Source organism: Hyphomicrobium sp. (assembly GCF_020852195.1).
Classification (GTDB): domain Bacteria; phylum Pseudomonadota; class Alphaproteobacteria; order Rhizobiales; family Hyphomicrobiaceae; genus Hyphomicrobium_C.
Genome location: NZ_JADZBI010000080.1, coordinates 1 through 42838, shown reverse-complemented (window position 1 = coordinate 42838; position 42838 = coordinate 1). Strand labels below are relative to the sequence as shown.

The 42838-nt window shown below is 65.6% G+C and carries 44 protein-coding genes; 17 read left to right on the top strand and 27 right to left on the bottom strand.

What is annotated here, in order from left to right; all coding sequences use genetic code 11:
- Positions 1–15 precede the first annotated feature (15 nt).
- The 12 genes from flgH to IT540_RS06270 all read left to right on the top strand — a co-directional run bounded on the left by flgH (position 16) and on the right by IT540_RS06270 (position 12292).
- Entirely contained in the window at positions 16–744 is a 729-nt protein-coding gene (gene flgH, locus IT540_RS06325; protein ID WP_291174600.1) for a flagellar basal body L-ring protein FlgH, read from the top strand.
- A gap of 11 nt (positions 745–755) precedes the next feature.
- Positions 756–1250: a flagellar basal body-associated FliL family protein gene (locus IT540_RS06320; RefSeq protein ID WP_291174596.1), complete on the top strand. Its 495-nt coding sequence runs from the start codon at positions 756–758 to the stop codon at positions 1248–1250.
- Positions 1247–1984, top strand: a complete 738-nt coding sequence (gene fliP, locus IT540_RS06315; protein WP_291174594.1) for a flagellar type III secretion system pore protein FliP — start codon at positions 1247–1249, stop codon at positions 1982–1984. The genes IT540_RS06320 and fliP overlap by 4 nt, the downstream gene beginning before the upstream one ends.
- A 270-nt stretch (positions 1985–2254) precedes the next feature.
- Positions 2255–3184 (top strand): flagellin, encoded by a 930-nt coding sequence (locus IT540_RS06310; RefSeq protein ID WP_291174592.1) that lies wholly within the window; start codon positions 2255–2257, stop codon positions 3182–3184.
- A 197-nt stretch (positions 3185–3381) separates the two neighbouring features.
- Complete coding sequence (locus tag IT540_RS06305) at positions 3382–4314, top strand: flagellin (protein ID WP_291174590.1); 933 nt, start codon at positions 3382–3384, stop codon at positions 4312–4314.
- A gap of 177 nt (positions 4315–4491) precedes the next feature.
- Entirely contained in the window at positions 4492–5442 is a 951-nt protein-coding gene (locus IT540_RS06300) for a flagellin (RefSeq protein WP_291174587.1), read from the top strand.
- 164 nt (positions 5443–5606) lie between these two features.
- Positions 5607–7292 carry a flagellar basal-body MS-ring/collar protein FliF gene (gene fliF / locus IT540_RS06295; RefSeq protein WP_291174585.1) on the top strand — a complete coding sequence of 562 codons (1686 nt, stop codon included), beginning with the start codon at positions 5607–5609 and terminating at the stop codon, positions 7290–7292.
- Positions 7289–7897: a hypothetical protein gene (locus IT540_RS06290; RefSeq protein WP_291174583.1), complete on the top strand. Its 609-nt coding sequence runs from the start codon at positions 7289–7291 to the stop codon at positions 7895–7897. Before fliF ends, IT540_RS06290 begins: the two co-directional genes overlap by 4 nt.
- Positions 7894–9099: a MotB family protein gene (locus IT540_RS06285; RefSeq protein WP_291174581.1), complete on the top strand. Its 1206-nt coding sequence runs from the start codon at positions 7894–7896 to the stop codon at positions 9097–9099. Before IT540_RS06290 ends, IT540_RS06285 begins: the two co-directional genes overlap by 4 nt.
- Positions 9100–9119: 20 nt before the next feature.
- Complete coding sequence (locus IT540_RS06280; protein ID WP_291174579.1) at positions 9120–10406, top strand: hypothetical protein; 1287 nt, start codon at positions 9120–9122, stop codon at positions 10404–10406.
- Positions 10403–11851: a flagellar hook-length control protein FliK gene (locus IT540_RS06275; protein WP_291174577.1), complete on the top strand. Its 1449-nt coding sequence runs from the start codon at positions 10403–10405 to the stop codon at positions 11849–11851. The genes IT540_RS06280 and IT540_RS06275 overlap by 4 nt, the downstream gene beginning before the upstream one ends.
- An 81-nt stretch (positions 11852–11932) precedes the next feature.
- Positions 11933–12292, top strand: a complete 360-nt coding sequence (locus IT540_RS06270; RefSeq protein WP_291174575.1) for a hypothetical protein — start codon at positions 11933–11935, stop codon at positions 12290–12292.
- On the opposite strand, the gene IT540_RS06265 is transcribed toward IT540_RS06270, so the two are convergent.
- Positions 12240–12464 carry a hypothetical protein gene (locus IT540_RS06265; protein ID WP_291174572.1) on the bottom strand — a complete coding sequence of 75 codons (225 nt, stop codon included), beginning with the start codon at positions 12462–12464 and terminating at the stop codon, positions 12240–12242. The genes IT540_RS06270 and IT540_RS06265 overlap by 53 nt on opposite strands.
- A 183-nt stretch (positions 12465–12647) precedes the next feature.
- Positions 12648–12923 (bottom strand): hypothetical protein, encoded by a 276-nt coding sequence (locus IT540_RS06260; protein WP_291174570.1) that lies wholly within the window; start codon positions 12921–12923, stop codon positions 12648–12650.
- A 149-nt stretch (positions 12924–13072) separates the two neighbouring features.
- On the opposite strand from IT540_RS06260, the gene IT540_RS06255 reads away from it, so the two are divergent.
- The gene (locus tag IT540_RS06255) at positions 13073–13855 is read left to right on the top strand and encodes a lysozyme (protein WP_291174567.1); all 783 of its coding nucleotides are present in this window, start codon (positions 13073–13075) and stop codon (positions 13853–13855) included.
- A gap of 42 nt (positions 13856–13897) precedes the next feature.
- Here IT540_RS06255 and IT540_RS06250 read toward each other — a convergent pair whose 3' ends face one another.
- The 12 genes from IT540_RS06250 to IT540_RS06195 form a co-directional block, all read right to left on the bottom strand.
- A complete protein-coding gene (locus IT540_RS06250) occupies positions 13898–14830 on the bottom strand; it encodes a protein-glutamate O-methyltransferase CheR (protein WP_291174565.1) in 933 nt (310 codons plus the stop codon).
- Positions 14831–14909: 79 nt separating this feature from the next.
- Positions 14910–15275 carry a response regulator gene (locus IT540_RS06245; RefSeq protein WP_291174562.1) on the bottom strand — a complete coding sequence of 122 codons (366 nt, stop codon included), beginning with the start codon at positions 15273–15275 and terminating at the stop codon, positions 14910–14912.
- An 87-nt stretch (positions 15276–15362) separates the two neighbouring features.
- Positions 15363–15842: a chemotaxis protein CheW gene (locus IT540_RS06240; RefSeq protein ID WP_291174560.1), complete on the bottom strand. Its 480-nt coding sequence runs from the start codon at positions 15840–15842 to the stop codon at positions 15363–15365.
- Positions 15839–18478 carry a chemotaxis protein CheW gene (locus IT540_RS06235; protein WP_291174558.1) on the bottom strand — a complete coding sequence of 880 codons (2640 nt, stop codon included), beginning with the start codon at positions 18476–18478 and terminating at the stop codon, positions 15839–15841. Before IT540_RS06235 ends, IT540_RS06240 begins: the two co-directional genes overlap by 4 nt.
- A gap of 39 nt (positions 18479–18517) precedes the next feature.
- Positions 18518–19000: a hypothetical protein gene (locus IT540_RS06230; RefSeq protein ID WP_291174556.1), complete on the bottom strand. Its 483-nt coding sequence runs from the start codon at positions 18998–19000 to the stop codon at positions 18518–18520.
- 252 nt (positions 19001–19252) lie between these two features.
- Positions 19253–20209 (bottom strand): flagellar motor switch protein FliM, encoded by a 957-nt coding sequence (locus tag IT540_RS06225; RefSeq protein ID WP_291174554.1) that lies wholly within the window; start codon positions 20207–20209, stop codon positions 19253–19255.
- Positions 20209–21252 (bottom strand): FliG C-terminal domain-containing protein, encoded by a 1044-nt coding sequence (locus IT540_RS06220; RefSeq protein WP_291174552.1) that lies wholly within the window; start codon positions 21250–21252, stop codon positions 20209–20211. Before IT540_RS06220 ends, IT540_RS06225 begins: the two co-directional genes overlap by 1 nt.
- 228 nt (positions 21253–21480) lie before the next feature.
- Positions 21481–22080 (bottom strand): L,D-transpeptidase, encoded by a 600-nt coding sequence (locus IT540_RS06215; RefSeq protein ID WP_291174550.1) that lies wholly within the window; start codon positions 22078–22080, stop codon positions 21481–21483.
- Positions 22081–22243: 163 nt separating this feature from the next.
- Positions 22244–22630, bottom strand: a complete 387-nt coding sequence (locus IT540_RS06210; protein ID WP_291174548.1) for a DUF4186 domain-containing protein — start codon at positions 22628–22630, stop codon at positions 22244–22246.
- 102 nt (positions 22631–22732) lie between these two features.
- Complete coding sequence (locus tag IT540_RS06205) at positions 22733–22921, bottom strand: hypothetical protein (RefSeq protein WP_291174546.1); 189 nt, start codon at positions 22919–22921, stop codon at positions 22733–22735.
- Positions 22922–23086: 165 nt separating this feature from the next.
- The gene (locus tag IT540_RS06200; protein WP_291174544.1) at positions 23087–24463 is read right to left on the bottom strand and encodes a HAMP domain-containing sensor histidine kinase; all 1377 of its coding nucleotides are present in this window, start codon (positions 24461–24463) and stop codon (positions 23087–23089) included.
- Complete coding sequence (locus IT540_RS06195; protein WP_291174542.1) at positions 24450–25127, bottom strand: response regulator transcription factor; 678 nt, start codon at positions 25125–25127, stop codon at positions 24450–24452. The genes IT540_RS06200 and IT540_RS06195 overlap by 14 nt, the downstream gene beginning before the upstream one ends.
- Before the next feature lie 453 nt (positions 25128–25580).
- On the opposite strand from IT540_RS06195, the gene IT540_RS06190 reads away from it, so the two are divergent.
- Positions 25581–26147 carry a hypothetical protein gene (locus IT540_RS06190; protein WP_291174541.1) on the top strand — a complete coding sequence of 189 codons (567 nt, stop codon included), beginning with the start codon at positions 25581–25583 and terminating at the stop codon, positions 26145–26147.
- 2 nt (positions 26148–26149) lie between these two features.
- Here the strand turns inward: IT540_RS06190 and IT540_RS06185 are convergent, their stop codons facing one another.
- The 6 genes from IT540_RS06185 to IT540_RS06160 form a co-directional block, all read right to left on the bottom strand.
- Positions 26150–26674, bottom strand: coding sequence for a hypothetical protein (locus IT540_RS06185; RefSeq protein ID WP_291174538.1), 525 nt, complete (start codon positions 26672–26674; stop codon positions 26150–26152).
- A gap of 58 nt (positions 26675–26732) precedes the next feature.
- Positions 26733–27023 (bottom strand): hypothetical protein, encoded by a 291-nt coding sequence (locus tag IT540_RS06180; RefSeq protein ID WP_291174536.1) that lies wholly within the window; start codon positions 27021–27023, stop codon positions 26733–26735.
- A 108-nt stretch (positions 27024–27131) separates the two neighbouring features.
- The gene (locus tag IT540_RS06175; protein ID WP_291174534.1) at positions 27132–28259 is read right to left on the bottom strand and encodes an AI-2E family transporter; all 1128 of its coding nucleotides are present in this window, start codon (positions 28257–28259) and stop codon (positions 27132–27134) included.
- 4 nt (positions 28260–28263) lie between these two features.
- The gene (locus IT540_RS06170; protein WP_291174532.1) at positions 28264–29892 is read right to left on the bottom strand and encodes a GTPase; all 1629 of its coding nucleotides are present in this window, start codon (positions 29890–29892) and stop codon (positions 28264–28266) included.
- Entirely contained in the window at positions 29889–31184 is a 1296-nt protein-coding gene (locus IT540_RS06165) for a DUF697 domain-containing protein (RefSeq protein WP_291174530.1), read from the bottom strand. Before IT540_RS06165 ends, IT540_RS06170 begins: the two co-directional genes overlap by 4 nt.
- Positions 31185–31301: 117 nt before the next feature.
- Positions 31302–31679 carry a c-type cytochrome gene (locus IT540_RS06160; RefSeq protein WP_291174528.1) on the bottom strand — a complete coding sequence of 126 codons (378 nt, stop codon included), beginning with the start codon at positions 31677–31679 and terminating at the stop codon, positions 31302–31304.
- A 273-nt stretch (positions 31680–31952) separates the two neighbouring features.
- Here IT540_RS06160 and IT540_RS06155 point away from each other — a divergent pair, with 273 nt between their 5' ends.
- Complete coding sequence (locus IT540_RS06155) at positions 31953–33782, top strand: CHASE3 domain-containing protein (RefSeq protein ID WP_291174526.1); 1830 nt, start codon at positions 31953–31955, stop codon at positions 33780–33782.
- On the opposite strand, the gene IT540_RS06150 is transcribed toward IT540_RS06155, so the two are convergent.
- From IT540_RS06150 to IT540_RS06140, 3 genes are all read right to left on the bottom strand, one after another.
- Positions 33783–33989 carry a hypothetical protein gene (locus IT540_RS06150; protein ID WP_291174524.1) on the bottom strand — a complete coding sequence of 69 codons (207 nt, stop codon included), beginning with the start codon at positions 33987–33989 and terminating at the stop codon, positions 33783–33785.
- Between the two features lie 129 nt (positions 33990–34118).
- Positions 34119–34622: a ferritin-like domain-containing protein gene (locus IT540_RS06145; protein ID WP_291174522.1), complete on the bottom strand. Its 504-nt coding sequence runs from the start codon at positions 34620–34622 to the stop codon at positions 34119–34121.
- 56 nt (positions 34623–34678) lie between these two features.
- A complete protein-coding gene (locus tag IT540_RS06140) occupies positions 34679–35665 on the bottom strand; it encodes an SDR family oxidoreductase (RefSeq protein ID WP_291174520.1) in 987 nt (328 codons plus the stop codon).
- A gap of 150 nt (positions 35666–35815) precedes the next feature.
- On the opposite strand from IT540_RS06140, the gene IT540_RS06135 reads away from it, so the two are divergent.
- Complete coding sequence (locus IT540_RS06135; RefSeq protein WP_291174518.1) at positions 35816–36169, top strand: hypothetical protein; 354 nt, start codon at positions 35816–35818, stop codon at positions 36167–36169.
- 78 nt (positions 36170–36247) lie between these two features.
- Here the strand turns inward: IT540_RS06135 and IT540_RS06130 are convergent, their stop codons facing one another.
- From IT540_RS06130 to IT540_RS06120, 3 genes are all read right to left on the bottom strand, one after another.
- Positions 36248–36475 (bottom strand): DUF2171 domain-containing protein, encoded by a 228-nt coding sequence (locus IT540_RS06130; RefSeq protein WP_291174598.1) that lies wholly within the window; start codon positions 36473–36475, stop codon positions 36248–36250.
- 364 nt (positions 36476–36839) lie between these two features.
- Positions 36840–39371: a protein translocase subunit SecD gene (gene secD / locus IT540_RS06125; protein WP_291174516.1), complete on the bottom strand. Its 2532-nt coding sequence runs from the start codon at positions 39369–39371 to the stop codon at positions 36840–36842.
- A 92-nt stretch (positions 39372–39463) separates the two neighbouring features.
- Positions 39464–39835 (bottom strand): hypothetical protein, encoded by a 372-nt coding sequence (locus IT540_RS06120; RefSeq protein ID WP_291174514.1) that lies wholly within the window; start codon positions 39833–39835, stop codon positions 39464–39466.
- Between the two features lie 344 nt (positions 39836–40179).
- On the opposite strand from IT540_RS06120, the gene IT540_RS06115 reads away from it, so the two are divergent.
- Complete coding sequence (locus tag IT540_RS06115; RefSeq protein WP_291174512.1) at positions 40180–40665, top strand: hypothetical protein; 486 nt, start codon at positions 40180–40182, stop codon at positions 40663–40665.
- A gap of 18 nt (positions 40666–40683) precedes the next feature.
- Here IT540_RS06115 and IT540_RS06110 read toward each other — a convergent pair.
- Positions 40684–42838: efflux RND transporter permease subunit (locus IT540_RS06110; RefSeq protein WP_291174510.1), on the bottom strand; the 2155-nt coding region annotated here is incomplete at its 5' end.

The window sequence follows — 42838 nt, the reverse complement described above, 5'->3', positions numbered from 1 at the left end:
TTCTCGAAGCCGGCGCTGAAGCGTGCGCCGGTTTTGGCCGTTGTGGCGGTGCTCGCGCTTTCGGCGGGCGGCTGCGCCAACGAGATCGGCGATTTCAACCGCCAGCCGGCGCTCAGCGCCGTGGGCTCCGGGCTGCTCGCCGACCGTGTGCCGCTGCCGGCCGAGCCCGCGCCTCAGCCCGCCTACCGGCCGGGCAACTCCATCTGGCAGGACGCCAGCGCGGATCTCTTCCGGGATCCCAGGGCGCGCAAGATCGGCGACGTCGTCACGGTCAAGATCTCGATCAAGGACAAGGCGACGCTCGACAACAACTCCAAGCGATCGCGGGACTCGAAGACCAGCCTCAAGCCGAAGGTCGGGTATGATTTCCAGACGACGGGCGGGCTCAATCATACCGGCGACCTGTCCGTCGACGTGGAGGCGGAAGGCGAGACCTCGACGGACAGCAAGGGCGGCATCACGCGCTCGGAGAAGATCGAGCTCCTGATCGCCGCCGTGGTCACCGGTGTGCTGCCGAACGGCAACCTCATCATCAGCGGCAGCCAGGAAGTGCGGGTGAACTTCGAGGTGCGCGAGCTCAGCGTTGCGGGCATCGTCCGGCCGCGCGACATCTCGACCGACAATTCCGTCGCCTACGATAAGATCGCGGAGGCGCGCATCTCCTACGGCGGACGCGGCCGCATCACCGAGGTGCAGCAACCCGCGGTCGGGCAGCAGTTGTTCGATCTGCTGACGCCCTTCTGAGGAGCGAGCCCGTGGCCAGCGCGGACGCGAGGGGGGACGAAAAAAGCGGCGGCGGGCTGATCGGCCTCGTCGTCGTGACGCTTCTCGCGCTCGGCTTCGGTGCAGGCTTCGGATTCGTGGTCAGCACGCAACCGCAGAGTGCGGTCGAGGCGGAGGCGGGCGGCAAGGAGAAGGCGGCAAAGGCGGAGAAACCGCCCGCTCCGAGCGTTTCGCCCACCGCTGTTCTGGTGGCCATGACGCCCATCGTCGCCAATCTCGCGGAACCTCACGATGCCTGGATCCGCATCGAGGCCTCCATGCTCGTCGATGGCGTGATGCAGGGTGTCGATCTCCTGGCCGCTCAAGTCGCGGAGGATTTCGTCGCGTATCTGAGGACCGCGACGCTCTCTCAGTTCGAGGGGCCGAGCGGCTTCCAGAACTTGCGCGAGGACCTCGTCGACCGGGCTACCATCCGCGACCGCGAGCACATCAAGGACGTCATCATTCACGGGGTCGTCGTCGAATGAAGCGTCTCGCCCTCGTCTTCATGATGCTCATCGTCTTGCCCGGCGCGGCTTTGGCTCAGGGCTTCAATCTCGAGGGCTTGCTGCCGGCCGGGGAGCAGACCGTGACCGGGCGCATGGTGCAGCTCGTGGTGCTGATCACCATGCTATCGGTGGCGCCCGGCCTGCTGATGATGGTGACCTGCTTCACCCGGTTCGTGATCGTTCTGTCGCTCCTGCGCACCGGGCTCGGGTTGCAGACGACACCCGCCAACATGATCCTTGTCAGCCTGGCGCTGTTCATGACCTTCTATGTCATGGCGCCGACCTTCGACCGGATATGGCAGAACGGCCTCAAGCCGTTCGCCGAGAACAAGATCAGCGAGGAGGAAGCCTACACGCAGATCACCCAGCCCTTGCGCGAGTTCATGGCCGCCAACGTGAGGCCCAAGGATCTCGAGCTGTTCGAGGATCTGGCCCAGGAGCGCTTCGGACCGCGGGCGCCCGACGCCGAGGTCGAGCTTCGCGTGCTGGTGCCCGCGTTCATGATCTCCGAGCTTAGGCGCGGCTTCGAGATGGGGTTCCTGGTCGTGTTGCCGTTCCTCGTCATCGACCTGATCGTGGCGACACTCACCATGTCGATGGGCATGATGATGCTGCCGCCGACGGTGATGAGCCTGCCCTTCAAGGTGCTGTTCTTCGTGCTGATCGACGGCTGGAATCTTCTGATCGGTGGCCTCGTCCGATCCTTCCCTTGAACTCGCGTGCGGTTTATCTGCATCGAGATGCAGATACCTCCATCGCGCTCCCTTGAGACTATCGTCGTACAGAGTCGACTGCGTCCCCCATGTTTGTCACGACGCGGACTATTTTATCGAGGCAGTCAAGTCCCGCTTAACTCGGAATCAACATATCGAGCTTAAGGTCCTGCCGTAGTGGCAGATGGACATTCGGGGGGTATGCCCGGGCGCGCTGCCGCGTGTAGCGTGGCCGATTACGGCCGTAGTCGCGTAGCGTAAGGGTAGAACATGAGTAGCCTCAACACGAACATCGCGGCTATGACCGCGTTGCAGACTCTTCGGTCGACGAACTCTGAAATGCTTCAGACGCAGAACCGGATCTCGACCGGCCTGCGTGTCGCCAGTGCCTCCGACAATGCCGCCTATTGGTCGATCGCGACGACGATGCGCGGCGATCGCCAGTCGATCTCGACGGTTGCCGACGCGCTCGGTCTCGGCTCGGCCACGGCCGACATCGCGGCCAAGGGCATCGAGAGCGCCATCGATATCGCGGGCAAGATCAAGGACAAGCTGCTCGCCGCGCGTACGCCCGGCGTGGACCGCGCCAAGATCCAGAGCGAGATCACGGAGCTCCAGGAGTCGCTGAAGTCGGTCATCGACGGCGCGAGCTTCAACGGCCAGAACTGGCTGAAGAGCGACAGCGACGACGCCACGTCGACGCGTACGATCGTCTCCTCGTTCACGCGCGGGTCGGACGGCTCGATCTCGATCGGTACGATCAGCGTTGATCTCGACAAGACCCGCCTCGTCGATTCGACGACCGGTACTGCCGCCGGTCTTCTCGATACGGCTACGGCGCTGCCGAACGCGACCGCGACGGATTACACCGTGCTCGATCTCGACATCAGCTCGCTCACGGATTCCGAGGACGACCTCGAGGACCTCGAGGCCATGCTGTCAACGGTCGATACGTCGATCAGCAAGATGACCGACGCGGCGAGCTCGCTCGGCGCCATCAAGACGCGCATCGACATCCAGAAGGATTTCGCCAACAGCATGATGGCGGCCATCGACAAGGGTGTCGGACAGCTCGTGGACGCCGACATGAACGAGGAATCGACCCGGCTGCAGGCCCTGCAGGTGCGTCAGCAGCTCGGCATCCAGGCGCTCAGCATCGCCAACCAGAGCGCCCAGTCGATCCTGTCGCTCTTCAGGTAATCCCCGGTCAAAATCCTTTGACCCTCGCTTTCCGGAAGGCCGCGCCACCCAGGCGCGGCCTTTTTCGCTTTCGCGCACATTGGGGTGCCGTGGCCGATTTGGAACACCCTTTAACGGTTCGGTAAGCAACCCGTCCTATGTTCGACCATGAAAGCCCGACTTGGAGCGGGACAGACGAGTCGGAAGGGAATCATACGATGGGCAGCAGCATCAACACCAACATCGCGGCCATGACCGCGTTGCAGAGCCTGAACCAGACCAACAAGGAAATGCTGGTGACGCAGAACCGCGTCTCGACCGGCTACCGGGTGGCGGACGCGTCGGACAACGCTGCGTACTGGTCCATCGCAACGACGATGCGCGGCGACCGGTCGGCGCTCTCGACGGTTGCCGACGCGCTCGGTCTCGGCTCGGCCACGGCGGAAATCGCGGCCAAGGGCATCGAAAGCGCCATCGAGATCGCCGGCAAGATCAAGGACAAGCTGGTCGCCGCCCGCACGCCCGGCGTGGATCGTTCGAAGATCCAGAGCGAAATCAAAGAGCTTCAGGACTCGCTCAAGAGCGTCATCGACGGTGCGAGTTTCAACGGCCAGAACTGGCTGAAGAGCGACAGCGATGATCCCACGTCGACCCGCACGATCGTCTCGTCGTTCTCGCGCGCGGCTGACGGCACGATCAGCATCGGCACGATCACCGTTGACCTCGACAAGACTCGCCTTGTCGATTCGACGACGGGCACGGCTGCCGGCCTGCTCGACACGGCTACGGCGCTGCCGAATGCCACCGCAACGGACTACACTGTCCTCGATCTCGACATCGGCTCGCTCACGGACTCGGATGACGACCTCGAGGACCTCGAGGCCATGCTGTCGACGGTCGACGCGGCGATCCTCTCGATGACCGACGCAGCCACCAGCCTCGGCGCCATCAAGACGCGCATCGATATCCAGAAGGATTTCGCACAGAGCCTGATGGATGCCATCGATACCGGTGTCGGGCAGCTCGTGGACGCCGACATGAACGCCGAATCGACCCGTCTGCAGGCTCTGCAGGTGCGCCAGCAGCTCGGCATCCAGGCGCTCGGTATCGCCAACCAGTCGGCGCAGATGATCCTCCGGCTGTTCCAGTAAGCCCCACCAAGATTTCCGCTTCGGAAGGAAGCCGCGGACCCAGCCGGGTTCGCGGCTTCTGCTTTTTCATTCTGATCGTGCCCGCGCGCGCCGGCAGAGTGGCGCCGGCCCCCTCCGTAATCCCCGCACAAGGTTCGAAAGAAACAATGACTTACGAATCGGTAGAGGGGCGCTGGCATGAGCAGCATCAATACCAACGTCGCGGCCATGACCGCGCTGCAGACGCTGTCCCAGACCAACAAGGAACTGTTGGGTACGCAGAACCGTATCTCGACGGGTCTCAGGGTCAAGGATGCCTCCGACAACGCCGCCTACTGGTCGATTGCAACGACCATGCGCAGCGACCGCGCGGCCGTCTCCACCGTCGAGGACGCGCTGGGTCTCGGCGCCGCGACCGTCGAGGTCGCGGTTACGGCGCTGAACAGCGCCATCGAGACCATCACGAAGATCAAGGCCAAGCTGGTTGCCGCCCGTGCACCGGGTCTGGATCGCGGCAAGATCCAGAGCGAGATCGCCGAGCTTCAGGCCGAGCTCAGGAACACGGCCGGATCCGCCGTGTTCTCGGGCGAGAACTGGCTGCAGGGTGATTCGGGCGGACCGCTCTCGAAGACCATCGTCGCCTCGTTCTCCCGTGACAGCACGGGGTCCATCACCATCGGAACCATCGAGATCAACATCGGTCCATCGGGCACGATGCTGTTCGATACGACGACGGGAACGGTGTCGGGCATTCTCGACTCGGTGGCCAGCTATGCGCTTGCGGGCACCACGGCGACCTATTCGATCGCAGGTGCCACCACAGGAATGAATATCAGCGGGATCACCGACGATCCGGACGATCTGCTCGGGCTCGAGGCGATGGTAGACGGGGTGGATGCCGCCCTCAACACCATGACGGACGCGGCCACGCTGCTCGGTGCCGCGAAATCGCGCATCAACCTGCAGAAGGACTTCGTCGCCAAGCTGATGGATGCGATCGATGTCGGCATCGGCCAGCTCGTGGACGCCGACATGAACGAGGAATCGACCCGGCTCCAGGCGCTGCAGGTGCGCCAGCAGCTCGGCGTGCAGGCGCTCGGCATCGCCAACCAGTCGGCGCAGATGATCCTCAGGCTGTTCCAGAACTAAACGGGAGTCGCCTGCCTGGCAGGCTGCCACGCCGTCTGGCGTGGCTCTCGTCATTTTCGGATCGCGTGCGCGCGCAAGCGACCCCCGCAATTCCCGCGCAAGCTTAGTTGCTCAGAATCCCCCCGGCACACTTCCGAAATGGCGCGCACGCGATTGGGGCGGGGATGCTCGGCATCGAACAACTGGACAGGCTCTGGAGCAATCTGCTCGCGCTTGGCACGAAGCGGCTGGCCGCGCTCGGCCTGGTCGGTCTCGCCGTGTTCCTTTCGGTGGGTCTCGGCAGCTTCTATCTCAGCCGCTCGGACTACGACACGCTCTATGCCGGCCTCAACGCGCAGGACGTCAGCCGGATCGGTGCCGTGCTCAAGGATGCCGGCATCGCCTTCGACGTCAACGCGGAGGGCACCAAGGTCATGGTGCGGCGGGAGGAGACGGCGCAGGCGCGCATGCTGCTTGCCGAGAAGGGGCTGCCCTCGAGCTCGAACGCCGGCTACGAGCTGTTCGACAAGCTCGGCCCCATCGGCCTCACCTCCTTCATGCAGGAAGTGACGCGGGTGCGCGCCATCGAAGGCGAGCTGGCGCGCACCATCCAGGCGATGAAGGGGGTCAAGGCCGCGCGCGTCCATATCGTGCTGCCGGAGACGGGCTCGTTCCGGCGCGGCCGGCAGCCGGCCTCGGCCTCGGTCGTCATTCGTACCGAGATGGCCGCGGACACCTCCATGGCGCAGGCCATCCGCCATCTGGTCTCGGCCGCCGTGCCCGGCCTCACCGTCGACGACATCAGCGTGCTCAATACCGACGGCACGGTGCTGGCTTCGGCGGGAGACGCCAGCTCCTCGACCTCAAGCCGCAAGATCGAGCTTGAGAAGACGGTTGCCAAGGATCTCAGCGACAACGTGAGGAAGACGCTGACGCCTTACCTCGGGCTCGACAACTTCGAGGTCAGCGTCGCCGCCAGCCTCAACATCGACAAGCGGCAGACCAACGAGACGACGTTCGATCCGGATTCCAAGGTCGAACGCTCGCTCAGGGTGGTCAAGGAATCCGGTAGGCAGGAGAACACCGCCAGCCGCTCTCCGGTCGGTGTCGAGCAGAACGTGCCGGACCAGGCCGCCGACGGTTCCGGCGGCGATCAGTCGAAGCGCATCAACGACCGTCGCGAGGATCTTTCGAACTACGAGCTCAACTCGAAGATCGTGTCGACGACAAGCGAGGGCTATCGCGTCGAGGCGCTGACGATTGCGGTGGTTCTAAACCGCAAACGGCTGCTTGAGACGCTCGGCGAGGCCGCCACTCCGGAAGCCGTGCAGGCGCAGGTGAAGGAGGTCGAGCGGCTGGTGGGGACGGCCGCCGGCGTCGACGTCAAACGCGGCGATCAGATCAGCGTGGTTGCCGTCGAGTTCGCCGAGAATGCCCGCACGGGGGACGGCTTTGATTCCGCGAGCCTCGCCGGTCCGCTCATCGGCCTCGCCACCGGGCTCATCAAGGCGCTGACGGTGCTGGGCCTGGTCTTCATCGTCGTCGTGTTCGGCATGAGGCCGGTGACGCGCCTGTTGCTCGACCAGCGCGAGGGACAGGTCGCGGGTGGCGCGCTCGGCGCCGCGGCGGCCGGTACGGTGACCGACGAGGGGCCGCTGCTCACAAGCGAGGAGAGCGACGTGGCCGCGATCGATTCCGCGGCGACGGCTGAGCTGCTCGGGATCAAGCAGGAGCGCGAGCCCAACCTGATCGAGGACATCACCGGCGACGTGCTGCGTCTCTCGCAGAAGCGGCTCGAGCAGATGGTCGCCCTCGATGAGGAGCAGGCCGCCAACATCCTCAAGCAATGGATGCGGGAGCGTGTGGCATGACGGCGCTTCCCGTTGCCTACTACCTCAAGGAGCTTTCCGGCGAGCCGTCGCGGCGCGGCGGGCGCGGCCTTGGAGCGTTCGGGTCGGAAGGTACCTCCGACCTCGATGTCCAGCTTGACGAGGCGCATGCGCGAGGCGTTCTCGAAGGGCGGGCTGCGGCACAAGTGGAGAACGAGGCGGCCGCTGCCGCACAGGCCGCGGCTTTCGAGCAACGGCTCGCAGCCGAGCGGCAGAAATGGGTGGCTGAGCAGAGCACGCGGCTTGGCGAGATGATCGCGACCGCTTTCGAGGATCTCGAGAATCGGGTTTCCGACGTGGTCGGTGAGGTCCTGAAGACGGTCTTGAGTGCGGAGGTTCGCCATAGGGCCGTGGAGGAGCTCGCGCAGTCCCTCAACGGTCTGATGTCCAAAGGCGATTACGCCAGGATCACCATATCGGGCCCTCCGGACCTGCTGGCGGCGATGGAGGAGCAGCTCGCTGGCCGCCACGCCGGCCTGTCGTTCGTCGCGGCGGACGGAGCCGATCTTGTGATCCGTGCCGACGAGACCATCCTCGCGACGCGGATCGGAGCCTGGGCTGAAGTCATTGCGGGGAGCCGCTCATGAGCGCCGACGGCGATATGCCCGTTCCGCACGAGGTCGTCATCGTTCGTCGTCGCGGCGGCGACGGCGACGACGGCCACCACGGAGGCGCCTGGAAAATCGCTTTCGCCGATCTCATGACGGCGATGATGGCGTTCTTCCTTGTCATGTGGCTGCTCAACGTCTCCGACAAGGAGAAGATCCAGCAGATCGCCACTTACTTCAATCCGCTCAAGCTCAACTCGAAGCGTCCGACCGTCAAGGGCATGGAGGACGAGCGCGATCCGCCGAAGTCCGCTCCGGCGACCGAGGGGCCGGCGGACCGGGGCGCGCACGAGAACACCGTCGACGACAAGAACAAGCGGCAGGCGGCCTCCAAGCCCGGCGGCGACGGCGATCTGCCGGAAGGCGATGCGCACATGGCGGAGGAGGAGCTGTTCAACGATCCCTATGGTGTGCTCGCGCGTCTCGCCATGAAGGCCGAGGGTAACGCGGATCAGTCCAACGTTTCGAGAAACGACAGCTTGGGTCCGGCCGGAGAAGCCTTCAGCAATCCCTTCGAGCCGTTTGCCGATCAGTCCCTCTCGCAGCCGAAGGCGGCGCAGAGCGAGCACGAGCAAATGACGCTCACCGAGCCGGGTGCGCATCCGTTGCCGCCGGGCCTCGACAAGCCTCTCGAAGTCAAGCCGGACGTGGCCGAGGATGGTCCGCCGGACGCAACGGACCAGAAGGCGTCTTCTCGGGACGCTCCCTCGGACAGAATTAGCGAGCAGGTCAGGACGCTCGAAGGCGAGCTCGCCAAGGCGCTGGGGATGGTCGCGGACGACAAGAAGCCGAACATCGAGGTCAAACGGGTCGACGAGGGCGTGATGATCAGCCTGACCGACGATTTCCGATTCGGCATGTTCGACAGCGCATCGGCGACGCCGAAGCCCGAGATGGTCGTGGTGATGGAAAAGGTCGCGAATGTTTTGGCCGCACACCAGGGCAGGATCATCGTGCGGGGCCACACGGACGCGCGCCCGTTCAGGACGGAGAGGAACAACAATTGGCGGCTGTCCATGGCCCGCGCGCAGGCGGCCTACTACATGCTGGCAAGGGGCGGCATCGAGGAGCGGCGCTTCGAGAGCATCGAGGGGCGCGCCGACCGCAATCCCAAGAATATCACCGATCCGAATGCGGCTGAGAACCGGCGCATCGAGATCATGCTGAGGCCGAGCCTGTGATTGCCGCGCGCTCACTGCAGATGTGTCTCGCTCTTTCCGGCCTCGTCGCCGGTATAACGGCGGCGGTTGCAGCCGAGCCGTTGGCTGGCGGCGTATCGTTGATCAACGTCGCGGCGGCCGAGACGGCCGAGGTGCCGCCGGAAACGGCGGCGGAAGCCGTGAAGGCGGAGAATGGCGAGGAGGGGGAGGAGGGGGAGCCTGCTCCGGCGCCTCTCTGGCCGGAGATGCCTGCGGTCGAGGCGGACAAGCAGCCGTTCGTTCTCATCCGGGCGTTGCGCTCGGTGCAAGACAAGGTCGCTGCAGGGAGCGCGACGGCGCACGAGCAGCAACGGCAACTCATGCAGAGCCTCGGGACCGAGATGACGGCGCTGCCGGTTGCGGTGTGGGACGATGTGCGCAACGTGCGCGCCGCCATATTCTTCGTGCTGTCGGGCGGTAATCCGGCTGTGCTAAAGGCCGCCGCCGGACGTGCGGGCACACCGCTCGTCGAGCGGCGCGTGCTCAGGGGGGCGATGGCCTACGGCGAGGGGCGCGTCATCGATGCGCTGGGCTTGCTCCACAAGATCGAGGCGCGGTCGCTCGATCCGTTGCTCGCCGGCATCGTGGCGCTCATCCAAGGCACGCTGATCACCAAGAAGGACGCGCGTAAGGCGATTCACTTCTTCGACGAGGCGCGCCTGCTCTCGCCCGGGACGCTGATCGAGGAATCGGCGCTTCGGCAGCAGATCCTGCTCGTCGCGAGGGAGGGCGAGGTGGAGCGCTTCGACATGCTCACGGCGCAGTATTCGCGCCGCTTTCCGAATTCGCTCTTCGCGCGCAGCTTTCGCCGCCAGTTCTTCGCCGGTGTGGCACGGCAGAATTTCAAGCGCGCCTCGGAATGGATCTCGCGCACGGAGACGGAGCTCATGAAGGTGCCGGCTACGGAACGTGCCGGCCTCTATCTTGCCATTGCGGAGGAGGCCACGAAGGGCGGCAACATCGACATCGCCCGGTTCGCGGCCTCCAAGGCGCGCGAGCTTTCGCGGGCCGATAGCCGGTCTTTTCAGCGTGCGAAGCTGTTCGAAGGCGCGGCACTCGCGGCAACGCACGATTTCGAGCAGGGCGTCCTGCTGCTCAACGACGTCGATGTCGCGCAGGTCGGTGCATCCGATCGCGAGATCCGCGACTCGGCCCTTGCCGTGGCGGGTGCCGTCGGTCGATGGCCGGCCGTTTCCGGTGCGCTTGAGGAGGCTGAGCCGGAGTCGGTCGGGCGGGCGCGGGCGTTGCTGACAGAAGTCGATACACTGCTCGGAGGATCGTCGCCGTGAGTGCTGCACAGGCTGTTACATCGGGACTTCCCGCATCGTCCCCGAGTGTGCGCCCCGTCTCCGGCGGGGCCGAAACAGGGCAGAGGGATGCCTCGTTCCGCGATGCGCTCGATACGGCCTCGCGCTCCCGCGGCGCGGGCGACGATCGTGGCGATGACGCCGCCGGCAACGGCGAGGGAGCGTCTCCCCGTGCGGAGCCCGCCGGCGCGGTCGATCTCTCGGCGATATTGGCCCAGCTCGGCGGTGCGGCTCGCGCAACGGAGGAAGAGGTGGACATCCCGGTCTTGTCAGGATCCGTACCTGCCGTTCCTACGGGCGACGGCACGGTCGGGGAGACCGGGCCGTGGCTGCCGGGGCAGGTCGGAGAGCACGGCGAGAGTCTTGATGCCGAGCCGCTGCTCGCCCTGCTGAAGTCCGGAGGGACGTCCGCCTCGGGCGAGGCGGCGCCGGAGGTGCTCAATATCAAGGTCACGGTGGCCGGGCAGGAAACGCATCTCGCCGTCGATCGGCCTTCGGATGCGTTCACGTCGCTTGCGCCGGCACAGGAGCCGACCAAGAGCGCGTCCTCGGCTCAGGGCGAAGGAAAGACGGCCGCGCTCGGAGCAACCCTCTCGCAAGCGATGGACGAGGCCGCAAGGTCGTCGCGCTTGCGTGGGAGCGGTGCAGCCGCAGAGGTCGGGTCGAAGGCGGATACAGCGACAGGGGTGCCGCGCGTCGCTGCATTTGCGGACGAGACGGCAGGCAAGGGAGGTGCGACGGCGCTCGCAGATCAAAGCATCTCGGGACAGGAGGGGCGGCAGCAGGAGGGCCGCGGCTCTTCGGGCGCCGGCGCGCAGCAACAGGCTACGGGTGCGTTCCTGTCGATGATGGCTGGCGCCGCGCCGCGTGCCGGGGCCGTCGCTAGCCCGGCGGATGCGGGTGTCCCCCATGAGTCCGTAAGCGATCAGATCGCCGCCGAGGTGCGTTCCGAGCTCAGGGCGCACGGGCTCAGCGAGACGTCGTCCGACGGCGTCGTCAAGGTTCTGCATCTCGAGCTCAAGCCCGCCAATCTCGGCAGCGTAACGGTTCGTATCGCGCTCAAGGAAAACGCCGTCACCATTCATCTGGAGGCCCAGAGGCTCGATACGCTGGCCGTGATCGAAAGCGAGCGAGAGGCGCTCGTGAGTGCGCTCGCCTCGGCCGGCTATACGGTCGACGGCGTTACGACCGCGCCGCAGAGCGAAGCGAGCCGCTCGCTCGCGTCACTTGCCGGGTTCGGGGAGCAGGGCGCGGCCGCGTCGCAGGGCGGTTCGCAGGGCCAGGGCCAGGGACTTTCCGATTCATCGGGCGGCCAGGGCCGTCCGGGCCAGGCGGGATCTGGAAATCCGGCGGATCGTCACCCATCTGACGATAAGGATGTCGGCAGCGGCGGTGTTCGCAGGGCCGCCGGCGGGATCTATGTTTAAGGCCCGGTAAAGTCGTGTCGCGTACGAGAGTTGTCTATGAGCGTGATTTTTCTATCGACGGTCAGACGAGCGGCGAGAGCGATGACAACCACAGGACTTCTCGGGCCCTTCAGGCTCGCTTACGACGACATTACCGACAGCATCCCGCGGGTCGCGCCCGGCGCTTTCGTGCTCGGCCACAAGGGTCCGGACGGCCGCTTCTATGTCGACTTCGTGGGGCGGGCCGATCACGACGTGCGTGACAGGCTCCTGCAGCTCATCGGATCAGGCAACCTGTTCAAGTACAGGTGCTCACCGACGAGCGAGCAGGCCTTCCACGCGGAATGTGAGCTGTTCCATGATTTCCAGCCGCCCGGCAACCGCATGCATCCCGACCGGCCGGCGGGAACTAATTGGGAATGCCCGAGGTGCCGGTTTTTCCGTCTTCAAGGGCGAGCATAGCGATGATGTCGGTCAGCGCGGCCTGATAGCCGTGGTGCCAGTAGGCCCGCTCGGGCGTATGGGCATCGAGATGGCGCTGGTCGACGTCGGTGTACGGCGCCTCTTCCTCAAGCCACTCGCGGATGTTGTCGCGCCGCTGACGCAGCACGGAGACGCTGGATTTCTGAGGCATGTTTGACTGACCCTGACCCTACTTCTTGAGCTGGCCGCTTCCCTTGCGGCAGCCTCATTCTTTTACCTCAGACCCCGTTGCAGCCGGCTTAGATGCAGCCGCAAAAGTTGCTTCAAATTTTACCGGATTTTTGTCCCGATTCGGGACATGCGTAAGGGCAGCGTCAAGATTTGAAGCGTGGGATCAGTGGATCTCGGGCAGGACGTCGCCGATGCGGCGCGGGCCAGAGGGCTTGCGAGCGGTGGAAGCGGTCTCGGCGGGCGCCTTGTCGACGATCTCGGCCGCGATGCGGCGGATCCAGCCGTCGATGGTGGCCTCGGGGTCGCGGCCCTGCGCCACGTCTGCGGCAACGGCGTTGGCGAGGGCGCGGGCTAATGTCGTCGCGCGTGCGTCGCCGAGCGGGCGAGAGAGCTCGCCCAGAGCAGAAATTCTTGCGCGAAGGCTTGCGGAAAGCTGCATGGTTGCACCAAACGAAGACACATCCGTTCTACGCAACTCGCGTGCCAGGGCGGGGCTGAGCAGGGCCAGCCGAGCAATCCGGAACGGCGGTCAGCTTTACGCAAGGGCGCCGCGTTAACAAGGCTGGCCGGAGGCTACCGATCCCTGCCATGCACAGCTTTTACCTGGATGCTATCCGCAACTTCGAAGGCTTCACGCCGCAGGCGAGCTGGGACTACGCGCAGTTCTCGACCGGGTATGGGACCAAAGCGCGCTTTGCCGGCGAGGTGATCGACCGCGCGGAGGCGGAGCGGCGCTTTCAGACCGAGGTCTCGGCCGCGCGGTCCCTTGTCGAGAAGGCGGCGCCGCATGTCGACGACGGCACCAAGGCGGCGTTGACGTCGCTTACCTACAACGCGGGGACGGCGTGGATCGAGAGCGGGCTCGGCGATGCCGTGCGGCGCGGCGACCTCGAGGCTGCACGCGAGATCTTCCAGAAATACAACAAGGCCGGCGGCGAGGTGCTGCCGGGGCTGGTCAATCGGCGGTCGCAGGAAGCGCTGTGGATCGGCAATCCCGACGCAGTGGCGATGGGTGGTGCGGTCGGTGCCGGGTTGACGGATGGCGACGCTACGGCCGCGCTGCCGCCGGTCATCGTGGACCGGGATCAGAGCGCGCGCACTGTTGCCGAGATGATAGCCGCGCGTCCGGTACGCTCCGTTGCAACGGCGGCCGAGGGCAGAGCGGACGTGTTCGAGAGGGGACCGCGCACGGAGCGCCTGGCGCTGTCGGGTCCTTTGGCCAGTGTGGCGAACGAAGCGCTCATGGCCCTCGTTGGCGGCGAGCGTCTTGGGCCGGGAGGTGCTGCCGAGATCGCGCGCTTGGCGCAGCTTGGGCGTGGAAGCGAGCTCGCGAGCCGAGATCAGCAGGACAAGGAAACGCGGCGGGTGTGAGCCGCCGCGCCGTGCATCCCGACGATCTGATCTCTCTTTTCCTTAGCCGGCGGTGCGGAAGCGGGCTGCGGAGAGGGCGGCCGCGCCGAACCCGGGCGGCAGCGTGGCCGACGGAGCGGACGGCTGCGCGAAGCGGGATGCCGGCGTGTCCGCCGCATTGGAGGTCGCGCCCGCGCGCATGAAGATGCCCCTGTGCTCGGGATGCGGCACAAGCTCCGTCTTGAGTCCGATCAGGCTTTCGGAGGCGCCGAGGGTCACGTACCCGTCGGGCGCCAGGACGCGCGTCATGCGTGCGAGGATGTCGGTCTTGCGGACGGCATCGAAGTAGATCAGCACGTTGCGGCAGAAGATGATGTCGAAGCGCCCGAGCGCGGTGAAGTCGGCAAGCAGGTTCAGCGGGCGAAAGGAGACCTTCGAGCGGATGTGGTCGGAGATCTGCCAGCTCTCGCCGATCTGGTTGAAGTGGCGCAGCAGCATCGGGGCTGGAAGACCGCGCTGAACCTCGAACTGCGAGTAGATGCCTTTCTTCGCCTTCTCAAGCACCTGCTCGGAGAGGTCGGTACCCACGATCTCGACTTTCCAGCCCACCATGCGAGCGGCGAACTCGTCAAGGATCATGGCCAGCGAGTAGGCCTCCTGGCCGGTGGATGAGGCGGCAGACCAGATGCGCAGGCGCTTCTCGTTCTGGCGCGCGGCAAGCAAGGCCGGCAGCATGACGGAACGGAACTGGTCGAAGGGAGACTTGTCGCGGAAGAAGTAGGTCTCGTTGATCGTCATCGCCTCGATGACGTCCTTGGCGATCTTGGGCGACTGGCCTCTCTGCAGCAGGGCCACGAGCTCCTCGAGCCCGGACAGCTTCTCGCGTCGGACGATCGGCATGACGCGACTTTCGACGAGGTACTTCTTGCTGCTCTCCATCACGAGGCCGGAGTTGCGGCGCAGGTATTCGCAAAGGGCATCGAACGCTTGGGACATGTTACGGTTCACTGGTTCTATTGGTTGAGCCGATCGCGAAGCGGTGCGTCCCGCTAAGCTGCGCAGCGGAAAAGTTTTCTCAGACCATTCCGATCTGCTCGAGCTTGGTGCGGATGATCTCCTGATCGAAAGGCTTCATGATGTACTCGGTGGCGCCGGCCTCGAGTGCGGTCAGGATCTTGTCGCGCGTGTTCTCGGTCGTGCAGAACACCACCTGGGGCTCGGCGCCCTGCGGCATCTTGCGAAGCTTGGTCAGAAACTCGAGCCCGCTCATCACCGGCATGTTCCAGTCGAGAAGGATGAGATCGGGCAGGCTTGCCTCGCACTGCTCGAGCGCGTGGGCACCGTCCTTGGCTTCCGATACCTCGAATCCGATGTTCTCGAGGATCTGCCTCGCGATCTTGCGGATGAACGACGAGTCATCCACGACGAGGGCCTTTTTCATGTCACTCACCTTTACGCTTATTGGATACGCCTGATGCGACCTCTTGCCTCCGATCGGATGATTCCGTCGGAAGCGGTCGGGTTGGTCTTAGCTCGTGAAGTCGAAGAGTGCTCCGATGTTGAGCGCGGGAATGAGGAGGTTCCCGACCTTGTAGAGGCCCGCCATGAAGCGGGAGCGGGCGGGATCGAAATGAGCAGGGATCTGGACTTTCATCGAGGCATCGAGCGTCAGCACGTCGCCGACCTCATCGACGATGAGCGCGAAGTTCTCGCCCTTGTGCTCGATGCCGATGGCCAGCGAGTTCTGCACCTCGTCCACGGGGATGCCGAGGCGGCGGCGCAGGCTGACGGCTGTCACGATCTTGCCGCGCAGGTTGACGAGGCCGACGATGTCGGCCGGGCCGAGCGGGATCGGGGTCACGCTGGTGATGCGGAAGATGGTCTGCGTGTGCAGGACCGAGAGACCGAACGCCTCGCCCCCTGCGAAGACCGTGAAGTAGCTCTCCTCGCCCGCGGTCGGGACGTCGGAAAGCGCAGAGACGGCAACGGCTGCGCTCATGCTGCTCATGCGGCAAGCTCCATGCTCATGGCCTTGGCGTCTGCGGCGGCGTCGAGCGCGTAGGCAAGCGTCTCGAGCAGCGCGTGGCGGTCATGCTTGCTGACGAGCGCGGCCATGCCGCTCTCGGTGGCGATGCGGGTCGCCCGCGGCGTCGGGTTCTTGCTCAGGCCGATAGCCGGGATGCGGTTCGCGTCCTTGCGCTCCTTGAGCGCACGCAGGACGTCGGGCGTGGACAGCCGCGGTGCGTCCGCATCGAGGATGACCGCGTCGAAGGTGGCGATCTGGCTCATCAGCTCGTTCACGTCGGCCGGGATCGGGGCCGCAACCAGATTGTAGCCCGCGGCCGAGAGCGCCGGGCACAGCATGTCGCGCACGAGCTGATCGTCGGCAGCGAAGAGGATACGCTGCGGCGTGGCAGCGCTCCTGCCGGGATCAGCAGCAAGGCGGATGAAGTGCGAGACGTCGATGAGCTCGACGGCCTCGCCGCGAATCTCCGCCGAGCCGACAAGCTCGGAGTTGGCGCTGGCGAGCTGAATCTCGAGCTTCTCCTCGAGGATATCGACGATCTCGTCGGCCATGAGCCCGATGGCGTGCGTGTCGGTGGCGACGACAAGCACGGGATAGGACGGCTGCGACATGTCGATCTCGTGCGAGATCGGGACGATCGGCATCAGGCGGCCCTGCAGCAGGACCATCAGGCGGCCGTCCGAGCTTTCGATGCGGCTGGTCTCGACCATCTCGATGCGCGAGACGAGCGAGAGCGGCAGGACCTTGGGGGCTCCGGAGCCGGCCTTGAACATGACGAGACGGCGGCGCTCGAGTGCGTTCTGATCGCGCACCTCGGCACGCTTCTTCTCGGTCGACTTCTCGATGCCCAGGCTGGCGGCGAGACCGGAGGGATCGAGAATGAGCACGACCGATCCGTCGCCCAGGATGGTGTGGCCGCTGAAGACCTTAAGATGAGCCAGCGAGGCCGAAAGCGGCTTGACGACGATCTCCTGGATGTCGGCCACGCCGTCAACGATGATGCAGAACGAGTCCGTGCCGACGCGCATGACGACAGCGAGCTTCTCGCTCTCGTGGTCCTCGTTGCCGCCGAGGCCGACCACGCTCCGCAGCTCGACCGCGGGAATGACCTCCTCGCGCAGCTTGAGAACCAGGGCGTTCTGCACGTCCTGGATCAGCTCCTTGTAGTTCTTGCCGAGGCTCACCGCCTCGACCACGGAAGTCTGCGGCAGGGCGAAGCGCTGGCCTGCGACCTCGATGATCAGGGCCGGTGCAATGGCGAGTGTCAGCGGGATGCGCAGCGAGAAGCGGCTACCCTTGCCCTCGATGGAGGAGAGCGAGACCGAGCCGCCGATGGCCTCGATGTTCGAGCGCACGACGTCCATGCCGACGCCGCGGCCGGAGACGTTGGAGACCACCTGAGCGGTCGAGAAGCCGGGCTCGAAGATGAAGCGGTAGATCTCCTCGTTGCTCATGGCGCGGAGGTCCTGCTCCGTCGCGAGCCCCTGGGCGAGGATCTTCTTCTTGATGCGCTCGGTGTCGAGGCCTTTGCCGTCCTCGGCAATGTCGATGGTGATCTGACCGGCCTCGTGGGCGGCCGAGACGCGGATCTCGCCGCGCTCGGGCTTGCCGGCGGCAAGACGCTCCTCTGGCCGCTCGATGCCGTGGTCGGCGCAGTTGCGGATGAGGTGGGTCAGTGGATCGCGGATGACCTCGATCAACTGGCGGTCGAGCTCGGTGTCGGCGCCCTCGGTGACGAGATCGATGCTCTTGCCGAGGCTCGTGGAGAGCTCGCGCACGAGGCGCGGCAGGTTGGCATACAGGCGGCCGACGGGCTGCATGCGGGCGCGCATGACGGCGTCCTGCAGATCGCTGGTCAGCGTCGAGAGATGCTGCAGCGGGGTCTTGATGGCGTCGTCCTCGCGGTGGCGCGCCAGCTCAAGGAGCTGGTTGCGGGAGAGGACCAGCTCGGAGACGAGCTGCATCATGCGCTCGATGGTGTCGACCGAGACGCGGATGGATTCTTGATTGGCGGTGGAGCCGCCCTGAGCCTTGGCTTGCGACCCGGAGTTGGACTCGGGGGCCTTGGCCGACTCTTTGGTCGAGGCAGGCACGGCGGGGGCAGGCTGTGCGGGTTGCGGTGCTGTGGCAACCGGTGCGGAGGGCGTCAGTTCGGCCTGTACGGAAGGAGGCTCCTCGCTCGGCGCCGGAGCGGCGACCTTCGCACTTGCCTCCGCGGCGGCCGCGGCTTCTGCCGCTTCCGAGCCCGCGGCGTAGTAGGCTTCGAGCGCGTTGATGATCTCGCTGTCATCGCCCGGCGGCTCGCATCCGTTCTGGCCGATCTCCTCGATGATGGTCTTGATGCGGTCGATGGCGGCGAGAATGATGCTGACGGAGTGCTGGGTCGGCGGAACGCCGTCGCGCAGCATGCCCATGACGGATTCGGCGGCGTGGCCGACGCGCTCCAAGCGCTCGAGGCCGAGGAAGCTCGACGTGCCCTTGATGGTGTGGACCAGGCGGAAGATGCTGGTGATCAGGGATGCATCGGTAGGATTGCGCTCGAAGTGCACGAGCTGCGTTTCCGCGCCTTCGATGTGCTCTGTCGTTTCGGTGAGAAAATCTTTCAGCAGCTCGTCCATTGGAAGTCCCCCTCGGCGTCCAGCGGTCTCAGGTCTTGCTTACGCGACGCACGGTATCAGCCGATCCGCCATGCCTTGCGGCGTCTCGGCCGACTTCTCTCTTCCATTGTTGACGAGATCGGATGCTCGGTTGAGGGCGCTGCGAATGGCGCACGAGGCGTTCTCGCAGAAATCCGAGACGCGCGACGGATCGACCTCGCCGTCAGGGCCGCGATGGGCGCGGATGACGTCGATCGAGGCCATCGCCATGGCATTGACGCCGTCGATGATGCTTTCGAAATCGCGGCGGAAGCCCTCGTCGAGACCCTCGTAGATCTCGAGCGCGCGGGCGGAACCCGGAAGAAGCGATTTTGCGAAGTATTCCCGATAGGTCACGGGACGCCATTCGAGAAGCTCGTCGAGCATCTCCGGCAGTAGGGTCGGCAGGTTCTCGATCAGCAGGAGAACCTCGTTGAAGTGATTGAGGTAGTCGTTGGCAATGCCGGATGCGGGATTGACGAGGCTTGCCGCGCGCTCTTCCAAGGAGTCTGTCGCGCTGGGTTCCTCCGATGCGATCCCCGTTTCAGCCGTTGCCATTTTTCGCCGCCCGCGTTGAAGTTTCGTCCGATTCCAGGACGATACTCCACGGCGTTAGCTAATAATCGGTTACGAACGCCGGAACAGGACGACCGCTGAAAATCCGTCATACGTATTGGTAGTGCGCTCTGAGAGCGGGGCGGTCCACTCGCGATTGGCGACGGCGGCATGCGGCTTCGGAGTTGTAGGTCGCCCTGATCAGCGCGTCTGCGTGCCGGAGATGAGATCCGCCACGAGCTCCTTCTCGCGATCGACAGGCTGCTCGATGACAAGGGCAAACTGGCTCTTCGACTGCGCCAGGCGGCACAAGAAGATGCGCTCGTCCTGGCATTCGAGAGCGATGAGGCTCTTGGTGTCGACGTTGAGGCGGAGAATTTGCCCGGGCTCGAGCGCGGCAATCTGATCGAGGGTCATCTCGGGTCCCTCGAGGACGCCCTTGAGCAGCATGTCCGAGGACGCGAGGCCGTCCTGCATCTTCTTCTGCCAGTCGGGGTCGACGCTCGTGCCATCGAGGGCGCGCGTGCGCTCCAGCAGCTTGCGGATCGGGTGCAGGGCCGCCTGGGGGATGATCATGAACATGCGCCCGCCGTTGTCGAGGATTTGGAACAGGACCTGGACGGCAATGACGGGGATGTCGGTCTGCCCGAGGATCTGGAAATCGAGCTTCGTCTCCAGCTTCTCGAGTTCGAAATTCACGTGCGTGATCGGGTTCAGGAGGTCCTCGAGCTCCGGAATGACGATGCCGAAGACGCTGCGCGCGAGGCGGGCCTCGAGAGAGGTGAAGGGGCGGTCGGATTCGAACGGCGGCATGCTGCCGTCGCCGCCGAAGGCCGCGTCGATGAGCGAGAAGATGAAGCGGCGGTCGAGGCCGACGACGATCTTCGCGTCCCACTGGCGGCAGTAGTAGATGCCGGCGATGCTGTCCTCGTAGGACTCGAGCACGTCCCAGGAGTTGCCGCTCTCCATCTGGTTGACGAAAAAGGACGACGGGACGTTGCAATACTCGCGAAAGCGTTCCGCGAGCGTCGTCACCAGACGCTCGAGCACGCCCTTCAGGACGTGCAGGCGCTCGACCTCGAGCTTCGGCGGCTCGAGTAGCTTCTCCGTGGCGGGCTGGCCGCCGGAGTCGCGTATGTCTGCGTACTCCTCCCGCATCACTCCTCATCCTCCTCGGGATTGCCGATCTCGATGATGCCCTTCTCGATCATCTCCATGGCCGCATCTGCAATGGCGCGCCGCGCCTTCTGGACCTCCTTCGGAGACGCCCTCTTGCCCGTCGTGAGCTCCTGCTCGATCATGCGGCGGGCGCGGGCGGGCGTGGCCTCGAGGATCAAGTCGATCATCCTCGGCTCGGCGCCGAAGAGGGCGGTGATGGTACGGTCTGCCGGGATGCCGTCGAAGAGTGTGACCAGCGCCGGCTGCGCGAGCTTCTGCAGATCGTCAAAGGTGAAGAGAAGGCTGCGGACAAGCTCGGCCTCCTTCGGGCGATGCTGGTCGAGATCGGTCAGGATCTCGTCCATCTGCTTGCGCTCCATCTTGTTGATGATGTCGGCCAGACGAGCATGGATGGTGGGGCCGGTGTTCTTGGCGCTCTTGTAGAGCAACTCCTCCTTGACGGCGCCTTCGAGGATCTGGATCGGCCTCTCGAGCACGATCTTGAGAGCCAGCATGCGGCGCATGATCTCGTTGCGCAGCGGCCCGGGCAGCATTTTGAGCGAGGCAGCCGCGTAGGCGGGCGGCGTGCGCGAGAGGACCAGGGCCGAGACCTGAGGATGCTCCTTCGCCAGATACTGTGCGGTGGAGAGTTCCGGCACCTCGCCGAGCTTGATCCAGATCGACTGCAGCGACTTCGATCGCACCTGAGTCATGATCTCGGCGATCTGCTCGGGCGGCACCACGCCGGAAAGAAGCGCCTCCACCTCGTGGGCGGTGGCGATGAGATCGCCGCCGGTGCGTAGGTGCCGGGCGAACTCCTCGATCAGGGCGTCCAGAGTTTCCTTGCTCACCGCGCCGAGGTCGGTCGCGGTCTGCGCGATGAGCTTGATGTCGTCCTCGTCGAAGTGCTTCAGGATGCGCGAGGCGACCTTCTTGTCCATGGAAAGAAGCAGGGCGGCCACCTTCTTCGGGCCGGTCAGCTCCGCTTGCTCTGCAGGCTCCTCGCCCCTCGTCGATCGTCTCGCGGCCTGCGCCTGGGTCATCGGTCGCTCAAGGTGCCATGGTTGGAGGCGCGAATCCTTTTGGGCGCCCCCGCACGGGGCCGCTCCATCGCTGCTTTCCGTCAACGCAAATGCTACCCGAACGCCCCGGAAGCCCAAGTTCCAGGCTTCCGCGATTTGCCTTGAGCGAGGCTTGAGGTTCGAGGAGACCTACAACTCCGCGCGGCCGTTCCTCGGGCGTCTGTGGCCTCTATCCCGCACGATTGGATATTAGCCGAACCGCTGCCAGGTGACGGTCACCTTGGTGCCGACGGGCACGCGCGGGTAGAGGTCCAGCACGTCCTCGTTGTACATGCGAATGCAGCCCTTGGAGGCGGCCGTGCCGATGGTCCAGGGTGCATCGGTGCCGTGGATGCGGTAGGCGGAGGAACCGAGGTAGAGCGCCCGCACGCCGAGCGGGTTCATCGGATGGCCGCCCGGGACCCAGCTCGGGAGACGCGGGTTCTCGCGCAGCATGGTCGGCGTCGGTGTCCAGGACGGGTTGACCCGCTTGTCGGACACGCTGGTGACGCCCGACCAGCGGCTCTGCTCGCGCGGAACGGCGATCGGGTAGCTGATCGCTTCGCCCTTCTTGTGGACCCAGTAAAGCTTCTTGTCGCCGAATGAGACGATGATCTGGCGCGGCTCGTATTTCGGGCTGAAGCGAACGACGGAGCGTGATCCGCCGTCCCAGAGGAACGAGAAGAGGTCCTGGGCCGAGGCCCGAGGCGGCGCAAGCGCGGCAAATGTCATTGCAAGTGCGGCCAGAAGAGACAGACGTCCGATGCCGGCCGTGCACGGGCTCCAAGTTGCGGAACGCTCGATCGTCATGCGAGAGGCTCCCCCTGAGTTCGTCATGCTACCCGGATGCTAAGCGTCCGAAGCAGTTGTCGACAAGGTGTATTCGGTGTCGGCCGGGTGCAACAGCGGGCTATTCCGTACTCAAGGTCAACGGAGCGCTGTGTTGCATTTCTGCACCCCCTGGTTGTGGTGGCTACAGGAGGCGGGGCTGGTCAGGCCCCGGCTCGTTTCCGAGCTGGCGCCGCAGCCAGCATTCGACAAGGGCGAGAATGAAGCGTGTCTCGGCGGGCTGCAGGGGATGACCGCGTGGGATGCCGTGCCATTTGGCGAGGCATCCACGGCAGCATGTGGCGGTTGCGTGTTGGGCCACGAACACGGGGTGGCCGCGAAACGGTGTCTGCTTGCCGTCCCGCGCGGGATTGGCCGGCGCCAAGCGTTTCTCGATGAAGCCCTGCGCATGATCGAGCACCGCTTCGAGCCCTTTGCTTATGAGGTAAGCCCGATCCTCCCGCCCCAGCTTGAATCGGCGCCGGAACGGTGACCTCGAAAGCTTTGCGAGGATGTCTTCGATCTCGTTCATGGGGCCGATGATGCGATACGCTGGCCACCTGCAAGCGGCGCGGTACATCACGCGCCGCTTGTGGCGGGTGAGGGCCGCTCTCGTGCCCTCAGCCAAAGTGTATCACTCGGCAGGCTTTTCCTCGCCAGCCGCTTCGGCGGGGGCCGCATCGCTCGATGAATCGGCCGATGCATCGCTGGTGGCGGCCTCAGGCTCGGCGGGTTGCTCGTCCTGGGCAAAGGCCGAAGCGCCCCACGAGGCCGCCACCAGCAGGGCGGCCAGGGCAAACGGCAGGACTTTCAGCGTTCTCATGCGCGTCTCCTCTTGTTGATGCGGACGCGCCGTCGCGTCCGATTTCAGGTCCCGGCGAGACCCGTGCGCGCGACTATCTCCTTGACGCCTTACCCTCATCTGGCGACGCCGTTACAAATCCCGTAAGGTCAGAGGCGCGTGCTGCGCCGTGATCGCCGAAACCGCTTACGACCGCGACGGGAAGGCGACCGAGACCTTGAGACCGGGGTGGTTGTCGGCCAGCGCAACGCTTGCGCCATGCAGATCGGCGATGGCACGCACCAGACTCAAGCCGAGGCCGTGCCCTGGGCTCGAGCGCTCCCGCTCCAGACGGTAGAACCTGCGGAAAACGTTCTCGTGCTCGCTTGCCGGGATGCCGGGGCCGTTGTCGGCGACATGCGCGACCGACCCGCGGGAGGTGTTGGTCAGCCCGAGCTGGATGGTGGTTCCCTCCGGGCAGTGCTGCAGCGCATTCTCTATGAGATTGGCCATGAGCTGCACGAGAAGCTCGTGATCACCGCGCACGATCGAGCTCGGCGACTGCGCGGTGTTCCACGCCAGCTTGAAGCCCGAGTCCTCGATGACCGGGGCATACGCCTCGGCGACATCATCGAGCACCTTCGAGAGATCGATGTCGATGAAGCGCGCGCGCCGATCGCCGGCCTCGAGCTGCCCGATATTCAGGAGCGCCTCGAATGTCGACACGATGCTGTCCACCTCGGCAATGGCCTCCTCCAGGATGCCCTTGATGGCGGGGCTTGCGCTGTCGATCTCGCTCGCGCTTTCGAGCTGCTGGCGCAGGCGCGTCATGGGCCGTTTGAGATCGTGGGCGATGTCGGTCGAGGACTGGTTGGCATTCTGCACCAGCCGCTCGAGCTGGGTCAGCATGGCGTTGATGCGCTCGCCGACCTCGTCGAGATCGTGATGGGGGAGCTTGATCGGAACGCGCCTCGCCAGCTCGCCGGCCGAGACGGCCGAGAGTGTGTTCGCGATGTCGTCGATGCGCCTCTGCGCGCCGCGCGCGAGGTAGATGCCCGAGCCGACGCCCAGGATCGCCGTGGCCAGGATACCCCAGCCGAGGCTGCGCATCAGGATCAGGCGTGCCTGCTGCACCTCGCGGTCCGAGCGTCCGATCAGCAGCATGCCCTTGGAGACCGGCGTCCAGACCGCGAAAAATCGGTCATGGCCGGCGCGGTCATTGGCGATATCAGGGAGGTGCGAGCGCTCGAGAACGCGCCATCCCTCGAAGGGACGCTCGGAGCGGATGTTGCCGGCGACGATGGCGCCCTTGCCGTCGAGGACCGCGAAAATGCTGTCGGCCTCGCGGACGGATTCGGCCTCGTCGATGACGACGCTCACGAGCTCGTCGAAACCATAGCGCCGGTCGATCGCAAGCAGGGCGTCGCGCGTATTGAGGATGCGGGCGCGCACGCCGTCCTCGAGGCCGTCGGCCAGGCGCACGATGAGCATGGCGAAGAGCGCCGACACGCTGACCGTGATGAGGAGGGTGAATGCGACGGCAGAGCGAACCTGCGTGCGCCGGAAGAGGTCACGGACTGTCATTGATGGAATAGCCGCTGCCGCGAATGGTATGGATCAGCGGTTTCGAGAAGGGCCGATCGATCTTCGCGCGCAGGCGCGAGATGTGTGTCTCGACGACGCTGGTGCGCGGATCGAAGTGAAACCCCCAAACGCGCTCGAGCAGCATGGTCCGGGTCACCACGCGGCCCTTGTTGCGCATCAACGTCTCGAGCAGCACCAGCTCCTTGGGCTGGAGCTCGATGCGCTCCTGTCCGCGTGTCACCTTGCGGCTTGCAACGTCGAGCTCGAGGTCGCCCACGCGGAAGACGTCGCCGTCCGACCGCATCGGCGCGCGCCGGCCGAGCGCGTTGACGCGGGCGAGGAGCTCGGCGAAGGCGAACGGCTTCACGAGGTAGTCGTCTCCGCCGACATCGAGGCCCTGCACGCGATCGTTCACGCCGCCGAGCGATGTCAGGAAAAGGATCGAGACGCGGCTGCCTGCGGTTCTGAGCGTCCGCGCGAGCGACAGCCCGTCCATGCCCGGCAGCATGCGGTCCAGGATCACGATGTCGTAGTTCTCGCGGATGGCGAGGGCGAGGCCGTCCTTGCCGTCGGACACCACGTCGATGGTGTGCCCGGCCTGCACGAGACCCTTGGAGATGTAGCGAGCGGTCTCCTTATCATCCTCGACGAGAAGCAGCCGCATGCTGGGCTCCCTTTGAGGCCGTCCGGCCAGTCTTTCGGGTCGTATAGCATCAAATACGCTTCACCAAGAGGGTATGGAGGACGCGGCGCCGGAAACTGAAAAGAGCCCGAACGCGCAAGGCGTTCGGGCTCCGGGTACCCTGCAAGGGTTGGGTACCAAACAGGGGCAGTCCACGAGGGGGGACCATTGTTCAGGAGCTGGCTGTGGGCGACACGAAGGAAGCCCACTCTCAGAGACTGCCCACCCGCCAGAGTAGGGATGCAAGCTTACCCGCTCATGTCTCCCACCTTACATTTGTGGTAAGCTCATCGCGCGACCGCGAATGGCCTTGGTCCCGTGGGTAGTGTCCCACTTCCGAGGGCGCGGTTTTTTTGTTTTGGCCGCCCGCGGGCGGGCTTGTTCTCTCGTATTTCAAGCCTCAAACAACACTTCTTCAAACGGGGAGCATAAAGAATGACGTTTCAGTATGCGGCGCGCGTCCTCAGGATCGCCGGGCTCGGGGTTCTTATGGCCGCTGCCTTCGCGAGCGCGGGTGTTGCGCGCGAATGCAAGTCGGAAGCGGTGGTCGCGCAAGGCCACCCCGCGACGTTGAGAGACCTCGGCGCCTATCCGAACTCGCTTTTCGCCTGGCGCAAGGCCGTGGCCGAGAAGTATGGGCCGGAGTTCAACTCCTGGCGCTACGCCGAAAAGCGGTCGGTCGACTGCAAGGAGAAGGACGGAAGCTGGATTTGCAAGCGCGAGGCGCTGCCTTGCAAGGATACGCTCTCGACCGTTATCGCCGGAGAGAAGCTCGAGAAGTTCACATGTAAGAACGATCCCGTCTCGTCGTACGGACGGCGCGAGGCCAAGGAGAGCGCGGCCGTCGATCAGGCCAAGTGGGCTTGGCGCATCGATGTCGGCAAGAAGTATGATGCGTCCTGGGCGAAGTGGGATAACGCGACGGGCGCCGACTTCGATTGCCGGAAAGTCGGCGATAAGTTCCAGTGCGTCGGCGTCGGCACGCCCTGCAAGGAGAAATAAGATCAGGCCGCTGCGGCCGGCGGCACCGGAGCCGCCGCCGCGTCGGTGGTCGCCGCCTCGTGCTCGTCCGAGGTTTCTGCGAAGCGCGAAATGACGAAGGCGACCAGTGCCAGGATGAAGACGAGGGGAAGGTTGCGGCCGACCCCTCGTATGAGCCCGGGAAGCGCAACCGGCGCCGCGGAGGCGAAAATCGCCCGGACCTCCGGGGAGAACAGGTCGGCGGTGTCCGCAGCGTCGTCCGATGATCCTTCGGCGGTGCTTGCAGACGGCTCCTCAGCGGTCTCCGCGGCCGGGCGCTGCTCGATGCCGACGATGGCCATCGTCACCAACCCGATCACGCAGAAGAGCGCGGCCATCAGCGCGTAGGCCGTGACCGCGCCATACAGCTCGACGAGCTTCACCGCGAGCGCGGCTGTGGCGAAGCCTCCTGCCACAAGAAGCGGAACAGCGACCAGGGCTCGACCCATGACCCTTGTGACCGCCTGGTCGAACGACCGCTCGGCGCGCTTGAAGAGACCTTGAAACATCGGCGGTTCTCCGCGGTGCGGATTTGCGAGACGGCTCGCTTCTCCGCGGGCTCAGTACTCAGGATTTCCAGAGGGCGCCGATCACGAAGCCGATGCCGGCCGCGATCGCGAGCGTCGTCAGCGGCTGATCCTTGACCGACTTGTCGACCGCGGTCTTGAAGTTGTCGGCCACGACCTGAACCTGCTCGGTGGCCTGGCGGCCCTGCTCGGCGAGGTTCTGGACCGTGCGCTCGATCTGCTCGCCGGTCCTCTCGGCCATGTTGACGGCCTTGTCGGCAAGCTCATCGGCCGCTTTGCGGCCGTAGTCGCTGGCCGTGCGCGTGTTGGTGCTCGATGTCGACTGTGCCATGGGAAAACGGAGCTCCTTTTTTGTCTGAGGACGGCGGGACGCCGTCTCTGCGCTAAACGCCGTCCATGCGCCCGTAGTTTCATCGGTGAGGGTACGTTTTGCGCGGGCTCATCCGGGCAGCTCGGGCGCGTCCTCCGGGAACAGGTGGCGGAAGGTCACCATCGTCGTCATCAGGATCGGGACCGCGACAAAGGCGCCGATGGGCCCCCACATCCAGGTCCAGAAGCCTATGGCGAGGAACACCGCGAACGGGTTCAGCGTCATGCGGCGGCCCATCAGCGCGGGCGTGAGGAAGTGTCCCTCGACGGCGGTCATGACGACGTAGACGAGCGGCGCGACAACGGCCTCCGAGATGCTGGGAAACGTGAAGAGGCCGATCAGGAACAGCACGGCCACCATGATCGCGGGGCCGATGTAGGGGATGTAGTTCAGCACGGCCGCGAGCACCCCCCACAGCATCGGATTGGGCAGGCCGACCACATAGGCGAGGATGGTCGTCGCGAGCCCGAGGCACAGATTGACGATGGTGAACGTACCGAAATAGACGGTGGTGTTGCGCTCGATGTCGGCGAAGATGCGCAACGCCGTGAGTCTCGCTTCGCGGCTCGGGAGGATGAGAACGGAGCGGTTTTTGATCTGCTTCTGGTAGATCATGTAGAAGACCAGCGCGCCAAGAAACAGGATGCCTTGCGTGACCGCCGGCGTCAGGAACGCGACGATCCCGCTTACGATGTTGGTGCTTTCCTCGACGTGTAGGCCGGAGCCCGACGCCTGGCCGGTCGCCTGGCCGACGGCGTTCGTGAGCTCCCTCAGAAAGTCGAGGGGCTCTGTGATCGATTGCAGCTTCTCGCGGATCAAGGCGCCGAGCTCGGTTGCGCGCCCCAGCCAGTAGGTGAGCGGCAGCGACAGAAGGGCGGCGACCGTCAGCAGAACCGCGACCAGGGCCAGCGTCACCGCTGCGACCGAGGCGACGCGGGGCAGTCCGCGCTTCTCCATCCAGGCGACGACGGGCAGCAGGATATTTGCGACGACCCAGGCCAAGATGACGGGGACGAACACCTCCTTCATGAGATAGAGCGCGGCGAGCAGTGCGAGGGCGAAGAGACCGGTGACGGAGACGTCGGCCACCAACTGCCAGGTCTCCGCGGCCGATTTTTCCTCAGGTTCCTTCTCCAGGACCTCCCCGTCGTTGGCGCGCTGCCTCGATTGCGACGTCGCTTCTGCGGCTAGTGTCATGTTCTTACTCCGCGTTCGATGCGCTCTTGCCCTTCTTGTCGCGTGGCCCGCCGCTCCGCGGGCTCTCCTTCCTCAGCGCGCCTGCGATGGTGCGTCCGGCGCCCGCGGCTTGTGACCAGACCGACCTCCAGCTCCAGGTGTCACGCAGCTCGTGGAGGCAACGGAGGAGCTGGGCGCGCATGGCTTCCGGCAGTGCGTCGGCGATGCGCTCCCAGAGGCGCTCGACGTTGTACGGCGTCTCCGGGTCGGCGAGGCTCACGGCGACCGCTTCGTCGGCTGCAAAGCCCAGGTCGGCGGATGCGGCGGCGATCGCATCGCGGATGTTGCGTGCTTTCTCGTCGTTACCGGCGGCGAGGTCGTAGGGTGGTGACCACTCGCCGAAAGGCCGCAGCCGGTCGATGTGGGTTGCGACGAGAACCAGCGGCGGGCGTCGCCGGTTCAGGCGGGCGGCGAAGTGAGCGCGCAGCGCCGCGAGCGCCTTGCGGTCAAGCTCGCGGTCGGCGCGGTGGGCGGCGACGACCCAGAGCACGAGGTCGCTGTCGGCGGCCTTCTCCAGCAGGGCTTCGAGCGTCTTGGGGTCCGTGCCGAGCCCGGGGCTGTCGACGACGAGCGCCGCGGGGAGGCCTTCGCGCTCGAGCATGTAGGGCGTGAATGCGGAGGTGGCGGGCAGCGCGTCCGTGGCGGCGCGAGCCTCCTTCGCAAGCGCGTTGACGAGGCTCGATTTGCCGACGCCGGTCTGGCCGGCAACGAGGATGCGCAGGGGCTCGGTGCGTGTCTGGCTCACGGCCGCCTGGTCGGCTGCGGTCTCCTCCGAGACGTATCCGGACAGCGCCTCGGTCGAGACGCGCAGGCGGCCGCCGTAGAGATCGATGGCGGCGCGGCCGATCTCCAGCACGTAGGCTTCCGTGAGCTTGCGCGAGACGGTGTCGCGGCCCCATTGCATCATGGCCTTCGAAAGCTGCTCGCGCGCTTCGTTGGCGGCGGCTGTGGCCGGGTTGGCGAGACGGACGACACGCCAGACGTCATAGGCGCGCTCTGCCCAGTCCAGCGCGCCGCGCCAGCGGTAGAGTGTCAGGGCCTGGGCAACGGTTAAGCGGTCGCCGAACGGTACGCTCTCGCGCACGAACATGCGGAGGCGGCGCGCAACGCGCTCGATGATGGCCAGGGCTTCCGGCGTCGTGAACTGCCAGACCGGGTCTTGCCGACCGGCATGAACACGCCTGGCGACGATCTCGATGGTCTCCCGGCCGAGTGCAAGGAGGGCTTCGGGGCTTGTAATGCGGTCGGGGTCGGTGCCCCGTGCGAGCACCCTGACGTCACTCCACGCCTGCTCCTCGAGCGGCGACCAGCCGAAGCGCAGCGCATCGTCGTCACCGCGATCGTCCTCAGTGGGCTGCTCCTCGACCGGCGCGGGCGGTGCGCCGGGCTCCGGCAGCAGGTGACGCTGGGCGAGATAGACGAGCGCCACCGCGGCGAGGGCGAAGGCCGTCCAGTAGAGGAGATAACCGCTCTGCCACAGCCAGATGCTGCCGAGCGGAATGAGCGACAGCGCCGGTACGAGCAGGCCGATGGCGATCAGGATAAGGGAGGCCGTGCGTCTTGCGCGCGGCGGGGCAATAGGCTTGTCGCTCATGATCGATCACTCATGGGGCGGGCCTCGCGGCTCTGCTCGGCGGCCTTGCGCTCGCGCGCCATGCGGAACGCCTCGCGCAGCGCCTGCTGATAGGCCTCCGCGATGCCGCCGCGGTCGGTGGTGCCGAGGCGGCGGCCGTGCAGATAATACACTGCGGCTTTGCCGAGGGCATAAGTGACGGCGAAGCTTGCCGCGGCCGAGGCGGCGGCCCCGGCTGTCTGGCCGTACACCGGCAGGAGCTTGGCGAGCTGGCGCAGGCCGACGCCGGCCGCGACCTTGGCGACGGTGCCAGCGCCGATAGCAGCGGTGAGCTCGGCATAGGCGCGCTTGTCCCATTCGACGCCATAGAGGCGGCCGAGCTGGCTCAGCATGCGGGCCTGGATGGTGGATGCAGCGATGGCGCCTGCCACCGGGATCGGCACGAGGTCGCCGCCGGCCGCGGCCATGGCGTGGCCCATCACGATCGGATCGGCGGAGCGCGCCTTCGGGTCGGCCTTGAAGCCCGGCATGGCAGAGAGTGCGGCCAGCATGCCGGCCGGCGCCACGGTGGCAAGCGCCTCGGTCAGCGCGTCGAGACCGTAGTCGGCGGGGGGCAGGCCGTCCGACGGCTTGGTCAGATCGACGGGAACAAAAAGGAGCCCCCCGCGCCCCGGCAGCTTGTCGAACAGCGTCCTCTGGTGCGCGAGTGCGCGCATCAGATCGGTCGGGATCCTGGCGATGACGTCCGGCGACGCACCGGGCTCGAAAGGATAGGGGAGCGTGTGGCACTCGCCCGGGCGATAGGCATCATGGAGGCTGGTCTGGGCGACGACGATCGGCCAGTTCGGATGGCGGACGCGGACCTGCTGCAAGGCGTCGAACAGCGCGCTCTGATCGGTGTCCATGGCGCGCACCGTGGCGAGCACGAGGTGGGCCGCCTGCTCACTGAACGCGAGATCGTCGGTCGCATCGTAATCGGCCTCGCCGAGGCCGCGTGTGTCGAGAAAGCGGAGCACGGGCGTGTCGGTCGGGAAGGCGTAGAGGCGTGCGGTGCGTGTGCAGGGGCGGAAGCCGTCGCCGATCTCGGCGTCGCTGCTTCCCGTGATGGCGCGGATGACGGACGTCTTGCCGCTCTGCACCTTGCCGAGCAGCCAGACGACGGGCGCATAGGCGAGCGCGTTAGCCTCGCCTTCGGACGCCATGTCCGCGCCTGGGCTGCCGGTCTTCTGGTCGGCTTCGGCGCGAGGGGGATTGTCGCGCTTCCCCGATCGGCCGGGCAGCACGCCCTTCAGCGCCGCAGCCCATCTTGCCATGGAAGTCTCTCGCTGGTGCCGAACTGGTGAAGGATGCCGTCCTTCGGGGCGGCAAGAGAAAACGCCCGAGAACGCCTTGGGTTCCCTCGGGCGATGGTGCTCGATCGACGTCAGGCCTCAGGATTCTTTGCGCTGCGCCTTCAGATAGTCAATGATGAGCTTTCTCTGCTCCGCATCCTGAATGCCCGCGAACGGCGTCATCGTCGTGTTCGAGGCAATGGACTTGGGATCGGAGATGAACTTGTCGAGCGTCGCCTCGTCCCACGTGATCTCCGATGTCAGGCTGCCGGAGTAGTTGGCGAAATCCTTGGCTTGTCCGGCCGGCGCGCCGAAGATGTTGTGCAGCGTCGGGCCGAGGCGGTTATCGTCCGGCTTCACCGAATGGCAGTTGCGGCAATGCGTATTGAAGGCAACCTGCCCGGCGTCGTCGGGGCCGGTGTTGGCCGCAGCCGTCTTCTCGTTCGCGCTTGCGAAGCCGGAAAACGCGGCGGTCATTGCCGCTGCGAACAGTACGACTCCAGTTCTTAATGTTGGCCTTTTCGGGCTTTTCATAGCGCTCTCCTTTTGCGGGAGCTTCTGCGTGAAAACGCGTCCATGGCGGTTCCGGTTCCTGGATTTCTCGGGCCGTCAGGGCCTTCGTGCCATGCGGAAGGACCTGCGCGGAAACCGCTTTTCGAGCGCTGTGGTATCGGTTTAGCGGTCGTGTATGATTATTCCCGTGCAGCCGAATTTCTCGCCGCGGGGACCGAACAGTCGATGATGAACAGGATGACCAACGCGGTTAGAAGCCGCGTACCGGAAGTCGCGGGCGCCGCGCTCCTGGCCATCGTCGCTATGACCATCTGGATCGGCACGAGATACCTCAATCAAGCGGACTGGGTACGCCATACGCTCGAGGTCGAAACGGCACTCTCCGACACGTGGTCGCTGCTGCAGGACGCCGAGATCGGTCAGCGCAGCTTCGTGCTGACCGGCGAAGAGGCGTATCTCACGCTCTATACGAACGCGCGCGAGAAGATGCCCGTGGCGCTCGACCGGCTGCACGCCCTGGTGGCCGACAATCCGGCGCAGGTCTCTGCGCTCGAGGCCGCGCGTCCGCTGATCACGCAGCGCCTCGCCTTCGCCGATGAGACCATACAAATCCGTGTCTCGGACGGTCCGGAGGCTGCGAAGACGAAAGTCACGGAAGGGCACGGGCGGCGCTTGACTGAGGATCTTAGGCTTCGTTTTGCGAGCATGCGGAACGTGGAGCAAAAGCTGCTCGCCGAGCGCGAGAGTGCGACGCTCTGGACCGCTACGGTGTTTGCGATCGCGACGGGGCTCGCGCTGCTGGCTACGGTTGCGGCGCTGGCGGCGTGGATCTTCAACACGCGCCGCATCGGCTTGGAGCTCGCGGGCGCCTACCGGATGCTGCAGGAGTCGGTTGCGGAGCGTGATCCCGCGGAGCAGCAGATCCGGCAGATGCAGAAGGTCGAGGCCGTGGGCCAGCTCACGGGGGGCATCGCGCACGACTTCAACAACATGCTGGCCGTCATCATGAGCGGGATCGGTCTGGCGCAGAAGCGTTTCGCACGAGGCGAAGGCGGCGTCGAGGAGATGCTCAGCGGCGCGCTCGATGGCGCAAACCGAGCTGCGACGCTGGTCAGGCGCCTGCTCGCGTTCTCACGCCAGCAGCCGCTTGCGCCCAAGCCCATCGATGCCAACAAGTTCGTGGCCGGGATCTCGGAGCTGATCAGTCGCGCGATCGGCGAGGCGATCAACGTCGAGACCATCCTCGGCGGTGGCTTGTGGATGACGCACGCCGATCCCGTGCAGCTCGAGAGCGCGCTTCTCAATCTTTGCGTCAATGCGCGCGACGCCATGCCGGAAGGCGGCAGGCTCACGGTCGAAACAGCGAATTGTCATCTCGACGACCGCTATTCGCGCCTGCATCCAGGCGTGCCCGCGGGACAGTACGTGCTGATCGCCGTCACCGATACCGGCACAGGCATGACGCCCGAGGTGCTGGCGAAGGCGTTCGATCCGTTCTTCACCACAAAAGACCAGAGCAAGGGGACGGGGCTCGGGCTGTCGCAGGTCTACGGCTTCGTCAAGCAGAGCGGCGGCCACGTGAAAGTCTACTCGGAGCTCGGCGAGGGTACGACGGTGAAGATCTATCTGCCGCGCCACTATGGGGCGGATACTGACCGGCCCGAGGTGGAGCGGAAGGTGGCGGAGAGCACCGGAACGGAAACGGTTCTCCTGGTCGAGGACGAGGCGCGGGTGCTCGACCTGACGGCGGCGAGCCTACGCGAGCTCGGCTATACCGTGCTCGAGGCCCGCAGCGCGCAGGAGGCGCTCGATAAGCTCAAGAACGACGTGGCGGTGGACCTTCTCCTGACCGACATCGTCATGCCGGAAATGAACGGGCGCAGGCTCGCAGACGAGGCCGTTGCGCTGCGGCCGGAGCTCAAGGTGATGTTCATGACGGGCTTCACGAAGAACGCCGTCGTGCACAACGGCGTTCTCGACCCCGGCGTACATTTCCTGGCCAAGCCATTCTCGCTCGAGGAGCTATCGATCAAGATCCGCGAAGTTCTGGAAACGCACCGGAGCTAGTCAGGTCCGCGCGTAGGTTTTCGCCGGCTGGCAGGTGTATCGCGAGACGTAGAAGTTGGGGTGTGCCTCGACCCACTTGGCACCCTCGATCTGCGAGGCGATCAGGCAGCCGGTCAGGCCGACGTGCTCATCGAGCTGGATGGGATTGGCCTCTCGGCACGAGGCGCCGACGACGACGGAACACACCGTCAAGATAAGCTCGTACACGGGAGCCTCCAGCGATCAGTCTTCTTGCCCCTTGCGGTATAATTCCGATCCCTGACGTTGGTTCCGATACGGGCAACGCCCGGCGGATGAATCCGCCGGGCGTTGCGGTGGCCAGTGTAGTCCGCAGCGTCAGGCGGCGCGTCGGTTGAGCCGGCCTTCCGCGAGCGTGGTCAGCTTGGCGTCGGTGGCTTTCTCCTCGTCCAGGTTCTTGAGGAGCAGGCTCGCGCAATCGTTGCGCCCAAGCTGCTTGGCCCATGCGACGAGCGTGCCGTAGCGGCTGATCTCATAGTGCTCGACGGCCTGGGCGGCAGCGATCAGCGCCGCATCGAGCACGGCGTTGTCGCCGACCTCGCCGGCTACGTCGTCAGCCTCGGCGATGATGCCGTCGATGGCCGGGCAGGCCACGCCGCCGATCTCGACGCCGTGCAGCTTGAACACCTGCTCGAGGCGATCGATCTGGCCCTTGGTCTCCTGGAGGTGCTTCTCGAAGCCGGCCTTGAGCTGTGCATCGGAGGCCTTGGAGATCATGGTCGGCAGAGCCTTCGTGATCTGGTTCTCGGCGTAGTAGATGTCGCGCAGCGTGTGCACGAAGAGGTCGTCCATCGTCTTGATGTCGTGTGTGAAGAAGCCCATGGCTCATTCTCCTTTCTGTTGTTTCTCATGTTTGCTTCAGGCTCGGGAATGGTGGCTCAGTCGTAGCCGCCGATGATGGGAAGCAGCTCGCCGGTGATGTAGCTCGCGCAGGTGGGTGCAGCGAAGAAGACGTAGGCTGGCGCGATCTCCTCGGGCTGTGCGGCCCGCTTCATCGGCGTTCCCGATCCGAATTTGCGCACCTCCTCCGCGGGGCGATCGGCGGGATTTAGCGGCGTCCAGACCGGGCCAGGTGCGATGGCGTTGACGCGAATGCCGCGCGGCAGAAGGCTTGCCGACAGCGAGCGCGTGAAGGCGTGGATGCCACCCTTGGTCATTGAATAGTCGAGCAGCTCCTTGCTGCCCTGGATGCCGGTGACGGAGCCCGTCATGATGATGGAGCTGCCGGGCTTCATGTGTGGCACCGCGGCGCGAGCGAGGTAGAAATAGCCGTAGAGGTTGGTTTTCAGCGTGCGGTCGAAGTGCGTGTCGGTGATGTCGGTGATAGCGCCGGCGTGTTCCTGGAACGCTGCGTTGTTGACGAGGATATCGAGGCTGCCGAAGACCTCGATGGTGCGTTCAACCGCCTTCTTGCAGTATGCGGGATCGGAGACGTCGCCGGGGAGCAGCAGGCACTTGCGGCCTTCCGCTTCGACGGCGCGCTGGGTCTCGTGGGCGTCCTCGGTTTCCTCGAGGTAGGAGATGGCGACGTCGGCGCCTTCTCGCGCGTAGAAGACGGCGACTGCGCGCCCGATGCCGGAATCGCCGCCGGAGATCAGCGCAACCATGTCCTTGAGCTTATCGGATCCCTTGTAGTCGGGCGCCTCGTACATGGGCGCCGTCTCGAGGTCCTTCTCGAGGCCGGGCTTGGTCAAATGCGTCTCATCCAACGTCTCGGGATAGGCGCGCTGGCCGGCCTGAACAGGGTTCTGTTTCGCTTTCGGCTTCTTGCTTTTCTTCTCATCGATCTCGTCGATGTGCTCCTGAATTCTGCGGCCTTCCTCGGCAATGCGCCTCGCGCGCTCCAGCGGCTTGTGATCGGTCATCCTGCGTGCCTCCAAGCCCCGACCTGTGGGGAGAACGCCGAGACGCGTGTGGAGTTGCACTCCTTGTTGCGGTGCCGTGCGGGAACGGAGCAGCCTCGCTGCCGTTAGCTAGAAAAGGAAACTCGAGACCACGGAGGTGCGAAGACAATCATGCGCACCGCGAGAAAACCAAGGTTCGTTCTCGGCAGCGCGATGCTCGGCGTGCTCGCGCTTCCGCTTGCCGGGTTGGCGCAGACGCCGCCCAAGCCATTACCGCCCGCTCCGCCGGAGGTCATGGAGCCGCCCGGCGAGAATCCGGCGCCGCCGTCCGACCCGAGCACGGGCGGAGCCGAGCCGAAGGAGCCGCTGACGAAGGAGCTCAAGGAGGGCGAGGGCGTGATCGAGCCGCCGCGCGGCGTCGATCCCGGCATCGAGAAGAAAGTGCCGGAGGACTTCGAGGGGAGGACGCCCGTCATCCCGCCGCCGGGCGAGCCGGGCGGACAGCAGGACGTGCAGCCCAAGTAAGGCTCAACACGCAAAAGAAAACCGCGGCTTTCTTGTGGGAGCCGCGGTTTCCTTTGTTCGTGCGTTCAGAGCCGCGCGTCAGCCCCAATGAAGCCGGGCCTCGCTGGCTGGATGGGCAAGGTGCACGCGCTGATCGATGCGGTTGACCCAGGCCATCGGAATGTAGTGGTGCTCGCCGTTCGCGGCCGGGTCGTTCTTCGTCAGCTTGATGATGTCGGCACCCTCGCAGTGATCGACAGTGCCGACGTGCTCGCCGTCCGAGCCGACGACCTCCATGTGCTCCCTGATCTTCGATGAATCGATCATTGACGATCCTCCTCGCGTTTCTGGTTTCTTGTGTGGCGGGTCTCTGCGGCCGCTGGTCTCCGTGGACTCGCGCTTGACCTCGGCCTGGGCGTCAGGCGGGATCGGCGGCCCCGGAAGGACGGATCTCGTGCCGCTTTCGGCCGACGTGCTGTCGGCTGTAACGGCCTTGCTCACGGCCTCCTCGTCGAGCTGAGACTTCTCGATATCCGTCGCGCTCTGCGGCGTGGTGCCGCCGGGGGTCGGCGCGCGGTTTTGCTTCTGCGCCTTTTTGTTGCTTGGGCCCATGACACGCTCCGGTTCTCCAACGTGGCACCGGAATCCAACGCGCGCGGAAGGTGAGGGTTCCGCGCGCGTCGGCGGCGGCTCAAGCGCTTTTCAGCGGCGCATGGGCCGGCACCGGCGTTGCCGGCGCAGGGGCGCCGCGGCGCAGGTAGCGCTCGCCGATGTTCAGGAGGATCGGCGCGGCGATGAAGATCGACGAGCTCGTTGCCAGAATGAGGCCGAACAAGAGCGTCAACGCGAACTCTCTAAGCGCCGGTCCGCCGAACAAGGCCAGCGGAGCAATGGCCAGGAACAACGCCAGCGAGGTGCCGATGGTTCGCGACAGCGTCTCGTTGATCGAGCGGTCGATGATCTCGCGCAGCGGCGTCTTCTTGAAGCGCACGAGGTTCTCGCGCACGCGGTCGTAGACCACGACCTTGTCGTTGATCGAGAAGCCCATGATGGTGAGGATGGCGGCGATCGAGGTCAGGTTGAACTCGAAGCCGGTCAACGCCAGGAAGCCCACGGTCTTGGTGAGATCGAGGAACATGGTCACCACCGCGCCGACCGCGAACGGCCATTCGAAGCGGAAGGTGATGTAGGCGAACATGGCGACGGCGGCGAGGCCGAGCGCCCATAGGCCATCGCTCAGAAGCTCGGCGCCGACCGAGGGGCCGACGACTTCGACGCGGCGGATCTCCACGCCGGGTGCCGCCTTCTCGACGGTCTCCCGCGCCGTGCGGATGGCCGCCTGTTGCGCTTCCGGCGTGCCGTGTGGGTGCTCGAAGCGGAGCAGCACGTCGTTGTCGGCGCCGAAGCGCTGCACCTGGGCGGCGCCCAGCCCCGCGTTCATCAGCGCGCCCTGCAGCGCCGGTGCATCGGCAGCGGTCGGCGTCTTGGCCTCGATCACCACACCGCCCGCGAAGTCGATGCCCATGCGCAGGCCCGGATGCACCGCGAGCCCGATCGAGGCGAGGCTGATCAGGGCCGAAACGATCAGGCCCGTGTAGCGCGCCTTCATGAACTGGATCGCGGTGTGGTCGGGGAAGAAGCGGAAGCGGGTGCCGATGGTCAGCGTCTTGGGCCGCGTCCGCTTCAGCCACCAAGCCGTGAGCAGGCGTACCAGCACGATGGCCGTGAACACCGAGACGATGATGCCGAGGCTGATCGTCACCGCGAAGCCGCGGATGGCGCCCATGCCGACGACGAACAGGATCAGCATCTTGATCAGCGTCGTGAGGTTGGCGTCCATGATCGTCGTGTAGGCACGCCGCACGCCGGCCTCGATGGAGGCGATGACGCCGTTGCGCTTGCCCAGTTCCTCGCGCGTACGCTCGTTGATCAGGATGTTGGCGTCGACCGCCATGCCGAGCGCGAGCAGGATGCCGGCCATGCCCGGAAGCGTCAGGGTTGCGCCCATCATCGACAAGCCGGCGATGGTGAGGGCCAGGTTGACGAGCAGGGCCGCGGCGGCGAAGAGGCCGAAGCGGCCGTAGGTCGCGATCATGAAGCCGACGACGAGAACGAAGCCGGCGACGATGGAATAGAGGCCGGCGCGGATGGCATCGGCGCCGAGGCTCGGGCCGATAGTCCGCTCCTCGACGATAGTGAGCGGCGCGGGCAGGGCGCCCGCGCGCAGCAGCACGGCGAGATCGTTGGCCTCCTCGACGGAGAAGCTGCCGCTGATCTGGCCCTGCCCACCGATGAGGGGTTCGCGAATCACGGGTGCGCTGATCACCTTGTTGTCGAGCACGATGGCGAAGGGCTGGCCCACGTGCTTTGTGCTGACGTCGGCGAAGCGGCGCGTGCCGATGGAGTCGAGCGCGAAGTTGACGACCCAGCCGCCCGCGCGCTGGTCGATGCCGGCCGTGGCGCGCGTCAGGTTCATGCCGTCCACCTCCACGTGGCGGCGGACCGGGAGCTTGTCCACGCCCTGCGTCCGGTCGGCCATGGGCAACAGCTCGACATCCGGGCCGGCGGCGGTGCCCTGGGGCGCGACGAGGCGGAAGGTCATCTTCGCGGTGGAGCCCAGCAGGCGCTTGATGCGGTCGGGATCGGAGACGCCGGGCAGCTCGACCAGGACGCGGTTCTGGCCCTGGCGGGCGACGACGGGCTCGTTGACGCCGGTCTCGTCGATGCGGCGACGCACGATGGAGATCGACTGCTGGACCGCCTTGGTCGCGAGGTCGGTCACGGCCTCGGGGTTGAACGTGAGAGTCAGAACGTTGGCGTTCGTCGACGACGAGAAGACCAGCGCCTGGCTGGGGCCGTCGACGCGCTCGGCGAGGACGTCGCGAAGGGCCTGGCGGGCGGCGGCGAGCTGCGCTGCGTCGGCGACCGTCACGGCGATGGTATCCTTGCCGGCCACGATGGAGGTGAATGGGACCTTCGCCTTGCGCAGCGTATCGGCGACGGCGGAGCGCGTGCCGGCCATGCGCTCCTTGACGACGGAGTTCATGTCGACCTCGAGCAGGAGGTAGGAGCCTCCCTGCAGGTCGAGCCCGAGGTTGACGCGGGGCTGCGGGACCCAGGCCGGCAGCGTGCCGGGTGCGAAGAGGTTCGGTATCGAGAGCAGGATGCCGAGCAGGCAGACGCCGAGGATCATCGCGGTCTTGAAGCGCGAGAAGTGAAGCATGATCGAATTCCCCATGTGCTCGAGGCCGCCCGGGGCGTTTGCCCGGACGGTCGATGCGAGAGATGAATGTGTGGCTTGCGGTGGAGAGCTGATCAGGCGTGGGGAGGCGCGCGCGTGCGTCCGTCGCGCGTGCGCGCGATGCTCAACGGCAGGAGGAACGGTGCAGGCAGGACGGTAATGCGCGCGCCGGTCCAGCGTCCGGTGTCGATGTCACCCGCCGCGAGGGCGGCGGAGGGATCGTCGAGGCCGCCGAGATTCAGGGACGGATCGATGGTGTCGGGACGGACGGAAGCAGGCTTTCCGGTGGTGCGGACGTCGCGTCCGTGCTCGGCTATCGACAACCCGCCGGCGAAGCTGGTGTTGAGGCCAAGCGACGTCGCGCCAGCCAGCGCGCCAAGGACGACGGCCAGGAGGGCAGACCAGGAATTCCGGCTTTGCTGCCGGCCGCTCGGCCGATGCGTCACGTCGGTTGTCCTACGTCAGGATGACCCCAACATAGGGCAAGTCGCGGAAATAGCTAGTGCGGCTGCTAGGACTTTGGAATCTCAATAGCAATGGCGGTTGCCTCGCCGGTGTCGATGCAGGCGGATGCGACGCAGCAGAATCCCGATCAGGCGGGTACGGGTGGCGCCAATGGGGGCAGGGCGCAGGCGCCGTTCACGTTGACGCGGTCCCGCGCGGTGCCGAGCTCCTTCTGGGGGCTGCCCGCAAGGTGCTACTTGAGCGCTGAGGCGGGATGAGGTTCTCTTGTCATCGAGGTCTGCGGGGCTGGGATCGGTCAGCCTAGGCCTCACATCGGGGGTTGGACATGATCCTTGGTCTCGACGGCTTTACGCTCCTTCATATCCTGATCAGCCTCGTTGCCATTGCGTCCGGCTTCCTGGTCGTGGGCGGGTTCCTGTCGAATACGCGGCTCGACAGCGTGACTCACGGCTTCCTCGCGACGACGGTGGCCACGAACGTGACCGGCTTCGGGTTCCCGTTTGTCGAGCTCCTGCCCTCGCACATCGTCGCCATCATCTCGCTCGCGGTGCTGGCTGTGGCGATCTATGCGTACTATTTCACTGGGCTCGTAGGCGTGTGGCGTCCGGTCTACGTGGTGAGTGCGACGACAGCGCTCTACCTCAACGTCTTCGTGCTCATCGTGCAGACGTTTATCAAGAACCCGGCGCTCGCCGTGCTGGCGCCGACGCAGTCGGAGCTTCCGTTCGCGGCAACGCAGGGCGGCGCGCTGGTGCTGTTCCTGCTTCTCGGCTGGCTCGCCTTGCGGCGGTTCCAGGCCGTGCACGTCTGACGCTTCTTCCTTTGTCGCCTATGGCTTGGCGCGCGCGGCGGCCAGCTCCTCGACGAGGAGGCGTGTCTCGTGGAGGCGCGGTTTCGACAGCGGCGCCAGGAAGCGGTAGGCGACGGGTGTCAGGAACAGCGTGAAGAGCGTTGCGAAGCCCAGGCCGCCGACGATGACCCAGCCGAGCGCGAGGCGCGCCTCGGCTCCGGCGCCGTGCGCGATGACGAGCGGTATGGCGCCGAGGACGGATGCCGCCATGGTCATGATGACCGGACGCAGGCGGGTGGTGGCGGCGTCGCGGATGGCGGTATCGATGTCGGCGCCCTGGTCGCGACGCAGGTTGGCGAACTCCACGATCAGGATGCCGTTCTTGGCCATGATGCCGACCAGAAGTACGAGCCCGATCTGGCTGTAGATGTTCATGGTGCCGCCGGTGAGCTGGATAGCGAGCGTCGCGGCGGCGAGACCGAACGGGACGGTGACGAGGATGACAAGCGCGCTCACCGTGCTCTCGAACTGCGCCGCCAGAACCATGAAGACGACGAGCAGCGCGATGGCGAACACGAAGGCGGTGTTCTGTGTGGTCTCGGACAGCGTGCGTGCCTCGCCGAGCAGGATGATCGACATCTGCGGCTCGAGCACCTCGGCGGCGATGGCGCGCATGGTGGTCACGGCGTCGCCCAGCACCATGCCCTCGTCGAGGTTGGCGGTGATCGCCACGGAGCGCTGACGGTCCTCGCGGCCGAGCGTCGGGGAGATGGCATTCTCCTTGATCGTGACCAGGGACGACAGGGTGATGAAGCTGCCGTTGGTGGTCTTTACAAAGAGATTGCCGAGATCGATCGGATCGTCGATCGGCCGTCCGCCGGCTTTCACCTGCACCTCGACGATCTCGTCGCCGATGAAGAGGTCGGCCGCCTTCTGGTAGTCGACCATGGTGTTGATGAGGCTGGTGATGGTTTCGATCGGAACGCCGAGCTTGGTCGCCGCCTCGCGGTTGATGCGCACCGAGAGCTGCGGCTGTGTCGTGTCATAGTCGGTGCGGGTGTTGCGGAAGCCCGGCGTGGTGGCCAGCCTGCTGGTCAGTTTCGCGGCGACGTCGGCAAGCTTGTCGTAGTCGGGGCCGGCGATCGCGAACCGCAGGCCCTGGCCGCCGCCGCGGATGCCCAGGCTGTTGGCGGAGCGCAGCGAGACCTGGAGTCCAGGAATCCCCGAGAGCTTCTGCTGCAGCTCCCCCTGGATCTGCTGCTGGGTGCGCTCGCGGGCGCTCCAATCGGCAAGGGCGGCCACGACGGATGCGCTGTTGGTGCCACCGGCGCCGACGGTTGCCAGGACGCTCGTGATCTCGCCGTTTTTCTTGAGCTCGGCGAGTGCATCCTCCACCTTTTCCGTGAGCCTCGACATGTAGTCGAGGTTGGTGCCCTGCTGGGTGCGCAGGCTGATCTGGATCGTGCCGCGATCCTCCGACGGCGTGATCTCCTGGGGAAGCGTCTTGTAGGAAATCCAGCCGAGGGCCGCGAAGCCGAGGCAGACCAGGACGACGAGGTAGCGTGCCTTGAGCGCGATATCGAGGATGCGGGCGTAGGACGCGGCGAGCGCGTTCGAGAGGCGCGCAAACCAGCCTTGCTGCTCGGCGCCCGTGCCGTGCGGTGCGCCGGCTCCGAGCCGGGCGGCCAGCATGGGGCAGACCGTGAGCGCGACCACCGACGAGATCGTCACGGAGAACGCCAGCACGAACCCGAATTCCGAGAATAGGTTGCCGACGACGCCGGGCATGAAGGAGATGGGGACGAAGACGGCGATGAGGGTCGCCGTGGTGGCGAGCACGGCGAAGACGATCTCGCGCGTGCCGATCACGGCCGCGGCGCGGCGCCCGGCGCCCATGGCGCGGTGACGGGCGATGTTCTCGACGACGATGATCGCGTCGTCGACCACGAGCCCTGTGGCGATCACGAGCGCGAGCAGGGTCAGCACGTTGAGCGAGAAGCCAGCAAACCAAATGGCGGCCAGCGTACCGATGAGCGATACGGGGATCGAGAAGGCGGGCGCTACAGTCTCGCGCGCGGACCCGAGGAAGGCGAAGATGATCAGGATCACGATTACGGTCGCGAGAATGAGGGCGATGACGACCTCGCGCACCGATTCGCGGATGAAGATCGCGTCGTCGGAGGTGATGGCGATG

What these genes read in the sequence shown, in the direction of transcription:
- IT540_RS06260 (WP_291174570.1), bottom strand. Translation starts at nt 12,923, where the DNA reads ATGCAGCTTTCCGCAAGCCTTCGCGCAAGAATTTCTGCTCTGGGCGAG.
- IT540_RS06220 (WP_291174552.1), bottom strand. Translation starts at nt 21,252, where the DNA reads ATGACCCAGGCGCAGGCCGCGAGACGATCGACGAGGGGCGAGGAGCCT.
- IT540_RS06180 (WP_291174536.1), bottom strand. Translation starts at nt 27,023, where the DNA reads ATGGCACAGTCGACATCGAGCACCAACACGCGCACGGCCAGCGACTAC.
- IT540_RS06190 (WP_291174541.1), top strand. Translation starts at nt 25,581, where the DNA reads ATGACGTTTCAGTATGCGGCGCGCGTCCTCAGGATCGCCGGGCTCGGG.
- IT540_RS06300 (WP_291174587.1), top strand. Translation starts at nt 4,492, where the DNA reads ATGAGCAGCATCAATACCAACGTCGCGGCCATGACCGCGCTGCAGACG.
- IT540_RS06205 (WP_291174546.1), bottom strand. Translation starts at nt 22,921, where the DNA reads ATGAGAACGCTGAAAGTCCTGCCGTTTGCCCTGGCCGCCCTGCTGGTG.
- fliP (WP_291174594.1), top strand. Translation starts at nt 1,247, where the DNA reads ATGAAGCGTCTCGCCCTCGTCTTCATGATGCTCATCGTCTTGCCCGGC.
- IT540_RS06235 (WP_291174558.1), bottom strand. Translation starts at nt 18,478, where the DNA reads ATGGACGAGCTGCTGAAAGATTTTCTCACCGAAACGACAGAGCACATC.
- IT540_RS06170 (WP_291174532.1), bottom strand. Translation starts at nt 29,892, where the DNA reads ATGAGCGACAAGCCTATTGCCCCGCCGCGCGCAAGACGCACGGCCTCC.
- IT540_RS06240 (WP_291174560.1), bottom strand. Translation starts at nt 15,842, where the DNA reads ATGAGCAGCATGAGCGCAGCCGTTGCCGTCTCTGCGCTTTCCGACGTC.
- IT540_RS06310 (WP_291174592.1), top strand. Translation starts at nt 2,255, where the DNA reads ATGAGTAGCCTCAACACGAACATCGCGGCTATGACCGCGTTGCAGACT.
- IT540_RS06155 (WP_291174526.1), top strand. Translation starts at nt 31,953, where the DNA reads ATGACCAACGCGGTTAGAAGCCGCGTACCGGAAGTCGCGGGCGCCGCG.
- IT540_RS06185 (WP_291174538.1), bottom strand. Translation starts at nt 26,674, where the DNA reads ATGTTTCAAGGTCTCTTCAAGCGCGCCGAGCGGTCGTTCGACCAGGCG.
- IT540_RS06265 (WP_291174572.1), bottom strand. Translation starts at nt 12,464, where the DNA reads ATGCCTCAGAAATCCAGCGTCTCCGTGCTGCGTCAGCGGCGCGACAAC.
- IT540_RS06115 (WP_291174512.1), top strand. Translation starts at nt 40,180, where the DNA reads ATGATCCTTGGTCTCGACGGCTTTACGCTCCTTCATATCCTGATCAGC.
- IT540_RS06140 (WP_291174520.1), bottom strand. Translation starts at nt 35,665, where the DNA reads ATGACCGATCACAAGCCGCTGGAGCGCGCGAGGCGCATTGCCGAGGAA.
- IT540_RS06250 (WP_291174565.1), bottom strand. Translation starts at nt 14,830, where the DNA reads ATGTCCCAAGCGTTCGATGCCCTTTGCGAATACCTGCGCCGCAACTCC.
- IT540_RS06195 (WP_291174542.1), bottom strand. Translation starts at nt 25,127, where the DNA reads ATGCGGCTGCTTCTCGTCGAGGATGATAAGGAGACCGCTCGCTACATC.
- IT540_RS06200 (WP_291174544.1), bottom strand. Translation starts at nt 24,463, where the DNA reads ATGACAGTCCGTGACCTCTTCCGGCGCACGCAGGTTCGCTCTGCCGTC.
- IT540_RS06215 (WP_291174550.1), bottom strand. Translation starts at nt 22,080, where the DNA reads ATGACGATCGAGCGTTCCGCAACTTGGAGCCCGTGCACGGCCGGCATC.
- fliF (WP_291174585.1), top strand. Translation starts at nt 5,607, where the DNA reads ATGCTCGGCATCGAACAACTGGACAGGCTCTGGAGCAATCTGCTCGCG.
- secD (WP_291174516.1), bottom strand. Translation starts at nt 39,371, where the DNA reads ATGCTTCACTTCTCGCGCTTCAAGACCGCGATGATCCTCGGCGTCTGC.
- IT540_RS06245 (WP_291174562.1), bottom strand. Translation starts at nt 15,275, where the DNA reads ATGAAAAAGGCCCTCGTCGTGGATGACTCGTCGTTCATCCGCAAGATC.
- IT540_RS06130 (WP_291174598.1), bottom strand. Translation starts at nt 36,475, where the DNA reads ATGATCGATTCATCGAAGATCAGGGAGCACATGGAGGTCGTCGGCTCG.
- IT540_RS06225 (WP_291174554.1), bottom strand. Translation starts at nt 20,209, where the DNA reads ATGCGGGAGGAGTACGCAGACATACGCGACTCCGGCGGCCAGCCCGCC.
- IT540_RS06210 (WP_291174548.1), bottom strand. Translation starts at nt 22,630, where the DNA reads ATGAACGAGATCGAAGACATCCTCGCAAAGCTTTCGAGGTCACCGTTC.
- IT540_RS06135 (WP_291174518.1), top strand. Translation starts at nt 35,816, where the DNA reads ATGCGCACCGCGAGAAAACCAAGGTTCGTTCTCGGCAGCGCGATGCTC.
- IT540_RS06165 (WP_291174530.1), bottom strand. Translation starts at nt 31,184, where the DNA reads ATGGCAAGATGGGCTGCGGCGCTGAAGGGCGTGCTGCCCGGCCGATCG.
- IT540_RS06145 (WP_291174522.1), bottom strand. Translation starts at nt 34,622, where the DNA reads ATGGGCTTCTTCACACACGACATCAAGACGATGGACGACCTCTTCGTG.
- IT540_RS06175 (WP_291174534.1), bottom strand. Translation starts at nt 28,259, where the DNA reads ATGACACTAGCCGCAGAAGCGACGTCGCAATCGAGGCAGCGCGCCAAC.
- IT540_RS06270 (WP_291174575.1), top strand. Translation starts at nt 11,933, where the DNA reads ATGACAACCACAGGACTTCTCGGGCCCTTCAGGCTCGCTTACGACGAC.
- IT540_RS06290 (WP_291174583.1), top strand. Translation starts at nt 7,289, where the DNA reads ATGACGGCGCTTCCCGTTGCCTACTACCTCAAGGAGCTTTCCGGCGAG.
- IT540_RS06285 (WP_291174581.1), top strand. Translation starts at nt 7,894, where the DNA reads ATGAGCGCCGACGGCGATATGCCCGTTCCGCACGAGGTCGTCATCGTT.
- IT540_RS06305 (WP_291174590.1), top strand. Translation starts at nt 3,382, where the DNA reads ATGGGCAGCAGCATCAACACCAACATCGCGGCCATGACCGCGTTGCAG.
- IT540_RS06160 (WP_291174528.1), bottom strand. Translation starts at nt 31,679, where the DNA reads ATGACCGCCGCGTTTTCCGGCTTCGCAAGCGCGAACGAGAAGACGGCT.
- IT540_RS06255 (WP_291174567.1), top strand. Translation starts at nt 13,073, where the DNA reads ATGCACAGCTTTTACCTGGATGCTATCCGCAACTTCGAAGGCTTCACG.
- IT540_RS06280 (WP_291174579.1), top strand. Translation starts at nt 9,120, where the DNA reads ATGTGTCTCGCTCTTTCCGGCCTCGTCGCCGGTATAACGGCGGCGGTT.